This window comes from Bacillus fungorum (assembly GCF_002746455.1).
Lineage (GTDB): Bacteria > Bacillota > Bacilli > Bacillales > Bacillaceae_G > Bacillus_A > Bacillus_A fungorum.
Genome location: NZ_NWUW01000030.1, coordinates 1 through 47,193, shown reverse-complemented (window position 1 = coordinate 47,193; position 47,193 = coordinate 1). Strand labels below are relative to the sequence as shown.

53 protein-coding genes and 1 pseudogene are annotated in these 47,193 nt (G+C 34.1%); 14 read left to right on the top strand and 40 right to left on the bottom strand.

The annotated features are described in order from the left end of the window. Positions 1-140: 140 nt before the first annotated feature. The 3 genes from CO726_RS26075 to cls form a co-directional block, all read right to left on the bottom strand. On the bottom strand, positions 141-320 hold the full coding sequence (locus CO726_RS26075; protein ID WP_001045960.1) for a hypothetical protein: 180 nt from the start codon (positions 318-320) through the stop codon (positions 141-143). 183 nt (positions 321-503) lie between these two features. Next, positions 504-962 (bottom strand): spore coat protein, encoded by a 459-nt coding sequence (locus CO726_RS26070; protein WP_099686177.1) that lies wholly within the window; start codon positions 960-962, stop codon positions 504-506. Positions 963-993: 31 nt separating this feature from the next. Next, positions 994-2,178, bottom strand: coding sequence for a cardiolipin synthase (gene cls, locus CO726_RS26065; RefSeq protein WP_136699856.1), 1,185 nt, complete (start codon positions 2,176-2,178; stop codon positions 994-996). Between the two features lie 160 nt (positions 2,179-2,338). Here cls and CO726_RS26060 point away from each other — a divergent pair, with 160 nt between their 5' ends. Next, positions 2,339-2,425, top strand: a complete 87-nt coding sequence (locus CO726_RS26060) for a YjcZ family sporulation protein (RefSeq protein ID WP_000505094.1) — start codon at positions 2,339-2,341, stop codon at positions 2,423-2,425. A 126-nt stretch (positions 2,426-2,551) separates the two neighbouring features. Here the strand turns inward: CO726_RS26060 and CO726_RS26055 are convergent, their stop codons facing one another. The 8 genes from CO726_RS26055 to cotH form a co-directional block, all read right to left on the bottom strand. Continuing rightward, on the bottom strand, positions 2,552-3,058 hold the full coding sequence (locus tag CO726_RS26055; RefSeq protein ID WP_000141167.1) for an acyl-CoA thioesterase: 507 nt from the start codon (positions 3,056-3,058) through the stop codon (positions 2,552-2,554). 119 nt (positions 3,059-3,177) lie between these two features. Next, positions 3,178-4,047, bottom strand: coding sequence for a TIGR03943 family putative permease subunit (locus CO726_RS26050; protein WP_099686176.1), 870 nt, complete (start codon positions 4,045-4,047; stop codon positions 3,178-3,180). A 3-nt stretch (positions 4,048-4,050) separates the two neighbouring features. Next, entirely contained in the window at positions 4,051-4,947 is an 897-nt protein-coding gene (locus CO726_RS26045; protein ID WP_000418724.1) for a permease, read from the bottom strand. Between the two features lie 198 nt (positions 4,948-5,145). After that, positions 5,146-6,087, bottom strand: a complete 942-nt coding sequence (locus CO726_RS26040) for a magnesium transporter CorA family protein (RefSeq protein ID WP_000932395.1) — start codon at positions 6,085-6,087, stop codon at positions 5,146-5,148. Positions 6,088-6,422: 335 nt separating this feature from the next. Next, positions 6,423-7,802, bottom strand: a complete 1,380-nt coding sequence (locus tag CO726_RS26035; RefSeq protein WP_099686175.1) for a putative polysaccharide biosynthesis protein — start codon at positions 7,800-7,802, stop codon at positions 6,423-6,425. Positions 7,803-7,898: 96 nt separating this feature from the next. Then, positions 7,899-8,501 carry an undecaprenyl phosphate transporter UptA gene (gene uptA, locus CO726_RS26030; RefSeq protein ID WP_098760540.1) on the bottom strand — a complete coding sequence of 201 codons (603 nt, stop codon included), beginning with the start codon at positions 8,499-8,501 and terminating at the stop codon, positions 7,899-7,901. 104 nt (positions 8,502-8,605) lie between these two features. Next, entirely contained in the window at positions 8,606-9,223 is a 618-nt protein-coding gene (locus tag CO726_RS26025; RefSeq protein WP_099686174.1) for an NUDIX hydrolase N-terminal domain-containing protein, read from the bottom strand. A gap of 106 nt (positions 9,224-9,329) precedes the next feature. After that, a complete protein-coding gene (cotH, locus tag CO726_RS26020) occupies positions 9,330-10,406 on the bottom strand; it encodes a spore coat protein CotH (protein WP_099686180.1) in 1,077 nt (358 codons plus the stop codon). 181 nt (positions 10,407-10,587) lie between these two features. Between cotH and exsB the strand changes: the two genes are divergently transcribed. After that, positions 10,588-11,121, top strand: coding sequence for an exosporium protein ExsB (gene exsB, locus CO726_RS26015; protein WP_099686173.1), 534 nt, complete (start codon positions 10,588-10,590; stop codon positions 11,119-11,121). Positions 11,122-11,163: 42 nt separating this feature from the next. On the opposite strand, the gene CO726_RS26010 is transcribed toward exsB, so the two are convergent. From CO726_RS26010 to CO726_RS25985, 6 genes are all read right to left on the bottom strand, one after another. After that, the gene (locus CO726_RS26010; RefSeq protein WP_099686172.1) at positions 11,164-11,775 is read right to left on the bottom strand and encodes a phosphoserine phosphatase 1; all 612 of its coding nucleotides are present in this window, start codon (positions 11,773-11,775) and stop codon (positions 11,164-11,166) included. A 13-nt stretch (positions 11,776-11,788) separates the two neighbouring features. After that, positions 11,789-12,334 carry a short-chain dehydrogenase gene (locus CO726_RS26005; protein ID WP_099686171.1) on the bottom strand — a complete coding sequence of 182 codons (546 nt, stop codon included), beginning with the start codon at positions 12,332-12,334 and terminating at the stop codon, positions 11,789-11,791. A 12-nt stretch (positions 12,335-12,346) separates the two neighbouring features. Further along, positions 12,347-12,763, bottom strand: a complete 417-nt coding sequence (fosB, locus tag CO726_RS26000) for a FosBx1 family fosfomycin resistance bacillithiol transferase (protein ID WP_099686170.1) — start codon at positions 12,761-12,763, stop codon at positions 12,347-12,349. Between the two features lie 58 nt (positions 12,764-12,821). Then, positions 12,822-14,483, bottom strand: a complete 1,662-nt coding sequence (locus tag CO726_RS25995; RefSeq protein WP_099686169.1) for a peptide ABC transporter substrate-binding protein — start codon at positions 14,481-14,483, stop codon at positions 12,822-12,824. An 83-nt stretch (positions 14,484-14,566) separates the two neighbouring features. Further along, positions 14,567-15,556 (bottom strand): DUF2628 domain-containing protein, encoded by a 990-nt coding sequence (locus CO726_RS25990; protein ID WP_136699855.1) that lies wholly within the window; start codon positions 15,554-15,556, stop codon positions 14,567-14,569. A gap of 25 nt (positions 15,557-15,581) precedes the next feature. Beyond that, positions 15,582-16,034 (bottom strand): methylated-DNA--[protein]-cysteine S-methyltransferase, encoded by a 453-nt coding sequence (locus CO726_RS25985; protein WP_000283892.1) that lies wholly within the window; start codon positions 16,032-16,034, stop codon positions 15,582-15,584. Between the two features lie 133 nt (positions 16,035-16,167). Between CO726_RS25985 and namA the strand changes: the two genes are divergently transcribed. Further along, positions 16,168-17,205, top strand: a complete 1,038-nt coding sequence (gene namA, locus CO726_RS25980) for an NADPH dehydrogenase NamA (protein WP_099686167.1) — start codon at positions 16,168-16,170, stop codon at positions 17,203-17,205. A 29-nt stretch (positions 17,206-17,234) separates the two neighbouring features. Here the strand turns inward: namA and CO726_RS25975 are convergent, their stop codons facing one another. Together CO726_RS25975 and CO726_RS31960 are read right to left on the bottom strand one after the other, a co-directional pair. Next, entirely contained in the window at positions 17,235-17,894 is a 660-nt protein-coding gene (locus CO726_RS25975; RefSeq protein ID WP_099686166.1) for an oxidoreductase, read from the bottom strand. A 115-nt stretch (positions 17,895-18,009) separates the two neighbouring features. Next, complete coding sequence (locus tag CO726_RS31960; protein WP_169513085.1) at positions 18,010-18,159, bottom strand: hypothetical protein; 150 nt, start codon at positions 18,157-18,159, stop codon at positions 18,010-18,012. A gap of 267 nt (positions 18,160-18,426) precedes the next feature. Here CO726_RS31960 and CO726_RS25965 point away from each other — a divergent pair, with 267 nt between their 5' ends. Together CO726_RS25965 and CO726_RS25960 are read left to right on the top strand one after the other, a co-directional pair. Next, positions 18,427-19,377, top strand: coding sequence for a metal ABC transporter substrate-binding protein (locus tag CO726_RS25965; protein WP_098760551.1), 951 nt, complete (start codon positions 18,427-18,429; stop codon positions 19,375-19,377). A gap of 135 nt (positions 19,378-19,512) precedes the next feature. Beyond that, entirely contained in the window at positions 19,513-19,983 is a 471-nt protein-coding gene (locus tag CO726_RS25960; RefSeq protein WP_099686165.1) for a GNAT family N-acetyltransferase, read from the top strand. 94 nt (positions 19,984-20,077) lie between these two features. On the opposite strand, the gene CO726_RS25955 is transcribed toward CO726_RS25960, so the two are convergent. Next, entirely contained in the window at positions 20,078-21,028 is a 951-nt protein-coding gene (locus CO726_RS25955) for a CobW family GTP-binding protein (RefSeq protein ID WP_099686164.1), read from the bottom strand. A 165-nt stretch (positions 21,029-21,193) separates the two neighbouring features. Here CO726_RS25955 and CO726_RS25950 point away from each other — a divergent pair, with 165 nt between their 5' ends. Then, a complete protein-coding gene (locus CO726_RS25950) occupies positions 21,194-22,096 on the top strand; it encodes an aldo/keto reductase (protein ID WP_099686163.1) in 903 nt (300 codons plus the stop codon). A 24-nt stretch (positions 22,097-22,120) separates the two neighbouring features. On the opposite strand, the gene CO726_RS25945 is transcribed toward CO726_RS25950, so the two are convergent. Continuing rightward, complete coding sequence (locus tag CO726_RS25945; RefSeq protein ID WP_099686162.1) at positions 22,121-22,705, bottom strand: GNAT family N-acetyltransferase; 585 nt, start codon at positions 22,703-22,705, stop codon at positions 22,121-22,123. A gap of 75 nt (positions 22,706-22,780) precedes the next feature. Continuing rightward, positions 22,781-24,253, bottom strand: a complete 1,473-nt coding sequence (locus tag CO726_RS25940; RefSeq protein WP_136699854.1) for a flavin monoamine oxidase family protein — start codon at positions 24,251-24,253, stop codon at positions 22,781-22,783. Between the two features lie 177 nt (positions 24,254-24,430). Here CO726_RS25940 and CO726_RS25935 point away from each other — a divergent pair, with 177 nt between their 5' ends. Both CO726_RS25935 and CO726_RS25930 read left to right on the top strand, forming a co-directional pair. Further along, positions 24,431-24,622, top strand: coding sequence for a DUF3896 family protein (locus CO726_RS25935; RefSeq protein ID WP_098760555.1), 192 nt, complete (start codon positions 24,431-24,433; stop codon positions 24,620-24,622). Between the two features lie 105 nt (positions 24,623-24,727). Further along, the gene (locus CO726_RS25930; RefSeq protein WP_099686161.1) at positions 24,728-25,729 is read left to right on the top strand and encodes an LLM class flavin-dependent oxidoreductase; all 1,002 of its coding nucleotides are present in this window, start codon (positions 24,728-24,730) and stop codon (positions 25,727-25,729) included. 100 nt (positions 25,730-25,829) lie between these two features. Here the strand turns inward: CO726_RS25930 and CO726_RS25925 are convergent, their stop codons facing one another. From CO726_RS25925 to CO726_RS25915, 3 genes are all read right to left on the bottom strand, one after another. After that, entirely contained in the window at positions 25,830-26,774 is a 945-nt protein-coding gene (locus CO726_RS25925) for an alpha/beta hydrolase (protein ID WP_099686160.1), read from the bottom strand. A 207-nt stretch (positions 26,775-26,981) separates the two neighbouring features. After that, a complete protein-coding gene (locus CO726_RS25920; protein WP_099686159.1) occupies positions 26,982-27,437 on the bottom strand; it encodes a DUF3939 domain-containing protein in 456 nt (151 codons plus the stop codon). A gap of 106 nt (positions 27,438-27,543) precedes the next feature. Continuing rightward, positions 27,544-27,987: a Dps family protein gene (locus CO726_RS25915; protein WP_000105198.1), complete on the bottom strand. Its 444-nt coding sequence runs from the start codon at positions 27,985-27,987 to the stop codon at positions 27,544-27,546. 275 nt (positions 27,988-28,262) lie between these two features. On the opposite strand from CO726_RS25915, the gene CO726_RS25910 reads away from it, so the two are divergent. Beyond that, positions 28,263-29,303 (top strand): YkvI family membrane protein, encoded by a 1,041-nt coding sequence (locus CO726_RS25910; RefSeq protein ID WP_099686158.1) that lies wholly within the window; start codon positions 28,263-28,265, stop codon positions 29,301-29,303. A 36-nt stretch (positions 29,304-29,339) separates the two neighbouring features. Here CO726_RS25910 and CO726_RS25905 read toward each other — a convergent pair whose 3' ends face one another. The 5 genes from CO726_RS25905 to CO726_RS25880 form a co-directional block, all read right to left on the bottom strand. Beyond that, positions 29,340-29,708: a DUF3979 family protein gene (locus CO726_RS25905; RefSeq protein WP_099686157.1), complete on the bottom strand. Its 369-nt coding sequence runs from the start codon at positions 29,706-29,708 to the stop codon at positions 29,340-29,342. A gap of 242 nt (positions 29,709-29,950) precedes the next feature. Continuing rightward, complete coding sequence (locus CO726_RS25900) at positions 29,951-30,256, bottom strand: hypothetical protein (protein ID WP_060490078.1); 306 nt, start codon at positions 30,254-30,256, stop codon at positions 29,951-29,953. A gap of 196 nt (positions 30,257-30,452) precedes the next feature. Beyond that, positions 30,453-32,435 (bottom strand): HAMP domain-containing methyl-accepting chemotaxis protein, encoded by a 1,983-nt coding sequence (locus tag CO726_RS25890; RefSeq protein WP_098760563.1) that lies wholly within the window; start codon positions 32,433-32,435, stop codon positions 30,453-30,455. Between the two features lie 203 nt (positions 32,436-32,638). Further along, the gene (gene rsgA, locus CO726_RS25885) at positions 32,639-33,688 is read right to left on the bottom strand and encodes a ribosome small subunit-dependent GTPase A (protein ID WP_099686155.1); all 1,050 of its coding nucleotides are present in this window, start codon (positions 33,686-33,688) and stop codon (positions 32,639-32,641) included. A 182-nt stretch (positions 33,689-33,870) separates the two neighbouring features. After that, complete coding sequence (locus CO726_RS25880) at positions 33,871-34,398, bottom strand: DinB family protein (RefSeq protein WP_099686154.1); 528 nt, start codon at positions 34,396-34,398, stop codon at positions 33,871-33,873. Positions 34,399-34,599: 201 nt separating this feature from the next. On the opposite strand from CO726_RS25880, the gene CO726_RS25875 reads away from it, so the two are divergent. Both CO726_RS25875 and CO726_RS25870 read left to right on the top strand, forming a co-directional pair. Continuing rightward, positions 34,600-34,947, top strand: a complete 348-nt coding sequence (locus CO726_RS25875; RefSeq protein ID WP_097829756.1) for a DUF4257 domain-containing protein — start codon at positions 34,600-34,602, stop codon at positions 34,945-34,947. An 84-nt stretch (positions 34,948-35,031) separates the two neighbouring features. After that, positions 35,032-35,256: a hypothetical protein gene (locus CO726_RS25870; protein ID WP_098760566.1), complete on the top strand. Its 225-nt coding sequence runs from the start codon at positions 35,032-35,034 to the stop codon at positions 35,254-35,256. Positions 35,257-35,723: 467 nt separating this feature from the next. Here the strand turns inward: CO726_RS25870 and CO726_RS25855 are convergent, their stop codons facing one another. Continuing rightward, positions 35,724-36,899: an MFS transporter gene (locus tag CO726_RS25855; RefSeq protein ID WP_099686153.1), complete on the bottom strand. Its 1,176-nt coding sequence runs from the start codon at positions 36,897-36,899 to the stop codon at positions 35,724-35,726. Positions 36,900-36,948: 49 nt separating this feature from the next. After that, the gene (locus CO726_RS25850; RefSeq protein ID WP_099686152.1) at positions 36,949-37,884 is read right to left on the bottom strand and encodes an aldo/keto reductase; all 936 of its coding nucleotides are present in this window, start codon (positions 37,882-37,884) and stop codon (positions 36,949-36,951) included. A 107-nt stretch (positions 37,885-37,991) separates the two neighbouring features. On the opposite strand from CO726_RS25850, the gene CO726_RS25845 reads away from it, so the two are divergent. Continuing rightward, the gene (locus tag CO726_RS25845) at positions 37,992-38,300 is read left to right on the top strand and encodes an ArsR/SmtB family transcription factor (protein WP_098760569.1); all 309 of its coding nucleotides are present in this window, start codon (positions 37,992-37,994) and stop codon (positions 38,298-38,300) included. A 40-nt stretch (positions 38,301-38,340) separates the two neighbouring features. Here the strand turns inward: CO726_RS25845 and CO726_RS25840 are convergent, their stop codons facing one another. Both CO726_RS25840 and CO726_RS25835 read right to left on the bottom strand, forming a co-directional pair. Continuing rightward, positions 38,341-39,291, bottom strand: coding sequence for a serine protease (locus CO726_RS25840; protein ID WP_098760570.1), 951 nt, complete (start codon positions 39,289-39,291; stop codon positions 38,341-38,343). A 509-nt stretch (positions 39,292-39,800) separates the two neighbouring features. Beyond that, a complete protein-coding gene (locus CO726_RS25835) occupies positions 39,801-40,112 on the bottom strand; it encodes a hypothetical protein (RefSeq protein ID WP_136699853.1) in 312 nt (103 codons plus the stop codon). A gap of 51 nt (positions 40,113-40,163) precedes the next feature. Here CO726_RS25835 and CO726_RS25830 point away from each other — a divergent pair, with 51 nt between their 5' ends. Then, positions 40,164-40,376, top strand: coding sequence for a hypothetical protein (locus CO726_RS25830; protein WP_099686150.1), 213 nt, complete (start codon positions 40,164-40,166; stop codon positions 40,374-40,376). A gap of 82 nt (positions 40,377-40,458) precedes the next feature. On the opposite strand, the gene CO726_RS25825 is transcribed toward CO726_RS25830, so the two are convergent. The 5 genes and pseudogenes from CO726_RS25825 to CO726_RS25800 all read right to left on the bottom strand — a co-directional run bounded on the left by CO726_RS25825 (position 40,459) and on the right by CO726_RS25800 (position 44,590). After that, positions 40,459-40,686, bottom strand: coding sequence for a hypothetical protein (locus tag CO726_RS25825; protein ID WP_245916763.1), 228 nt, complete (start codon positions 40,684-40,686; stop codon positions 40,459-40,461). Positions 40,687-41,536: 850 nt separating this feature from the next. Next, positions 41,537-41,716: pseudogene (locus CO726_RS32625) on the bottom strand (dUTP diphosphatase); the annotation flags it as partial. Positions 41,717-41,837: 121 nt separating this feature from the next. Continuing rightward, on the bottom strand, positions 41,838-42,065 hold the full coding sequence (locus tag CO726_RS25815) for a hypothetical protein (RefSeq protein WP_245916762.1): 228 nt from the start codon (positions 42,063-42,065) through the stop codon (positions 41,838-41,840). A 240-nt stretch (positions 42,066-42,305) separates the two neighbouring features. Beyond that, a complete protein-coding gene (locus tag CO726_RS25805; RefSeq protein ID WP_000648331.1) occupies positions 42,306-42,593 on the bottom strand; it encodes an AbrB/MazE/SpoVT family DNA-binding domain-containing protein in 288 nt (95 codons plus the stop codon). A 116-nt stretch (positions 42,594-42,709) separates the two neighbouring features. Further along, a complete protein-coding gene (locus CO726_RS25800) occupies positions 42,710-44,590 on the bottom strand; it encodes an FtsX-like permease family protein (RefSeq protein WP_099686147.1) in 1,881 nt (626 codons plus the stop codon). 275 nt (positions 44,591-44,865) lie between these two features. Between CO726_RS25800 and nadE the strand changes: the two genes are divergently transcribed. Next, positions 44,866-45,684 carry an ammonia-dependent NAD(+) synthetase gene (gene nadE, locus CO726_RS25795; RefSeq protein WP_099686146.1) on the top strand — a complete coding sequence of 273 codons (819 nt, stop codon included), beginning with the start codon at positions 44,866-44,868 and terminating at the stop codon, positions 45,682-45,684. A 108-nt stretch (positions 45,685-45,792) separates the two neighbouring features. On the opposite strand, the gene CO726_RS25785 is transcribed toward nadE, so the two are convergent. Further along, complete coding sequence (locus tag CO726_RS25785; protein ID WP_099686145.1) at positions 45,793-46,953, bottom strand: transglutaminase domain-containing protein; 1,161 nt, start codon at positions 46,951-46,953, stop codon at positions 45,793-45,795. Positions 46,954-47,193: the final 240 nt, after the last annotated feature.

Sequence of the window (47,193 nt, the reverse complement as noted above, 5' to 3'; positions counted from 1 at the left end):
AAAAAAATCGCCTCTGCTTTCGTGTTTTTGTTGGTGTGGTTACTTACAATTATACAGGACAAGGCGATTTTTTTGTGCAAAAAAAGGGCTGCCCATAAGTCGGTTTCACCGACTTATGGGACAGCCCCTTTATTATTACATTATTTCTTTTCTTTAGAATCCGTAGACTTCTCAGTTCCACTTGTTTCTTTATCCTTTTTGTCCTCTTGTTGTGTTGTTGTATCGTCTTCTTTCTTCTTGTCCTCACCTTTACTACAACCTACCATTAATAAAGAACTTGCAAGTGCCATAGCAGTTAATGATTTAACCCATTTGTTCATTTGCGTTTCCTCCTTTTGATAGAATATGTACAATCCCATATTACTCTCTATTTTTAAAGGAAAGATTGAAAAACAGTAAATAAACGGTAAATATTTGTAAATTTTCTGATGATACAGATATACATCTAGTTTTTTCTCTATGAAAAGAAAAAACTAAGGTGCGCATCTTTCTGCCTTAGTTTCTTATGCAAACTTCTCATTTTCATATACATGTTTAATCTTATACTCTTTCTTCACAACATATTGCCATACACTATAGGCATAACGGTTCATTTTCAGGAAGCAATTTTCTAAAAAAGAGCGGAATTCTGGATTCGCAACTTCAACTGCCACTTGAGCAAACTTTAGTGCTAACTGTTTTAAATGCGAAATATAACAAGTTGCAATATGGACATCTCCTGTATATTTACTATCAATTTCCTTTTCCATTTCATGAAAATGAAATGAAATTGGTTCACAAGTTATATGCTGTACATTCTCTCCTTCTTGAAAATTCACTTGTTCATTATATGCTTGCAACATATATGGTAAATGTTGCTGTAATAGCTCCTTTAATTCTTCGTCTCTTACCTTGCCTGTATACTCTCCAACCTTATATATAAGCATATAACTATACCTCATTAGTTCTTTCATACAATCCACGAAAGTGCCTCCCTTCTCTTTTTTCTATATGCTATAAATATGATGCTATAACATTCCCTATTCTTGCTAAAAACCAATCCCATTTACTAATTTTCTCAAAATCTTCTTCCGAAAATCTTTTTGATTTATGAAAGTCTTCCTTTAATTGGTTCCATACGTCAGCAACAACTGTTTTATCATATATGACACAGTTAGATTCACAATTTAAATAAAAACTTCTATTATCAAAATTCGCTGTACCTATATCAACAATTTCTTCATCAATGATTGTTACTTTCCCGTGAAAAAAACCATTCCGATATTGATAGATCTCCGCTCCAGCATGGTTCATCTCTCTCAAATACGGGTAGGCAGCTTGCTTTAACAACACGGCATCACTTTTAAATGGTACGAGAATTTTTACATTGACACCCCGGTTTAATGCATCTTTTAACTCTCTCATCATTTCTTTACTCGGTACAAAATATGGTGTAGCAATAATTAAAGACTTTTTAGCCTGCTTTAAAAGTGCTCCATATTTTTCCCATAACCCTTTTCCATCTGAAAATAAATATTGATATTTTACATTCCCTATTTCAGATGAACTTTTATGTACAGGCATATTTTCTCCAGTATCTTCTTTCCAGTCAGCAGCGAATTTTCTTTCCATATCAGTTGCACCATTCCCCTTGACTCGCACATGATAATCACGCCACGGGCCAAATTTCGGATCTTGTCCAAAGTACTCCTTTCCAATATTAAAGCCGCCGATATATGATACTTTTCCGTCAATCGTAACTATGCGTCTATGGTTTCGTTGATGCAATGAATAGAATAGATGTTTCAATTTAGGTTTTTTACTAAACGTAAACTGCACACCATTGCTTTTTAGTTGACGAATTATCTTTTTCTTCAGCTTATATCCACCCATTCGATCAACTGACAATTTTACTTCTACTCCACTCGATGCCTTTTTCTCGAGCAACTGCAAAAACTCTTTGCTTATTTCATCTTTACCTACAATATAAAAATGGATATATATGTACTTTTCTGCATTACGTATATCCTCAAATAATTTTGTATATAACTCTTCACCGTTCGTATACAGTTGAAATTCACCTAATCGAACTTGTCCTACTTCATATTCACTAGCCATTTTTTTCCCCATTTCCACATCGATGTTCATCCAAATGAATACACCTATTAAACAAAGGATTACAACGAAAAAGTGTTTCATGGATATTTTCCTTTCTCCACTTACTGTTATTTCTATATCTTCCCTTTTTTAATACAATATCATTCAAGAAAATATGTCATTACATGATATATGTCCATATCAAACGATAGCTCATTTGCATATTGTATGTTGTATCTTAAAATAAAAGGAGGAAATAACAATGGGCTTCGCACATGGTAATGGATTCGCGCTATTAGTCGTATTATTTATCCTCTTAATCATCGTCGGTGCTGCTTGCTTCTGCTAAGTAGTTATCGTCATATGATATGTGGATGAAAAAACTATAAAAGCGGACACCTATTTTTAGGTGTCCGCTTTTCATATGAAAAACATTTCAGGCTGTTATGATACCTTTAACGACTAAATATTCAACTCAAAAAGTTAGTAATGTGGCTACTTTCTTACTCTCTGCCTTACGTATATGACGTTGTTCTGCACGTAGCACTGCAATACGATGTAATTCTTTCTCCTCTTCTGTTTCAGGGATTACTCGAGGAACTGGAACTGGATTATTTTCCTTACTAAGTGCAACAAAAGTAACAAATGACGTTGCCGCTATACGCTTCTCACCTGAAATTAAATCTTCTGCTACTACCTTCACAAATACTTCCATAGAAGTTCTACCCGTCCAAATTACAAAGGATTCATAACTCACACAATCTGAAGAACGAACAGGATGTAAGAAATCTACCCAATCCATAGATGCTGTAACACATTCTTTTCTCGCATGCCTCGTTGCTGAAATAGAAGCAACCATATCCATCTCGGCTAATATCTTTCCACCAAATAGCGTATTGTGATCATTTAAATCCGTTGGAAATACTCTGCTCGTTTTAAACACTCTGGATTCATTAGCCGTTTTTCCCTTTACTTCAGTCATTGTTATCACCCCTTTAATTATTTATCCTTGATATTTCCATACTCACTATAATAAATGAACTACACATTTAATATTAACAACATTCAGAACTCTTAGTCCATAAAAAAGAACCGATGTGATCAATCGGCTCCTCTAAATACATATTGTTCTTTCGGCTGTTCAACTTTATTCCATTTTGTTACTTCTAAAACAGGAATATTTGCATGGAACGGCTGATAAAATTCAGTAGAAATTTCTCCCTCTATTTGAATCCAATCATCATTTTTCCATTCTACTCCTTCTGGCTTTTTCACTAACATACCGTATACACCGGAATCCGCTACACAATGTATAATACCGAAGCGGAATAAGAAATATTGTTCTTTTTTAGAAGAATCATCCTTGAACACAAACCCTTTAAAAGATAATTTTTTCCCAGTAAACTCGCCAGGGTAATTGTAAATCGTTTCCATTCCTTTTAAGAAATCCTCATCGTTTAAAGCAATATTGTCTTTCGTAACAAACTCTTTCTTCCCTTTTTCCATTACACCACGGTATCCTTCTTTTCCGTAATAAATACTCGTGTCCGGTCTAAGGAATTGCCTTGTCATAAACGGATCTTTACTTTCTGCTTGTGCTACCGGAAAATGAAATCCCTTCGCTTTAACAATATCCGAATCTAGTGTCGCAATCGGGAAAAATAATCCTGAAACAATTGGAAAACAGAACAAAGTATAAGAAAATGTTCGTTTCCACCATGTATTTTCATCTTTTGAATGATCGTGCCCACAATGACTATGATCACATCCGCAATTGTGCTGTTCTTTTTCTTTTTGATGCTCTTTTTGGAAAACGATAATAATTTGTACAATCGTTAAGAAACCTAGAATAATTGCTGCTGTTGTTGATAAATAGGCATACTTCATATTGATATACTTCGTAATATTACCGGAAATATGAAGCTGCGCGATTAAGATTGTAAAACCCAATAATATATATGCTCGAAACATAACCTACCACCCCATCGCATAAATGAGTAGTGAGCTTGCATAAACAACAAGTGTAACTGTAACTGTAACGACAATTACAAATTTTGTTTTAAACGTCGCAAGCATCATAAACATATTTTTAATATCCACCATCGGTCCATATACGAGGAACGCGACAAGTGATGCCGTTGAAAATGTACTTTGGAATGACGAAGCAATAAACGCATCCGCTTCTGAACAAAGTGATAAAATGTAAGCAAGTCCCATCATAACAGCTGGTGAAGAGAACGGCCCTTGTCCTATAGCAAGAAGTGTTGAAGTTTGTACGAACGTTTGAACTGCAGCTGCAATTAACGCACCTAATACTAAATATTTTCCCATCGAGAAAAACTCTTCAACAGCATGCGTACATACATCCCACATTTTTTTACGTAATGGACGCTTATGATTCACTTCTGGGAAGTGATCATCTCTTAATTGGTGTTCTTTAAACATAAATGATAATATAATTCCAACGATAATTGCTACGATAATCGCTACAATAGAACGATACCATACCATGTGCATACTACTTCCAAAGGCAACGTATGTTGCAAATAATACGACCGGATTAATAATTGGCCCAGTTAACATAAATGCAATCCCGGCATATGGCGGAACCCCTTTTCCGATTAATCGCCTTACAATCGGAACAATTCCACATTCACAACCTGGAAACATCATACCTAAAAAAGTAGCCATTAAAACAGACAGAAATCGGTTTTTCGGCATCCATTTTGCTACCATATCCTCTGTCACAAACATTTGAATGAATCCTGAAATAAATACACCAATGAGCACAAAAGGAAGTGCTTCGATCAATATGGAGATAAAGATTGTATTCATTTGCAGGAATGCTTTCGGTAATTGAAACAATTCCATGATGTATTTCCTCCAACTTTTCATTAACAATATGTAATTTTAACTCCATTTTATGAATTGGACAAGACTTATACGGAATTCACTCCCTTCATATACATTACATTTTATAAGTTATATTCTATTCAAAACTTTCGATTTCATAGCAAAAAAGCTGCTCTAGCGCAGTTATACAACTATGCTAGAGCAGCTTTCTTATCGTTAAAAGTAACGTTTCTTCCAAAAAACAAATGCTAATGTGAAAGATAGTGTTACACATATTATAAGTACAATTACAAAGCCATGTGCTTCTCCTTCAAACGGAACCTTTACGTTCATTCCAAAGAAACTAGAAACCATCGTTGGTAACGATAAAATGATTGTAATAGACGTTAACAGTTTCATAACACTATTTAAATTATTTGATATAACAGAGCTAAAAGTATTCATCATTCCACTTAAAATGTGACTATATATTTCTGCCATTTCAATAGCCTGTTTATTTTCAATTAATACATCTTCTAATAAATCTTGATCATCCTCATACATTTTTAAGAATGTACTGTTACGCATTAATTTTTGAATTACAATTTTATTTGCCTTTAATGATGTTGTAAAGTAAACTAAACTTTTTTCAAGACCTAGCAATGTGAAAATCTCTTTATTTTTCATCGACTGATTTAATTGATGCTCTAAATCGATTGTTTTTCTGTTAATTTGCTTTAAGTATCTTAAATAATAAGTAGAAATTGTATATAAGAGCTGCAGTGCAAAGCGTGTCTTCTTAAACGTATAAAATTCTTTAATACGCTGATTAATAAAACGTTCAAAAATTGGGTTTTCTTCTAAACAAATTGTCACAAAACAATCTGGCATAACAATCATACCAATTGGAATCGTGTCATAAATCGAATTTCCTTCTTCATCATGTCTAACTGTTGGAATATCCACGATTATTAAAGTATTATTGTCTTCCTTTTCAATACGAGAGCGTTCTTCATCATCTAAAGGGTCTTTAATGAAATCTAAGTCTACATTTAAAGTTTGTACTAGATATTGAATTTCTTCTTCCGTTGGATGAAGTACATTAATCCAGCAACCCTTTTGCATTTCCTCAACCTCTTGTAGTTTTCCGTTTCGGTCTGTTAAATAAATATTTAACATACTATCACCCCGATTCTTTTTACATGTAGGAATCTACCTCTCTTACATAACAGTTTTTGAACCGCCATTCTCAGCATATGAAACATACGTTTAAATTTCAATAGAAAAATTATTTTGAAAACGTTTTTATAAGAAAAATATTATAAAGTGAAACTTTAATCAGTGGGAGGCTCCATCCCCCCACTGATTTTCAGCCCTCACCAATCGGGCTTTTACGGACAGCCCGCCCCCAACCAACCTTCTTTTCTTTCGCTGAATTTTGAGATGAGGATCTTACTGCCCGTTAAAGCGGGATAAACAAAGAAAAAGACAGAGTGCTCTCTGCCTTAAAAAGCTTATGTTGCCTTTATAACATATTTAGAAAGCATCCACAAGTTAAAGCCAACTGAAATCGTATAACCAGCGTATGTTGAAATAATAAAACTTACATAATCGAAATACGGAAGCAATACAATATTTAAAACTATCTTCACAATAATGCCAATCACTAACCCTAGCACTGTTTTCTGTTGTTGATTAATTCCTTGCAGCATCGCAGCCGTTACTGTAAAAAGCGAAAATAGTATACAAGCAGGAGCATAATACTGTAAAATAACTCTTCCCATATCCGGATCATTTCCGGCACCAAATAAAAGAGTATACACTGGTTTTGCTAACACCATCATTCCAATTGCCGCGGGTACCGTAATACCTACTACTAATAGATTCGTCCTCGTAAAATGTTTGTACAGTAACTTCACATTTCCTGCTGTATAAGCTTTTGTCATCTCAGGTACGAGAGACATACTAAAAGCAGTCGCAACGGAAACTGGGATAAGTACAACCATCTGAACAAGTCCAATTATTGCATTCATCTTCTCAGCCTCTCCTTGCATATATCCTATTTGTATAAGTAGTTTATTAATTGTAAATGTATCAATTGTCTGATACAACGGAATTGCTAAACCAACCACAACAAACGGTATTGAATATGTAAAGAGTTCCTTATACAGCGAGAAAAAAGATTTCGTTGTTTGCGGTATACTTGCCATTTCTTTTTTCTTTAAGTGCTTTCTCCTTCTTATGTAATATGCACTTAAAACCGTTAATCCACCTATCGCTCCCATAAAGGCACCGAACGTTGAAATACCAACAGCTAGCGAGACAGAAGCTTTTAAAACATATAAAACGACAAAACTTCCTATCAAAATGGTTAAGACCCGAAAAAATTGCTCTACAACTACACTTAAAGCAGAAGGTCCCATCGATTGGAACCCCTGAAAGAAACCCCTTAATAAACTCATTACTGGTACAAGTACTAACGCAAAACTTACAATTTGAATATTATTAGTAACCGCCGTTATACTATTTCCCGTTTGATCATTTCCATCGATTACAAGTTTAGCCAAATGCGGAGCTAGCATATATAACGCAAAACACGAAATAACTCCCATTATAAACATAAACACAATTCCACTTTTCAACACTCTCTTAACCGTATGATAATCATTTAGTTGATCATATTTTGATACCATCTTTGAAACTGCAAGTGGTAGTCCCATCGTCGCAATGCTGAGCATAATTGTATATGGACGATATGCATACGTGTATAAAACGTACCCACTCGTACCGACCATAGCTGTAAATGGTATAACATATATAAACCCTAACATTTTAGATATCATCGTTGCCATTGTTAAAAATATCGTTCCACGTATAAACGGTGACCCTTTCATCACATTCCCCCGCTACACTTTATTATTACACATTATGGACAACTCCTTTTTTTTAGAACCGAAACAAATAAAAAAGCCAATGAAAAATCATTGACTTTAACGCGCTGTTTTTTTCTTTTTGAAATACTTTAATCCAAAGTATAGAGCAACAAAGAGAACAGCTCCTATAATTATGTAATGTGTGTAATCAGATGCATACTCTTTGATGTGTCGCCAATTCCCACCAAGCTTTTCACCTAAGTATATAAATAGAATTGACCATGGAATAATCGCAACTACTGTATACAGTGTAAATAGTTTTAACGGCATTTTAGCTAATCCTGCTGGAATAGAGATTGCATGACGTACGACTGGGATAAAACGTGCAGAAAAGATTACTCCTGCTCCGTAACGCTTAAACCAATTTTCTGCTATGTCTAAATGGTGTTTATTAATAAGTAGATATTTTCCATATTTCTCTACAACTGGACGGCCTCCATAGTATCCAAGCCAATATAAAAAGATTTGAGCTAAAGTACCACCTATTGTTCCAGCAATAACTGCACCAACAAAGCTAATTTTACCATCTGCGACTAAAAATCCAGCATACGAAAGTACAATTTCACTCGGGATAATTTCAATCATTAAAGCTAGTGCTACTCCAAAGTAACCTAAGCTTGCAAAAAATTGCAATAACTGATCTATTATGTTTGCTAACATTTTCTTTTCTATCTCCTTTTTTCTTCACATACCATCCCATTATTACATAAAGGTTACATTCTGCCAATATCTTCATTCCAATAAAATTATCAACATAAGCATTACTAATCTATTATTTTTTCTTTCTGCGGATCTTTCATGTAAGCAAACATTTCTTTAATTTGCGCTTCAGTATTTCTAGCAATCGATAGATTAGGTAATTCATTCTCACTAAAAAACTCCACATCTTCTGTTTCAATGCTAGTTTTCTTTTCTCCGCCTACAATCTCACATCCAATAAAAATCTTATATACATGCGTTGCTGAAGGTGATGGATGATGTTTTTCTTTATCAAATATAGCCAGTAGCTTAAAATGATCTACCTCATAACCTGCCTCTTCTAAAACCTCTTTTGCTGCTACTTCTGTCGGCGTATAACCGATATCAGCCCATCCACCTGGCAACGCCCATTTCCCATCACTTTTTTCTTTCACAAATAATAGTTTTTCATTTTGAAAAACGACTGCTCTTATATCAACTTTAGGTGTTTGATAGCCTGTCTCACTGGCAAATAACTTCTCTACAACTTCCCAATCTGTCTTTGTGTAATGTGACATCATCGAAATGGAAATATCCCGCAATTGTTGGAAACGCTCTATATCATACACATCCTTAGAATACGTTAAACCTGCTTGGGCTATAGATTGTATTTGTTTTACCCAATCAATCCATTTTACCGTCATGTTTCCACATCCCCCATCCTCTTTCGAATGAATATTAAGTCAATTTGATTGATACATCTTTATTATACAAAAAAAGAGATTGATAATGTTCCAATCTCTTTCAAAATTAATCCAATTCATGTAAATGGTCTTGTATATACTTTCTTCTTTTATTTATATATTCATCAATCATATCAGCCTCTTGATCAAATGTTTCTAATTTCTCTTTCATATATGGATCTTGTAGTAAATATGGACGAATTAATTCACACAAACCCTCTACTTTAGGCATCATAAACGAAACGGTAAATTGTTCTTCTAATATTTCTTCTAAAATACTTCGATATTGTTTTCTAAATACAGGTATATCTAACAATCTTGCACTTAACGTGTTATATCCTTGAATACGAATATATTCATGATTAAGTGGCCTCCCTTGCACATCTCGCCCCCAAGTCGCATCATAATCCCACGGTATCACTTCAAATAAATTCGTTTCATCGTTATGATATAGTGCATAGTTATGAACAAAACCATCAAAGTTTTGCGTAAAAATGACGCCAGCTAACCACCGTAAATATTTGTCTACATGTAGAAACTTCCCAATTTCTTTTTCATAAGATTCCCTAGACAAAGTATTCGCTTGAAATACAAATTCACTCAATTGTTCTTCACTATTTTCATTCGAACATTTAAATTCATAACCAGCAAAAAGCTCGGTCTTAACATCTTTCTCTCTCTCACTCATTAAAGAAAAATTCGCATCATCATCTATCGCATAATAAATAGAACCACTCGGCAACCCTCGATTTTTCAAAAAGTTTTCATCAACTGATTCTAATTGTAAATATACGCCTTGAATTTGACCATTAATTTTTATAAATACATGTTGTGACTTCGGTGAAAGTACACCAATATCATGAAAAAAATCTAGTGATAATTTATTTCGAATGAGGGACGGATCCATAAACTCTGAATTTAAATGAAACTCTTTCGCGCCTTGAAATTTTTTCGGTTTATAAAACATAACATGATAAGACTTTTTCTCAAATTCTCGAATATGAGCCCCTCGGTATACGATATCAATATCATACTTCTTTTTTCCATAAGTTAATTTTGCTGGCACTGGACTGTCTGACCAAATATCTTTTTTCAATTCCACTAAGTACATTGGATGAATAAAAAAATCATATGAAGGTAGCATATTTCCACATCCCTTCTCAGTTCTCTTCATTCAATGTATGCACTTCGCCTTGTCCATACCTCCACTATCAACCATTTATATAAAATTACACTCTTGTCCTGTTCAGAAAGATACCCACATACATATCCTGTTAAGGAAAAAGAATACCTTTTCAATTAAATACATGATAAGGAGGATTTCTATGAAACGAGATATTAGAAAAGCTGTCGAAGAAATCAAAAGTGCTGGGATGGAGGATTTCTTACATCAAGATCCAAGTACGTTTGAATGCGATGATGATCGCTCTTCAAAAATTGAGTGTAGCGATGATTGTAAATGTCCAAGAACAAGATGTACTCGCGTGAAACATTGTACATTCGTTACAAAATGTACTCACGTTAAAAAGTGGACATTTGTTACGAAATGTACTCGCGTTCGTGTTCAAAAATGGACGTTCGTTACGAAAATAACACGTAGAAAAGAATGCGTTCTAGTTACAAAACGTACTCGCAGAAAGCATTGTACGTTCGTTACAAAATGTGTGCGCTTTGAAAAGAAATTTTACTGGACAAAACGATGTTACTGTAAAAAGTGTGAATTCTTCCCTCACAGCCACGGCGGCTCTCGCGATGATTCATGGGGTCATGGTAAAGATTGTCACGATGGCGGACATAAATTCCCATCTTGCAAAAACAAGAAATTCGATCACTTCTGGTACAAAAAGCGTAATTGCTAATTTTCATACAAAAAGGCCGTTTTCACGGCCTTTTTTGTATGCTTACTGAAAATGACTTATATCCGCAAATTGCTTCACTACACCTTTACCGTCTTCAAATTCTATTACACTAAGACTAGCACTATGCATAAATGGATCATCCCATACATTCTCTATTTCAATACCCGCAAAATGTCCTACAAGTAATTTTGCCGCTGCCGCATGGGAGACAATTAATATACTTTCTCCTTTATGCTTTTCTAAAAGAAGCTGTATCCCCTCCATTACCCTATTTTGAACAGCCTCAAAATTTTCTCCTGATGTGGATTGAAAAAGATGTGGCTCATACCAAAATAACTGTATTTCGTCTGGGTATTGCCTTTCTATATCATCAATTGTCTGTCCTTCCCAAATCCCCATGTTAATTTCATAGAAATGCTCATCCGCGATTATCGGTATATCACGATCGCCCTTTATTAACTCTGCAGTATGAAGAGTTCTTTCACTCGGACTACTATAGATTGCATTGATAGATAAATCTTTCATTCGATCTCCTAATCGCTTAGCTTGTAGCATACCATTTTCAGTTAAAGCAGAATTTTTCCGCCCTTGCATTCGCTTCGCTACATTCCATTCCGTTTCACCATGCCTTGTTACATATACAGTTGTTTTCATTTCGCATTCCCCCTTACCATGTTGGCCGCAATTCCCACGCTTCTACTCGCCCTACAATCCATTCATCGCATTTACTATCAATCCCCTTTATTACCCCATCTGATATCTCTTCATGAGTAAGCCATCTTCCGTATGTATCTTCTAATATAAACCCTAATATAATTCTATGATAACTACATCGCGTACCACCTATTTTTTGTGTAGTCATACGCGACGCTTTACTGCCTAAAATATGAAAAACGCTGTATGTTTCAGACAACAAGTCTAATTCTTTACAAATGAGTGATAACGCATCCTTTGCGCTTGCGTGTATCCATGCGACAACTAATGTTATTGGGCCATTCCTCTCAATTGTACGTTTAATAGCTAACTTTACATCGTCATCATTATGATAATCTAACGGAAGGCATGTAATACTTTCTGGTGTAGCACTCTCTTGCTTAACATTTTCTAATCTCCCTTCATCTCTTCCAATAATAGAAACATGAAACCCTTGCTCACAAAGCCACATAGAAACTCTCTTTAACATCCCTGTTCCACCAATTACTAGTGCATGCAACTTCCTCCCCCCTTAGTAAAATGTCATATGAGGTTTATCTTCCTTATAATAAGTAAGTCGGTCTTGCAATGTCCCTGAATGAAATTCAAACTTATGGCCATCTGGATCAACAAAATATATAGACTCACAATCCCTTACATCTCGTTCTCTTCCTTGTAATATATGAACATCGTTTTCTTCTAATCGCTGCAGTAGACGTTCAAAGTCTTTCTGTTCAACAGAAAACGCAATATGTGTATAAGATTGATGAATCTCATTTCTCGGAATATGTATTTCTTCATTAAGTGCTATCCATACTCCACATATATTAAAATATGCAAGTTTTCTTCCTCTAACTAATAATTCTCCTTCCAATACTTTTTCGTAAAATGTAATAGAATCTTCTAAATTAGATACTGAAAAACAAAGATGATTGATTCCTTTTAACAACCCTAATTCCTCCTATATAAATAAAAGATGAGCGAAAATTCACTCATCCTTTATTATACTATTTCTTTGTAATATATGCCCATTTATAACTGAAATCTCCACCAAACGTATGATTTGCAATACCTTTTACGTATGGTTTCTCTAAATATGCGGTACTTTGTTGGTACGTAGGAGAAATGGCAGCATCTTGACTAATTAAGATTTTTTCAGCTTCTGCAAGTGCATTCCAGCGTGCTTTATCATCTTTTAATAGCTCTCCTTTTGATTTCGCTACTAAATCATCATACTTCGGATTAGAATAATCCATTTCATTAAATGAGCTTCCAGTAACAAACATATCAATATAAGTCATTGGATCTGGATAATCTGGACTCCATGCAGATAAAGAGAATTCATATTCAAATTTCTTTTCTAAATCTAACTTCTGCTTATATGGCTGTTGTTTCAAATTCACTTTAATACCAGGTAAGTTTTTCTCTAACTCTTCTTTAATAAAGTCGCCCACTTTTTTACGGCTACCGTTATCATCATTTAGTAATTCTACTGTAATTGTATCTTGGCCAAGTTCCTTCTTCGCTTCTTCCCATAATTTTTTTGCTTTTGCTGCATTATCTTTACTGTCACGGAAATTTTTATTTACAGAACGGAAATCTTTCCCATCTGGTCCTGTCGTAAATTTTTCAGGTACTAAGAAATATGCTGGTAATGATCCGTCATTTAAAATAACATTTGCAATTCCTTTTTTATCATATGCCAGATCAATCGCTTCACGAACTTTTTGGTTTTTAAACGTTGCATTTTTTTGGTTAAAACGTAAGAAATACATACGTGGATCTAACTTCGTTTTAAATTCATCTGGCTTATTCTTTTTATATTTATCAACAAATTCAGAAGTTAAAATAACTCGATCCGCTTGATCACTATCATATAAATTTACTCCTGTGCTCGTTTCCTTCACAATATTCACATTAATTTCTTCTAACTTCACAGTATCTTTATCCCAATAATTAGGGTTTTTCTTTAACTGATAACTTCGTTCATGTTTCCATTCACTCATCGTAAATGGTCCATTATATAATAATTTATCTGCTTCTAATCCGTATTTATCTCCTTGTTCTTTCACATATTTTTCATTTATAGGGAAAAATGTTGGAAATGAAGTAAGCTCAAGGAAATATGGTGCTGGTTGTTCTAATTCTACTACTAACGTTTTATCATCCTTCGCTTTCACTCCTAATTGATCTAACGGTAATTCTCCTTTATTGACTTTCTGTGCATTTTTCACATCAAATAAAATAAATGCATACTCAGCTGCCGTTGCTTTATCTAATGTACGTTGCCATGCATATACAAAATCTTGCGCTCGAACTGGATCACCATTAGACCACTTTGCGTCTCGTAATTCAAATGTATATGTCTTTTTATCTTCACTCATTTTCACGTTTTTTGCCATACCTGGAGTTGGTTTATTATCCTTATCCAAACGATATAATCCTTCCATTGCATTTACAAAGGCACGGAATGATACAGAGTCTGTTGATTTTGACGTATCCATTGAAGGTATTTCTGCTGTTTCTAGTAAGTTTAATACTTGCTTATCTGCTGCTCCCTTACCCGTTTCTTTCTTCGTTGTAGATGCCTTCTCCCCATTTCCGCAACCTGCAACTAATACACTAGTCGATAATGCAACTGCAGCAATCGTTGTTACCTTTCTCTTCATTCTTCCTTCCCCCAATCTATATGTATAAATGAAAGCCAGTATAATACATATTATTATACAAAAGATTCAGATTATTTCAAATATTATTTTCGTATATACAAAAAAAGAAGCGGATAGAGAGCTCTTCTATCCACTTCTTTTTCTACTGCTTTTACTTGTAATCCATCCTCTATGTCAAATGGGTTTTGAACTTTAAATATTTCGTCCATTATCTTCAAAAATTCTTCCTCATTTTTAGATTCTCCATTAATCGTAAGTGAGTACGGCTCAATCTCACCCAATTTATAATCAACAATAAATTGGATCGTAACCTTTTTCTTCGACATATCCGGACTATCCCCTTGGAACTCTACCAATTCTAATCCTTCGGTGCCACGATAATATGCCCAACCCGGATTTCTAAAATAATTTTCAAACGATTCGCCGATAGAAAAGAATGGATATTCATATAGCGAGCTTGTACGAACTTTTTGAATAATATCTCGATCAGTCGGGAAAAAGAAATGGCTGAAAAAAATACTAGCAACCGCTAAAATCGTAACGATTGTTGCTCCCATTTTACTCGTTCCACCACTATCACGAATGAGGTACTTTTCAACCGTTTCATCTTGAATTTCTCGTGCTTTTATTCGATATATACGCCTTTCTGCGAATTGATAATATAATCCATTCGCAAAAATCGCCATTCCAAATAAAATAAAAACAAGTAATAGAAACGTAAGAGGCACCATATTAATGATCGGCAGTGCTACGTTGAAGCCCATATAATAGGAAAACGCATCACACGCTACTAATAACAATACAAATAATGCTGCCGGTAAATAGTACTTACGATATCCAAGCCAACCTACATTGAAAATAGTTGCCCAACCATTCCAGCTCCACCTAGCAATCCGCTTTTCCTCAATCTCCCATTTCCTTTTGTAATACGGATATTGTCTCCCTACATATACTTCTAATTCCTTGTCTATGAGCGAGCTTCCTTCACTCTGTTCAGTATGCAAAGTCCGCTGGCAACTTTCACAATTTAACTGATTTCCCTCGCAAAGTTGCCCACAATTTATACATTTCAAAACAATCCCTCTTCCCATCCATACGTCATTTCAAAATACCTTCGTGTTTTAATAACCACTCTTTCCTCCATAAACCACCCGCATACCCAACAAGTTTCCCGCTCTTCCCTATTACACGATGACACGGAACAATTATTGAAATCGGATTGCGGCTATTCGCTCCTCCTATTGCCCGTACAGCTTTCGTATTTCCGACTTTCTCTGCAATATCTAAATATGAAGCACTTACGCCATAAGGAATAGTATAGAGCGCATCCCATACGTTCTTTTGAAATGATGTTCCCTCGGCAGACAGCGGAACTGTGAACTCTTTTCTTTTCCCCTTAAAATATTCATCTAGCTCATTTATACATTGATCTATCATTTCATTTGTATGTTCTTCTTGTCTCTCATCAACAAATATAACAGACGTAATTCCTTTATCGTTTGCTGTAATTTCTAGCAAGCCTAATTCACTTTCATAATAAGCCTGGTACATGTGTCATCCTCCAATTCAATTCATATTAGTCATTGTAACACGAATAGACAAAATTTTTCGTATAAGCGTTTTATTAGGGAAACAAAAAAGAGAATGATACAATGTAAGAAAATTCAATCTAGGAGGCTATTGGATGAATTCCCAACTTTTTTCACCTTATGCAATTAAGGACGTTACATTAAAAAACCGGATTGTTATGTCACCTATGTGCATGTATTCATCAGAAAACGAGGATGGCCAAGTAACGAATTTCCATCTCGTTCATTATGGAACAAGGGCTGCCGGTCAAGTTGGTTTAGTTATGATTGAAGCAACAGCCGTGTTACCTGAAGGGAGAATTTCTAATAAAGACCTAGGTATATGGGATGATAGCCTAATTGAAGGCTTACATAAAACGACAACTTTTATACATGATAACGGCGCAAAAGCTGCCATTCAACTCGCTCACGCCGGAAGAAAAGCGGAATTAGAAACGGATGCTTTCGCTCCATCCGCAATTCCGTTTAATGAAACAATGAAAATACCAGTAGAAATGAGTTTACAGCAAATAAAAAATACTATATTAGCTTTTCAGCAGGCTGCGATACGTTCAAAACAAGCTGGGTTTGACGTTATTGAAATACATGGTGCTCACGGTTATCTTATTAATGAATTTCTTTCTCCACTTTCTAATAAGCGGACTGATGAATATGGGGGCTCACCTGAAAATCGCTATCGTTTCTTACGTGAAATCATTGGCTCAATAAATGAAGTTTGGAACGGACCGTTATTTGTTCGTATTTCAGCAAACGATTATCATCCTGACGGTTTAACGGTTCAAGATTACGTTCCATATACAAAATGGATGAAAGAACAAGGAGTAGATGTAATTGATTGTAGTTCTGGAGCTGTTGTTCCGGCACACATCGATATATATCCCGGGTATCAAGTACAATATGCTAAACATATTAAAGAACATGCTAACATTGCAACTGGGGCTGTTGGTTTGATTACGACCGGGGCACAGGCAGAGCAAATTTTAAATAATAACGAAGCAGATTTAATTTTTATCGGCCGTGAGTTACTTCGCAATCCTTACTTCCCAAGAATAGCCGCCAATGAACTTGGCTTTGAGTTAGAAGAACCGTATCAATACAAGCGAGCACCGGGGAAAATCAGTACAAATAAATAAAACCGAGAAGCTATTCTTCTCGGTTTTATTTATTCTATCGTTGTAATTTCATTCGAATTATAAATGCGGATCCCTGATTCTTCTTGCAATGCAGTTATATACATCCCTTTTGCCACATCTTTCGCTGAAATTGGTTTATACTTTTTGAAAGCCCCTTTAAATATAAAAGGAATCATACGAGATAACTTTTCAGCCATTCGTTCACCAAAGCGAAATTCTTGTCGATTTCCTACTAATAAAGATGGCCTAAAAATGTGAATACCACCAATGACTAACTTTTGTAATTCCTCTTCCATTCTCCCTTTCACTTGTGAATAAAAGAAAAACGATTTAGGATTGGCTCCCATTGAGGACACAACAAGGAAATTTTGTACCCCTTGTTTTTCAGCTAAACAAGCAGCTCGTAACGTATATTCATAATCTACTTTTTTAAAATTTGCCTTTGTTTTTGCTTTTTTGATTGTTGTTCCTAGACAACTAAATACGTCATCTACAGCAAAGAACTCTTTATATTCCTCTAATGCCAAATAATCTACTTGCTTTTGCTGTAACTTTTCATGTTGCCATTGTATTGGTTCTCTTACAAAAATAGTAACCGAATCGTAGTAATCAGATTCAAGTAATAGACGCGTTATCTCTTGTCCAACTAAACCACTTGCACCAAGTACTAACGCTGTTCGCTTATTCATATATGCATTTACCTCTTATTTTACTTTTCTCTCCTTCAGTAACATACAACTTTTAGGAGTTTCCTTCTCTCATTTTACCACAAGTAAAGCACTATGCGTACGCATAGTGCTTTACTTACTCTTTTTTCTCATCTTTCTCTCGTAATTTTGTTACGGTTGATGCATCTCCTAAATTACTTATTAATCTTCTTAAAAAAATTAAGACTAAGGCTAATGGTATTACTACCGCTAATATCAATAAAATAGCTTCCATTAAGTAACCCAAACACTCATCCCCCTCTACACCCTCCTTTCATATATATGAACACTGCGTTGTCACATATGCATGCATTCCTAAAAATAATACATCCAAATTTGACAACTTTATTACAAAAACAAATCGTAATGATTATTATTTATTGCAACTTTATAAAAGATGTATTATACTAAGTTCGCAAACTAAAACGTAATTATTCCGTTTTGTATTAAAATGATATTTTTCTTCTATAATTGGGGAAGATATATCCGTAAAAAAAGAAAAGAGGAGAACTTCATGCCTAAAAGATTGACTATATTTTCATTCTTACTTATTTTCACTTTAATTTTTACTGGTTGCTCAAATAAAAAAGAAGGTAATGCCAAAAAAGACGGAAAGCTAACTGTTTATACAACTATTTTTCCTCTTGCAGATTTCGCAAAAAAAATTGGTGGCGACTATGTAACTGTTGAAGCGATTTACCCGCCTGGTGCAGATTCTCATACATTTGAGCCAAGTCAAAAACAAACTGTACAAGTTGCAAAAGCTGATTTATTCGTTTATAACGGTGCTGAATTAGAACCATTTGCTGAAAAAATGGAAAAAACATTGCAAAAAGAAAATGTTAAAATTGTAAATGCATCAAAAGGTATTGAACTGCGTACTTCTACTGAAGAAGAGCATCATGATCACGGAGATGGCCATAAAGAGGATGAACATCATCACGATAAAGACCCACACATTTGGTTAGACCCTACTCTAGCAATGAAACAGGCAGAAAAAATTAAAAATGCACTTGTAGAATTACAACCTGACCATAAACAAGAGTTCGAAAAAAACTTCGCAGCACTTCAAACAAAATTTACTGATTTAGATGATCAATTTAAAGCAACTGTTGCGAATGCAAAAACGAAAGATATTTTAGTTTCTCATGCGGCTTATGGATACTGGGAACAACGCTATGGCCTAAAACAAATTGCTATCGCTGGTATTTCAGCTTCTGATGAACCATCACAAAAACAGCTTGCTGACATTACAAAAACAGTAAAAGAACATAATCTACAATATATTTTATTTGAAACATTCTCTACTCCAAAAGTAGCATCCGTTATTCAAAAAGAAACGGGTACAAAAATTTTACGCTTAAACCATCTTGCTACTATTTCTGAAGATGATGCGAAGAGCAATAAAGATTACTTCACTTTAATGGAAGAAAACGTAAACACATTGAAAGAAGCTACTAACTAATCAACTTTTGATAAGAAGCTGAATATGACATTCAGCTTCTTATTTATGTGTTTCTGCTTGACTTGACCACAATAACAAGTAAAATTATCCATATTAGCTTTTAAGCTATATTAATTTAGAAGGTGAGTTGGAATTATGAATCTTCACATTTGTGAAGTAACAGAAAAAAATTGGCGTTCAGTAGCTGCTATAAACGTCGCAAAAGACCAGCAGCAATTTATTGAAAGCAATGCGTTTTCTCTAGCAGAATCATTATATGAGAGAAACGGAACGTCAGTAGGGTTATATGATGAAGAAACACTTGTAGGATATGCAATGTACGGATGGTATTGTGAAAAACGTAAAAGCGTATGGTTAGACCGCTTTATGATTGACCAACAATATCAAGGAAAAGGATACGCAAAACGTTTCCTTCGCTTTCTTATTCAATTCTTACAAAATAAATTTGAATGTAAAACAATCTATTTAAGTTTACATCCAGACAACAAACTTGCAATGGGATTATATGAGTCATTTGGCTTCCGTTTAAATGGCGATATTGATGATGAAGGCCCTGTTATAGGTGTTGTAATGGAGTTACTTTTAGATGAACATACAAGCCTGTGAAAACAGGTTTTTTAATCCTCCGTTTTTGGCAATCTAGTATTTTTCTACAAAACACTTAGTTAAGTCCAAAAATAAGCCTGCAATAAACGCAGACTTATTTCACACACTCCTCGAAATGTTCTTGGAACCATTCTTTATTAATATCTTTTCCAATAAACACGACTTCACTTACTCGTTCTTCGCCCTCTTGCCACTCTCTATCATATGATGCAGCAAACAGTGTATGCACACCTTGGAAAACGATACGTTTATCTACTCCATCAATCGATAAAATTCCTTTGTAGCGGTATAAATATTCACCTAGTTCTTGAACGACAGCTGACATCCACTCATTCAGTTTTTGTAGATCTAACGGACGCTCTTCGCGTAGTACAAACGATTTTACACCTTCTAGATGATTATGCTCTGTATGAGGATAAATTTGTAACGTATCTTTCGTTTTAAACGTTTGAATTTTTAGTAACGATGGAATATCCACATCACAGTTCGTCGACTGAATTAACTTTGCAGTCGGGTTTATTCCTTGAAGTTCATGCAAGAGATTTTCTTTTTCGCTCTCTTCAATTAAATCTAACTTATTCACTAATACAACATCAGCAAATGCAATTTGTTCTTTTGCTTCTAGTCCTTTTTCAAAATGTTTATGTATATGATAACTATCTACTACTGTTACAACACCGTTAATTTGGTATGCAGATTGAATAACAGGATCTAAAAAGAATGTTTGAATAATAGGACCTGGATTTGCAAGACCAGTCGTTTCAATTACTAATCCATCAAAGTCCATTTTACCTTCTGCTTTTACGTCCAGTAATTGTTTTAACGCAACGAGTAAATCTTCCCGTACAGTACAGCATAAACAACCGTTTGTCATTTCCATAATTTCTTCTTCAACATTCATAATCAACTGATTATCGATACCAATTTGCCCTATTTCATTTACAATCACCGCTAATTTCTGACCGTGATTCTCTGACAAAATGCGATTTAATAGTGTCGTTTTCCCTGAACCAAGAAAACCAGTTAATATTGTTACTGGAATCATCCCTTACATCTCCTTATAGCTATATATTTCTACATTATAGCATATAGAGAAAAACGTTTTTGTAGCTAAACATATTTATTGTCTGTACACCTAATTAACTATATAATAACATGTAGTAAGAAAGCCTTTTCAAAATAATAATTATTCATCAAGGGGGTACATATAATGGAACGAGTTCAAATGGCCGAAACACTACAATTTTCTCGTATTATTCAAGGTTTTTGGCGTTTAGCAGAATGGAATATGACGAAACAAGAATTACTTTCTTTCATTGAAGATTGTATGGATATGGGAATTACTACTTTTGATCACGCTGATATTTATGGCGGTTATACGTGTGAAGGACTGTTCGGAGAGGCATTACAACTAAAGCCTTCCTTACGTGAAAACATGCAAATCATCACAAAATGTGGAATCGCTCCCCTATCACCGAAATTTCCAGAGCGTTATGTTGCTCACTACAACACTAGTGCAGAACATATTATTCAAAGTGCAGAAGCTTCACTTAAAAATTTACATACAGATTATATTGACGTATTACTTATCCATCGTCCTGATCCTTTCATGGATCCAAATGAAGTGGCAGAAGCCTTCTCACGCTTAAGACAAGAAGGAAAAGTTCGTCATTTTGGTGTATCTAACTTTTTACCTTCCCAATTCAATATGTTAAGTTCATACTTAGATTTCCCGCTTATTACGAACCAAATTGAAGTATCAGCTCTGCAGCTTGAGCATTTTGAAAAAGGAACAATTGATTTATGTCAGGAAAAACAAATCAATCCAATGATTTGGTCACCTCTTGCTGGCGGAGAAATCTTTACTAGTCAATCAGAACGTGCTGTACGTGTACGTGAAACTGTGCAAAAAGTTGCTACTGAATTAGGTGTTGATAGTATAGATATCGTTATGTATGCTTGGTTACTTACACATCCAGCTAAAATGTTGCCAATCATCGGCTCTGGTAAATTAGATCGTGTTAAAACGGCCGCTCTTGCTACAAAAGTTAACTTAGACCGTCAACAATGGTTTACAATTTTCGAAAGCTCTAACGGACATCCTGTACCATAATGTACAAAAAGAAGAGCCGTTTCTTTACAGCTCTTCTCTTTCATATGTATCTCTAGTCATGGCAAATACACACATATCCCTTAATCCATTTCCATCTACTGCTACACTCGCACTTTCTAACGTACCTTCTAGCTTAAAGCCTAATTTCTCAGGTATCGCTCTACTTTTCTTATTTAAAGAATCACATCGAATTTCTACGCGGTTTGCTTTCAGTTCAGAAAAAGCATAATCTGTTATACCTTTTGTAGCCTCGACCATATAACCCTTTCCACTAAACCTCGAATCAATCCAATACCCGATTTCAAATTGAGGTATATCCCAATTAATGCGATGTAATCCAGCTGATGCAATAAATTCACATGTTTCTTTCGAAAAAACTAGTAATCTTAAATCCTCACGCTGCAAAAATTGAATATGCGATTTTCTAATGCTCACTTCTACTTCTTCCTCTGTTTGCTCTTTTTGTGCAAAAACCATCCATGGTTTTAATTCTTTCATAGAAGCTTGAATTGCATCATATACAGCTTTACCGTCACCTGGTTTCGGCATTCGAATAAATAGCCTTTCAGTATAAAATTTAGAAGGAAAATCGAATAATAATGGATTCACTTTCAACACTCCCTATAATTCTTTTATATATAATAATATCCATCTCAAACTATATAGTAAAGAAATTTCCGAATTTTACACATTTAATTCATTTACTTCTAATGCTACACGAACGCCAGATTCAATTGCCCCTTGTATCCATCCATGATATAACGTTGTATGATCTCCGGCAAAGTATAATCTACCTTCTGTTTTTATAATCGCTGGTTGTAATTCAGATTCTTGCCCTGCCTGAAATAACGCAAAACCTCCAAGTGCATATGGATCCAATGTCCAACTTTTTGATATGCCAGACATGAACTCATCATATACTTGACCGCCTAATATTGTCGCTAAGTTCTGTAGTGTATAATAGATACGATCACCTTTTGATAACCCATCCCATAACAATGCATCATAAGACCATGTATAGCTGCCTAACATCATAGCAGGTCCTTTTTCTCCAATCCCGTGACTTGGATAATATGCGTAACGAATTGGCAAATCTGTTATAATCCTGCCACCTAACTGTCCTTGTTCTTCCCAAAATCGACTTTTAAATTGAATTCCTATTTTTGTCGCTGGCATATAATGCAATTCACGAATTGCTTTCCATTTTTCATGCGATATAGAATCAAAGGGATCTACTTCCACAAAACGCATTGTCGAGAATGGGATTGTAATAATAACTAAATCACCAGTTATACTACTATATTCAAAAGTTTCCTCGTTTCGATAGAAAGCTGTTACACCGTTATCGTGTTGTTGTAGCTTCATTAGTTTTTGATTATATATAATATTTTCTTCCAATTGTGGTAAAAATGACTTTGGTAATCTATCATTCCCACCTACTATTTCACAAAATCCACTCTCCTCTTGCATAATATATATAAAGCGTAACGTCTCAACAAACGACCTTTCCAAGAAACCTTCTAAATCTAATAGAACGCCGATCATCTCAATTGTTACTGGTGAAAAGTAAGTATGATATTGATAAGGATGATACTTTAAAAATTGTCCTGTAGAATATCTCCCAAAATCCTTTACTACAACATCCCAATTTTTCTCTGGGTTCTTTTTAATAAAATTTATAATAGGCTGCACCGCTAATAATAATAACTCCTCTGATGTTTTCCCAACTTCATTCATTTCCACAGGATACTTCAATATACTTGGATCTTTTTCATATTGTTTTAATATCGTTTTTTGGCCATTTACGTAAACGATATCTGTCTCATTCCTATTAATAAAAGGACTTACCTGTAGCCCAAATTTTCTTATATATGCCATCGTTAATGTGTGCGAATACGGAATTCTCATTGCCCCAACATCCAAATATAATTCAGTTTCTTCCATTCTAACAGTCTCTATGCGACCACCTACCCGGTTGTTTGCTTCAAAAATTTTCACCTCATGTCCCGCAGCTTTTAATAAAGATGCCGAAACTAATCCAGCCATGCCGGCCCCTACTACAATAATTTGCTTCGGGCTCGTCGTCTTCTTTAATCCTTTATCTATAATTTTTAACGTTTCCTCCATCTCAGTGTTATACATTATATCTTTCTGCACAATTCCACCCCTTACTTCATCAAATGGGCATTAGTCGTTTAGTGCATTTTATTCATAACTCCCCATAAACATAACAGCATAGCAAGTGGAATATTCACTAAAAATACATAAGAGATAGCTTTCACATTACTTCACACTTCGTATAATATAGCAACAGCAAAGAAGGAGTGGTTGAAAATGAAACAAACTTACGACTACCACGCTACAAAAAAGTATTTAGAAGAAAAGAAACAACAACTATGCAAAAAACTTAGTAGTAAGAATCTATCTAAAAAAGAGAGGGAACAACTAAAACTTGAGATTGATAACTACGAATATATTCTAAATGTAGTCGAAATGAATCATTATGAACGAGGATTTTCACGTTAAAAGTGGATATGTGATTTATCCACTTTTTATTTTGAGCATTTTATTACGAATTTTTCGTAAGTAAATATATAATAGGATGTACATTAAGATTGAGAGGTATATTCTATGATCAAATTAAGTGTATTAGACCAATCACCTATTTCAGAGGGTAGTACAGCAGCCCAAGCTTTTTCTCATACAGTTACACTTGCACAAGAAGTTGAAAAACTAGGATTCACACGTTTTTGGGTATCTGAGCATCATAATTCCGTCAGCCTTGCTGGTTCAAGCCCTGAAATACTTATTTCTCATATTGCAGCAAAAACGGATCGTATAAGAGTTGGTTCAGGTGGTGTTATGTTACCGCACTATAGCCCGTATAAAGTTGCCGAGAATTTCCGCGTTTTAGAAGCTCTTTATCCAAATCGTATTGACCTTGGTGTCGGCAGAGCACCTGGTGGTATGCCAATTACAACTCGCGCACTACAAGAAGGAAAAATGGTCTCACTTGAACAATATCCAGAACAAATTGCAAATGTTGCAATGTACTTACATGATCAAGTACCAGAAAACCATCATTATGCAAATTTAAAGGCTACTCCTTTAATTTCCACATCTCCCGAGATGTGGATGCTTGGTTCTAGTGGAGAGAGTGCAATGATTGCCGCAAAACAAGGTGCTTCTTTTGCATTCGCACAGTTCATAAACGGATACGGCGGCCCTGAAGTAATGAAGGCTTATCAGGAACAATTCCAACCTTCTTATTTAGGAGATAAACCAAAATCAATCGTCTCTATTTTTGTTATTTGCGGAGAAACGAATGAAGAGGCGGAAAAAATTGCTTCTAGTTTAGATTTATCAATCTTATTACTAGAACAAGGAAAGCGTACAACTGGTACTCCTTCTATCGAAACTGCACAAAATTATTCATACAGCGCTTATGATTTATTCCGTATAAAAGAAAATCGTCAACGTATGATCGTCGGTGATCCATCTTCTGTGAAAGAACAAATCGCAAACTTAAGTAAAGCGTACAATACTGACGAATTTATGATTGTCACAATTACTCATCAATTTGAAGATAAATTGAATTCTTATCGCTTACTAGCAAATGCCTTTAATTTATAATGACAAAGTAAAACTTTAATCTGTGGGGGTTTTACGGGCAGCCCGGTAAATAGCAAGATAAAAGGGAGACACATCAATTATGATGCATCTCCCTTTCTTACTACTTATTACTTTTACCGTCTATATATTCAATAGCTTCTTTTAATAATTCATCAAAATCTTCAGGATAATCATGGTTTAAATTAGGTACAACTTTATACTTATGTTCTATATTCTTATCTCTTAATAATTGTACAAATTGCTGCGTACATTCGAAACAATCTTCATCTTGCTCCCCGCACACTATATATCCTTTTATATTTTGATCCTGTAGTACGCCCAACAACTCATTCCATTCTTCAATCTCTGGAAGCCATGGTGCCATAAAAATAAAACCGTCTACAACTATATCTTTTTGTAAAATCGTATACAAAGCTACTCTGGCACCAGCAGAAAAACCGCCAATTATTAACTTTTCTACTGTACGGTTCTCTATAAGCTTATCGTAATGCTCTTTTAATTCTTCTTTCCCTCTATGTATATCATCCCAAACAAAACCATCTGAAAACTGAATTTGCGAAGACTGTGGTAAAGCTAACGTATAATCTTGTGTCAAAACAATTTTCCAATATGGTTCTATTATTCCTATATTTTCTTGATCACCGTGCATTGCAATAAATAGTTTTTCTTTTGTCTCGCTTTCTATATATTTCACGTCTGCTCGTTCTGCTTTCTTTGCTAATTCTTCTCTTTCTTTACATAATTGAACCATTTTCTGAAACTCTTCAAATTTATGTAAGGATTTTAAATCGTCATCAGAAATTAAATACTCATATCCATACCAAAATCCCTTCTCTATAATGGCCTCTCTCATTAAATATAATGCTTCTTTTTCAAGTCCTGCCGCACACGCTAGTGCATATTTAAAATTATATATTTGTGCCTCATTCCCCACTATACCTTTAGCATGCTCCATTATATAAGTGTATGCTTCCAAACTTCCTTTCTTTGCATAACAATGTAATGTTTCATTCAATAATTGAATGTAAGTCATACTATTTTTCATACACCGATTCCCCCGTAATCTTTTATAATATTTATTTCTCAAACCTTTATACCATTCTGTAATCACTGTATATAACTCACGCTAACAATACTTAATCATTACTCCTCTTCTTCCAATAAGTTTAGTATAAATTTGAATAAAATGAAAAATCAATATTTTTATAAACAAAAAAAGACAACAATATATTTATTGTTGTTTTCAATACATCTATCCACTCTTTTGTTTTTTTCTGTCTGGTTTACTTGAAACTAAATAATGTTTTTCTGAAATATATAAGTCTCTTTTTAATATACGATCTAAGTAAGGTCCTAGTTTCATTCCGCATATAAGGCGATCTTCACTACCTTCTACAATTGGAAACATTTCTTTTTCTGTTACATATTGGTCTACTGCCTTTTGTACAAGATCAATTTCTTTAACTAGGTTTAAGTTTTCTTCTGTATGTTCAAATACCTCAAGCGTTTCCTTCGTAATCAGAAAAAGATTTGTTGGAAATGCAGGTAAATATGGCTTTAACAAATCATAATTTACTGTATAATCATCATTTACTAATACTGTATAAACGATATTAGCATTCTTTTCTAGAAACTTAGCCATCGCTTGTTCTAATTCATCTTTCGTAATTTCACGCTCTTCTTTTCCAGTTTTGAAAAAGCGAAACATTGCATCGCCTCCTTTTTACTATATTATAGCATAAAAGAAAACTGAAAAATCACAAAAAAGCCATTGAAAGAATTTTTCAATGGCTTTTTTCTTTATAAACTTATATTTATTTTAAGAACGCACTTAACATCCATACGTGTTGTTCTAATGTTGTATGAATTGCTAACAACATGTCCGCTGATGTTTCATCGCCAGCTTCACCAGCAACTTCCATACCTTCTTTTAATTCTTGAATAAGTGCAGAGTAATCATTCACTAATGTTTGCACCATTTCTTCTGCAGATTCCTTGCTTGTCCCTTCATTCACACTAGATGTTGCCAGATATTCCTTCATTGTCGCTAACGGCTTACCTTCCAATGCTAAAATACGTTCTGCTAATTCATCAATATACGTTCCAGCTTCATTGTAAAACTCTTCAAATTTCTCATGTAATGTAAAGAAGTGTGGTCCTGTCACATACCAATGATAATTATGTAGTTTCACATATAACACATTCCAGTTTGCTACCTGCTTGTTTAATACTTCAACAACATTTGTTTTCGTACTCATACAATCCACTCCTCTTATCATTTCATAATGTTTATCTTTTCATAATGTTTATCTTTTCATAATGTTTATCTTTTCATAACCTAATTACATGTTACCATACATTTCCTATCCTTTCGAACGATTGGCTCATATGTAACAAAGTTTTAACACCTTTAATACTTCCCTAATATCTTTTAATTCATGTATGATTTCTAACAGTTCATACGTCTAATTGTCCAAGCTCATACATATGCATAATAGTAAATCAAGCTCATCGTAGTAGAAAGAGGGATAACATGGACAATCAACAATGGCAAGTAGCAAAGAAAGTCGCTGCTACTTATATTGGAACAGTCGTTGGAGCTGGATTTGCTACTGGACGAGAAATTGTTGAATTTTTTACAGTGAACGGATTTTATGGAACACTTGGCATATGTGTAAGTGGATTTTTTTTTATTTGGCTTGGCACAAAGATGATGTTGCTCTCCTCACAAATCGGTGCATTTTCAGCACAAGAATTTAACAAATACTTATTTGGGGATGTTTTTGGAAATGTTGTAAATACACTATTATTACTCGTATTATTTGGTGTAACGAGCGTTATGTTATCAGGAGCTGGAGCGGTATTTGAAGAGCAACTTCATTCACCAAGACAACTCGGTATTTTCATTACAGTGATCGCCTGTCTCCTTATAGGTAGTCGCGGATTACAAGGTGTTTTTGAAGTTAATACACTTGTCGTACCTATTATGATGATTTTTATTATCGGACTTGCTATTACAACGTTTTTTCACGGTACAACTCCTATTAGTAACACTATTCCTGCAGAAAGCTGGAATATGAAGTGGGTAACTAGTCCTATTACATATGTCGCCTTAAATCTTTCTCTCGCCCAAAGCGTCCTCGTCCCGTTAGCCAGTGAAGTAAAAGATCGAAAGGCCATTTTATGGGGCGGTATTTTAGGTGGGGCAGGACTTTCTTTAATATTATTATGTAGTCATTTAGCTATCTTATCAGTCGACCAATTTTATCAATATAACATTCCAATGGCTGAAGTCATAAGGAAATTCAATGCCACTTTTCACTTTTTCTTTGTTCTTATCATTTTCGGTGAAGTGTTCACAACTTTAGTTGGCAATGTGTTCGGAATGACAAAACAAATGCAATCCATCACCGGTTGGAAAAGTAACAATATTATTTTCTTCATTTTACTAATAAGCTATTGCTTTAGTTACGTTGGTTACAGTGAATTACTCCACATTCTATATCCTATAATCGGATGGGTCAGCATCATTTTACTTCCAATTATTGCTTTTAAACAACTTCAAAAAACATAAAAGAAGCATCCATGTAATTGGATGCTTCTTTTATGTTCATTCACAATCATCACATACTTCCCAGTACGGACCCATTTCGAGTGCTAAATATGGCTTTAATTGTAACCGAATCATCCGACTAGGCATACGTTCTAAAACGAATTGAATCCCTTCTTCCTCTTCGTCTAATTCAACTTTTGAAATGGCAATTCTTTGCATAGTAGAAATAGGCATTCCATCTTTATATAAAGTGATTTTCACCTCATCATATTCATTAAAATACAATTCAACACTCATTTGATTTTTCAACATTTTATCAACAATTTTATATTTATCATTTCGTTCCTGGATTATATATTTCCAGCCGCCTCTACCTTCTTCTTTCGGAGCTGCTTGAAATAATGTCATCAAATCCTCGTATAGCATAAGATAACCCCTCTCTTACTAAAAAACGATGAGTATTTTATATACCCTTTATCTCTATCACTATCCATATGTATTGTACCATATATCAACGTTCTTACCGTATTCATTTGCTTCATAACTGCATATAAAACAACTGATTTTCTTCATTACTATATGAATTGTCTCTTATTTAATTTTGGTCCATCCTCCTCTTATTATTTGCTTGCAACAACAAAAAAGGAGAGTGACTTATATCACTCTCCTTAAAAGAATTTCCCAGTAGCTGCTAACGCTAATACTAATATTAAAATTGTAAATAATAATGATACAATGAAACTAAAAATAGGTAATGCTTTCTTTTCATTTTTCTTAAAGAGTAACTTTAAACTAAGAAAAATGTTTACTGGTACAAGTATAAAATAAAAATATTTAACAATTTGCACTGAACTATTCGAAAGTGTTTTTAAAATAAACACTTCAATTAAAAAAACTATAAAAAACGAAATACTTAACCAAAATGAGACATAACTAAGCCAAGAATGTCTTTTGGTACCCCAGTACACTCCCATATGAATCTCCTTTTATTTGTATTCTATATGATTATAATTAAACACAAAGTTAACAAATACCTCTATTTTTCGACAAGAATTGTACAAAATATACCTTTACATATCATAAAGATACTCTTCATCCCATTTCATTTTACATAATAAAAACAGACTACTCCAATAGCATACTGCTATTTTGGAGATAGTCTGTCCTCTGTTAAACTTTAAATCTTTCAATTAACCCTTGTAACTCTTCAGCCATTTGAGATAATGTACCAGCCGCAGAACTAATCTCCTCAATGGACGCTAGTTGTTCTTCTGCTGATGCTGCAACGTTTTGAGTACTCGTCGCATTATTCTGTGCTGTCATTGCAATTTGACCTACTGAAATAGATACTTCATTGGCACCTTTTGACATCCCATTAGCCGTTTCAACCATCGTTTTAATTTGATCTGCAATTTCATTTGTAGATTGTAAAATCTCAGTAAAGTTTTGCTTCGTTTCATTCGCAATAACAAGTCCAGATTGAACTTCTTCATTTACATGACTCATAGATTTTACCGTCTTACTCATGTCATCTTGTATTTCACCTATTAATTTGCTAATTTCACTAGAAGATACGCTAGACTTCTCCGCCAATTTACGTACTTCATCTGCAACGATTGCAAATCCTCTTCCGTGCTCTCCTGCTCTTGCAGCTTCAATTGCTGCATTCAAAGCTAGAAGATTTGTTTGATCTGCAATATTTTGAATTACTTCAAGTATGTCACCAATTTGTTTTGATTTATTATTTAGTAACTGTATAACTTCATCTGATTGTGAAACAGATTCTGCAATAGACTGCATTTGATTTACCGTTTTCCCTACTAGTCTTCCGCCATCTTCTGCTTTTTCACGAGTATGAGCAGAAGCCGTATTAATTGATGATGAACTATTTGCTACATGTTGAATTCCTTCTGTTACGTCAAATAGTAACATTGCACCATTTTCTACACTTGTTGTTTGCGTTGTTGCCCCGCTCGATATTTCATCCATCGCCATTGTAATTTGCTCAGTCGCTTCACCCGCTTGTCTTACACTTGCCGTTAGCTCTTCTGATGCTGCTGCAACATGTCCAGCCGATGTATTAATTCTTCCGATTAAAGTCCGCAATGCATCAGTCATCTCATTAAATCCTTTTGCAAGTTGACCAATTTCATCATTAGAATGAATTTCAATTATTTGAGTTAAATCCCCTTCACTTATTTCTTTAGAGGTAACAACTAATCTCTTTAAAGGCTTCGTAATTGAAAGTGTTACAAAATAAATAAGTGTTCCACCTACTACTAATGAGATAAGCATAACAATTAACATATTATAAAATACAGGTTGAGCAGCTTCAATTACTTCACTTGAGTACATCGTCCCGCCAATTTTCCAACCTGTTTTTACATTCGTAGCAAATACCATTTTCTTTTCACTATCACCATAAGAGTAAGAAAAAGCACCATGATTATCTTCGTAAATTTTCTTCGCCCAAGAATCAGCTGCCTTATCTCCTGATTTTTCTTGTGGATGAGCAATTATTTTTTGTTTCCCATCTAAAATGAAAGCATATCCTTTTTTACCAATATTGATTAACTTTGTTGTTTTTAATAAATCATCTAAACTTAAATCTACCGCTACAACACCGTTTTTATCTTCTGTTTGTTTTGCAATCGTTACGACAATATGTCCATTTCCTTTTGCCTTATACGGCTCAGTAATTACAATACCACCTTGTTTTGCTACCGCATCTTTATACCAAGAACGTTCTGTTGGATCGTAGTCCGCTGCCATTTGTATATTTGGTTCTTGCACAAATTTCTTATCATTCCCAGCAACATATACTTGTTCAATATCTTTATTTAAATTGATATATTGGGATAACATTTTTCGTAATTCATCTTGATTGTCCCCTTGATACATATTCCCTTGAATCACACGTGCAAAATTATTCACATCATTAAATTTCGCCTCAATCATTTGATTGATCAAATTATCTAATATTTTTATATTGTCGTGAGCACTGCTCGTAATTTGTGATTCAAAATTCTTTTTAGCTGTTTGATAAGACATGCCTCCGATAATAGAGACAGCTGCAATTAAAATGACAAAAAATGAAATTAGTAGTTTTTTTGCTACTTTCATATCACGAAACCAATTTAATAGTCTACCCATTACAAACCTCCTGCTTTTCAATTTCATAAGTTAAATCTAGTGAATTGCAAATATTTACTATTCCCTAATTGTTATTTTCATAACCTTTTATGATGAATACTTTGTAAAGTTTAAACAATTAAATTCTTTTTGTCCATATATACGAATAATATTATTATAAAATTTACAAATACAAAAACCAAAGGGTGGTTCCCTTTGGCTTTTCACATTTTTTTATGCTGTTTAGAAATCTTTTTCCACTTATCACGCTCGGCTCTTGCAAGAATAGCATCTTGTTTTCTCATAAAATACGCTAGTTCTCTTTGTAGTTTTTTATAACTTTGCAAACGATTTATCGTAATAATTCCGTTATCAATTGCATTATGCACTGCGCACCCTGGCTCATTTTCATGCTTACAATCTCGGAAACGGCACGTTTTTGCTAGTTCTTCAATATCAGAAAATGTTGTTTGAATTGCATCGCTTCCTTCCCAAAGCTGCAGCTCCCTCATACCCGGCGTATCAATAACTAAACTTCCACTCGGTAATCGGAACAATTCACGATGAGTTGTCGTATGCCTTCCTTTACTATCTTCCTCACGAATATCTCCTGTTTTTGCTACTTCAATTCCTATGAGTGCATTCAACAAAGTGGATTTCCCAACCCCCGATGACCCGACTAAAGCAATTGTTTTTCCTGAAGAAACAAATTTCTGCAACGATTCAATACCAGTATGCTCTAAACTATCAACAACGAAGATCGGAACACCAATTGCCACAGCCTCCGTTTCAACAATTTTCTGTTCCACGTCTTCACATAAGCTACTCTTTGTTAAAACAATAACAGGCATTGCACCGCTTTCATACGCTAATAGTAAATAACGTTCCATTCTTCTTACATTAAAATCATGGTTAAGTGCATTCACTAAAAATAGATAATCTACATTTGCTGCTATTACTTGTTCTTCCGTTCTAGTACCAGCCTCTTGTCTAGAAAAAGAGCTTCTTCTCGGAAAAATACGATGAATAACTGCTTTCTTTTCATTCTGTATTTTCTTTATATACACCCAATCACCAACCGCTGGATAGTCTCCCTTCGTTACTGCTTCATGTCGAAATTTCCCAGAAAGCTCTGCCATATATTCACCATCATTACAAATAATTCGATATAGATGCTTATGCTCAAGTAAAATGCGCCCTACTTCAAAGTTCTCTACAGCTTGTTCCTCAAAAAAAGAATCCCAGCCGAACGATTCTAAAATATTTTGATTCAAATTGATATCCTCCCTAGTTTAAGCTAAGCGGAAGGATCGTGCGCTCACTTATATAGTCTCGCCCTTTCCATCCACCTTTGTATTTGGTTTATTATTCATATAAGTTATTTTCGCCATAATACATCACCCCGTTCTCATTTTAATTACTCTCATTATATGGAATATTCATTTAAAAAGCCACCTTATTTAACGTAATTTTCAAATAATTTATTTTTCATCATTCTAATTTGTCCACGGTGACTAATTTCATCTTCTAGCACATGAAACCAAAGATAGTGCTGGTTATATGCTACACCGTTAGGCCACTTCTTTTCTGACATTAGCCACTCATCATCTTGTTCACTCAAATACTTCAGAGATTCTTCTCTAACACTTTGTAGAAGTTGTACATAATACTGTATTTCATGTCCACGAATCGTTCTCCCCGATTCCCCTAAATACAGTGCGTCTTCCCATATTTCTAATTCTTCTTTTGTAAAGTCACGCTCTTGAAATGAAATAAGCTGATGTGCTTTTTCAATAGCTGCTATATGCTTTAATAAAGCTCCGATGGAATTCCCTCCACTTGGCATAATTGAATCTAATTGCCCAACTGATAGATCGTTTATTTCCTGTAATGTTACAGCCCTCGTATGCTCCAGCATGCTTACTAATTGCCCTATATTTTTTGTATAACCATCTACACTTCTTATTCGATAATCTATATTCATATCGCACACCCCTTTTTATATTCATATTAATAAATACTCTCTTCATATCATAGACTGCTATATATCAGATTTTTCTGTTATAATTAAATTGAATTGAATAAGGAGTACATCCAAACAAACTTTCTCAATATGCTTATATGAAATATTAAAAGGAATCAATATAAAATAATCGAATCTTATTCACTAAAAGGAGTGGATTCGATGGAAATGTATCAATGGCTAACTGCTGTACTCGTTGGTGGCATTACTGGTTTCGTTTCCCATCTGATCAATAACCAAGGTAAGTTATTGCTTCCACGCCGTTTGAAAACCTTTTTTCACTTTGGGTTTTTGACTGATATTTTCACGGGTAGCCTAGCTGCACTTCTTGGACTCGTTTTATTCGATGTCACCTTAATAAAAGAAATTATTAAAGTATCCATTGTCACTGCTATTTCCGGTCAGACTTTCTTACTACATCAAGCACTTGGTGGTGAGCAGGCTAAAAATACACAAATTGGGAAAGTAGATGAGAAGATTCAAGAAATTGACAAATTATTACGACGTTAGTCTATACTTTCTTTAAAAAATATTGTTATAATAAACAATAAATATTTTCTATTGCGTCGTTTGTCAGAAGAAAGGGTGTTTCGTATGACAAAAAAGAAAATAGAAGATTTCTTAACAAACACTGAAAAAGAGGAACTGCTAGAAAACTATAAATGTTTACGAGAAGCCCGCACAAAAAGCGAAGCTAACTATTTTGGTGAAGCAGTAAACCATCTATTAAATAAAGCAAGACAACGAATTATTAAAGATGCAGGCATACATGATGAAAATGCAGCAACTGTTCAATCAAAAAGAAAAGCATTGTTTTAGTTCAATTAGCTAAAACAGTGCTTTTTATTACGGTATTTTTCACATTATTTTCACATTTATTTCACAAATATAAGTAGTCCTATATGTTAAACTAAGTATATCCTTTTTCAAGGGACTATATGCCGATATATAAATCCCTATCTCTATAGGGATTTTTTATTTTTGAGATTTCCCTTAATTTTGTTACAATACCGTTCTATTATTTATCTACTTTTTTTACCCTCTGCACTCAAAAATTCCTTCATGTATTATTACTTTTATTCTTTCTGAATTGCAAAATATTTATCTATTATTAAAAAGAGATTCCAACATTAGCACCTCCTTCCTCCCCCTTCTAATATTAATTTAATATGTTTCATATTAGGTTTTTAACTAATATTTTCATCGGTAGACTAACTGCACTTCTTGGACTCGTTTTATTTGATGTCACCTCAGAAAAAGATAAAGCTTTTTTATTTGTACAGGCTTTATGACGCAATTGTTGCTTCACGATTCTCAGTTAGTTTTTCACTTTTTCTAAACAGAAATAAAGCTACAATATATAATAACGCAGTAAAACTACCTACAAATATAAAATTATGAGATGCTGCAAATAGCAATCCTGCTATTGCTGCTCCTATCATTTGACCAATATACATAGAAGCATTAGCAAGAGCGGCTCCTGTTCCTCTTGCTACGCTAGACATGTTTTGTAAGTGCCTCATCATCAATACAAACAAAATTCCTGTCACAAAAAATAAAACAAAGAATAATAACTCCACAAATATAATGTTCTTTACATGAGGAAGTAATACATATAGTACTGCTGTAAATACAATTCCACCATAGAAAGAAAGGTTATAACCAATTTTATTTACGATTCTAGGGCCAAAAATATTCCCTGCTAAATTTCCTAATCCTAATACGAGCATAGCTGTTCCTACTTCATGAACTTGTAAGTGAAATTGAATAGAAAGCCACACACCGAAGAATGAAAATGCAGCAAAATTACCAGTTTGAAAAACAAAATATGCAAAATAGGAAAGTGAAACCTTTGAATCTGAAAGTAATTGTTTATAGCGCTTTAAGATGTTTGTTTTATTTCCACTAATATGAACCGGTTGTATTTCTGGTAATACTACATAAATAAGAAGGACAAGTAGCGCTGATAATATACCAATGATGAAGAATGGTGTTGTATAATGTATCATCGCTAAATATGATCCAACTGGCAGTCCTAAAACTTGAGAGATTGATAACCCTGCTGTTGCAATCCCAATTGCCTTTACAATTTGTTCCTTCTCTATAAGAAGCGGAATAGATGCCCACACTTGTGGAGATACAAAGGCTGCACTTACACCTGCTAAAAATCTAAATGTTAACATCCATAAAAAACTCGGCGTCATTCCACATAAAAACGTACTTAACGCAAAAAAACTCATTCCTATTACCATCACTTTTTTTCTGTTTAAGCCATCTGATATAGGGCCGGCGATAAGTGCAAATACAGCGTATCCTAAAGCATATGAACTCACCATCCACCCTGACAACTCAGTTGAAATATGATACACCTGTTGTAATGTGGGTAAAAGTGGTGCAATTAAGAAAGTATCTGTACCGATCATAAACATTATTGTAAAGAATACAACTAGTACTCTTTTCATTTAAACCTTCTCCTTTTATATAAAAAGAGGGGACTATCCCTCTTTTTAACTAATCTTCTAAAATAGATTCAATCTCTTTTATAACCTTTTCATTTAATGAAACTTCCACCGCTCTTACACTTTCTCTTATTTGCTCCGCTCGTTTCCCACCAGGAATAACAGTATCAATTCCTTTTTTGTTTAATAACCACGCTAAAGCTAAATGCGATACTTCAAAATTTATTTCTTCAGCTAAGCCTTTTAACTTCTCAACTTTTTTAAAGTTACTCTTATACGTATTTTCTTCAAATAGATTTACACTTTGACGCCAATCACCTTTACTTAATTTAAAATCTTCTGTATATTTCCCACCTAGTATCCCAAAGGCAAGAGGCCCGTACGGAATAAATGAAATACTTGATTCTATACAATACGGCAAAAGTTCTTCCTCAGCAGTACGATTTAACATATTATACGGTGATTGTACAACATCTATATGTCCGTGCTGATTCGCTTCTTGTAATTGCTTTACGTTTACGTTAGATATTCCAATTGAACGAATTTTCCCTTCTTCTTTTAGGCGAGTAAGCTCTCCAATTGAGTCTATGTAACTTATTTCTGGATTTGTAAAATGTAAATAATATAAATCAATATAATCCGTTTGTAATCTTCTTAAACTATTTTCTACAGCATTTCTTAAATAGCTTGGTTCATTATTAATATAAGCCTCTCCATTTAATAACGGCTGTATTCCACCTTTTGTAGCAAGTACAACTTCGTGGCGTTTTCCTTTCAATACTTCCCCTACCAATTCCTCTGATCTACCGAAACCGTATGAATCTGCTGTATCAAAAAATGTAATCCCTTGCCCCATAGCTTCTTCTATTAATCGTTTTCCTTCTCCCTCATTCACATCAGCATATAAATTATGTCCCCCTACAGCGTTTGTTCCTAACCCCAACTTCGAAATATTTAGTCCTGCCTTTTGCAATTTTGTATACTTCATTTTTTCTCCCCCTATATTTCTATTGTTCGAATATGTTCGAACAATAGAAATATACCACTTTATATGTTATAGTGCAAATATATTAACTTATACAAGCAGGTGAAAAAATGCGTACTCTCTATCATCCAAATCGAGAAGAAATTCAATTCTCTTCTGTCTTATATGCACTTAGCGATCAAATTCGTTTACAAATTGTAACTATGCTACTAGAGAAACATGAACAATCTTGTGGTGCGTTAAACATTCCAATTGCGAAATCAACTTTATCTCACCATTTCAAAGTTTTACGTGAATCTGGTGTTATGTATACACGCCTTGAAGGCACACAACGTTTCATTTCAATTCGTGAAGATGACTTAAATGCTAGATTCCCCGGTTTATTAGATGTCGTATTACATGCGACAGAACCATATTAAAAAACATCTCATATAAATATGAGATGTTTTTTAGTATTTACTATTCTTTTAATAAATCTATTAATCCATTTCCTTCAGAAGTACGTTCATATCCTAAAGGTACAGTTCTTTTAATCAGTTGTGCATATATTTCTGGCTCTGATAACTTTCTACCATACTCTCTCTCACACTGCTTAATGAGCAATGCGATCGCTCCAGCAACATGCGGTGTCGCCATAGAAGTACCACTTAAAACCGCATATTTCCCCTCAGGATACGTAGATAATATTCCATCGCCTGGCGCCACTAAATCAATTTCTTGATTTGAATTACTAAAACATGAGATTTTCCGTTCTAAATTGACAGCGCCGACTTCAATTACTTCCGAGTAAGCACCTGGGAAATCTAGTTCCTCCGTATTATCATTACAATCTCCATTATTCCCAGCAGCACATACAACGAGAATATCTTGCTTTACCGCGTTTTGAATTGCTTCATGTAGTTCTGGAACGTCTTGCGGGCCACCAAGTGACATTGAAATGACTCTAACTCTTTCTTTATTAGGCCCTCTCCAATTTACAGCATAATGAACCGCCTCAATAATTTGCTCATAACTTCCAGAACCATCTCCCGCTAAAACCTTTAACACTAACATTTTAGCAAGTGGTGCGACTCCTAAAATACCGACACCATTTTCAGTCGCTGCAATTGTCCCCGCTACATGAGTACCGTGGCCGTTATTATCAAGATAAATATTTGGATTCCCTTCGTAATCTTTCGTAAAATTTCTTCCGCCGATAATGCGATCCTTTAAATCTATATGATTCATATCACACCCTGTATCTAATACGGCAACGACAATATCTTTTCCTTTCGCACTCTTCTCCCATACTTGTGGAGCATGAATGAGTTGTACACCTGGTGGAATTTCATTTACTTGTTCAACCACCTTATCTACTGTAAAAGGAATCAATTGTATACCTTTTTGTTTATTTGCTGTACTACTATTCATCGTAATCCCTCCTGAAAATATATTATTTTCATTTCAGACCACTTTTGAAAACGTTTAAATGTAACATTCGTTTTATTCGTTTCATTTTCCTTCCTAAAAAATATTTCTCAATATAGCTTACTAATTTTATACTACTCTTTTATTTATCTCGTAATTTTTAGGCACCACAAATCCTATTGGTACAACCAATACTCAAAATAAAAGGACCAATTTATGGTCTGGTATTATCCCCTATAGGTAGACAGTAAAAAAAGAATCCATCTGGCGTTTAAGTCCCCCTAGATTAGACCCAAATAGGACGTTTAAATACCTCTATTTTTATCGAAATTTCCGTAACAAAATATATGATGTGTTACATTAGAGGGTTTTTGAATCATTTTTATAATATTTGGTTTTTGTTGAGTTTGTTTTGCAAAACGCAACACGTTTGCGCTGACCTTTCCTTAACGACAAAGAAGACGCCACCCAGTTCACGGCAGCGCCTACGATAATTACTATTGGTTTAATCATTAACAAGTATACCCGGCACTTTCTAAAGTAGTTTGAACAGTACTTTTAGTAATTCTTAATATTTTGGGATTTTTTTCACACAGAAGCAATTCCCCTTCGACATCATATGTCATTCCAAGCTCCTGCATTATTAACGTTTTCTCACATAATACATCCCATTCTACTTTCGTTCTCTTTTTCGGTTTATCACCTACATAGGTTCCCCCTAAAGCAGTTCCTAATTTATTTATCTGTTTACCTATATCACAAAAAGGATTATTTTGTTCAGTTCCAATATGCAATATTGCATATTCTTTACTTTCGATCTTCATACATGCAATAATTTATTTATAAAAATACAAAGTATTAGTTAGGATGATCATATGAACAACTCTCGAAAGGAAAAGATGCAGTTTTTACAATCATTTTGGAGAAGTCTCGTATTCGGTATATTGACATTTTCTTTCTTCATGATTATGAATTTATCAGGTTCATCTTTAAATACATTAGGTTGGAGAGACTGGCTAGGTTCTGTAGTAGGTGCAGCTATCATGTCAGCTGGAATGTTCACCTTTGAAAAAATGAATTTAAAATAAATATTCCGTCAATACTACAGACAACCCATTAACCACATTCCATGAGTGGAGCAGTTAGCTTTTGCTAGCTGCTCTTTTAAATTTAGAAAAGAGCAAGCTGTCCGTTTCTAATTTGCTTTTCAAGTTCTTCTATTCGTTTCTCAGCTTTTAATAATTCTTGTTGTAACTGATAAATTATTTTCTTATCATTATTCCTGGAATGAAAGCATGATTTGTGAAGTGTATTATCATGTTGATCAAGTATAACTTCATCTTCATAAACCCATTCCTCACAAATTGGACATTGCCCCATGATGCAACCCGATGCCATATCCATTCCCCTTTTCTACAAAATGAAATTTTTATTTAAATGTGTTTACACAATTTTTTCACATATCTTTTTGGGTTTTAAACTCATTTTAATTAATATCTAAGAATTATTAAGATACGCACCACCTCCTACTCAAAATAAGGATTTTGTATACCTTTATTCATTTTGCTCATTAATATTATATATACTTAATATATGGATATATGTTATGATTCATTTATGAAACATCACGTGTTTCAAATACAACATCTTTTTGATGACCTCTTATCTTTCCGTAAGAGGTCTTTTTTCAAATAACTATTTTTTTAACTTCCTAAGATTGCCTTATGTACATCTTTAAATTATTATATAATGAATTTATAGTTAAAACATTTTATTATTAGGAGGTATAATTATGTCATTTGCAGCATGGAGTATACTCTTACCAACTTTAATCGGTGCAATATCTGGTGCAATTTTCGGTATAATTACTTCTCGAAATAAGAGCAAGAATCCAAATTAAAAGCTTAATAATAAGATTTAATAACTACTCTATTGGCAGCTGATTCACCCTTGAATTTTAAGCTGCCATTTTCTATTCAAATAACGTTTTTGTTTAGTTTTTTAATCTTTATACTCTGTTGCAACAACCTCAGCAACATCTATATCTTTTTTCACTAAATCCTCTAAAAATCAAACGCTTCAAATTCTCCTTCATCCGCTCTTATATCTTCAAATTTCTCTTTTTGTTTTTCATCTAGTTCGTATTCAAATATTACTGTTACTTTCATTTCGTTCCCCTCATTTCTGATAAAATTCAAATTAGGTCTTACTATCCGCTCGCTTGACGTACAAAGTTTTCCTCATTCTTCTATTTGTAGGCATGTACAACATCTTCAAATTTATAACCATACAAATAGCAAAGACGAAAAAAAATACCGAACGCCTTATGTAAATGGGTTAATGTCACACTTAAATCGCTAAATTGGCACCATGCACGTTTCGCACATAAAATATCTTGCATGTACCATTCAAAGAGCATGTTTATAGAATCCACTTATCGTAACTTGAACGATGTACACCCATAAATTTCATAAGCCATATAAATGAATATTTTGTCTTTAATGATTCAATGATATGATATCTCTCTTTATATTTTAGTACGCCTCCATTTATAGATTTGGATACTGCTTTTTTAAACATTCAACCTGTGCCTTATAGTAGTCACGTTCCTCTTCAATCGTCTTAAAATAAACACGTTTTCCTTTTAGAGGGTTTGGTATACCTTTCATTCCCCCATTTTTCCCGCGAGTATCTGTAATCTCACCACATTCTTTATATTTTTCGACCCAATTTTTAAGCTGGGTAGAACTTCTAATCTGATATTTTTCCTTTATCATATTGTAACTTCCTTCTCCGTTTAAATAACTTTGAACAGCTGATAGCTTTAATTCTTCGGAATATGTATTAAATATTGATCCTTTTTAGTCATGGAAAATCCCCTCCAAGTAATAGTGTAATATCCATGTGTGTACATGGTCTTTTTTACACTGTCTACCTAAAGGGGATAATATCATTTAATGGTCTTTTTATAGTTTTTAAAGAATGATATGAAATTTTAAAAATAATATAAATTAAGACTAAACCTCACTCTTGTTTAAAAACTTCTCTATTTCTTTTATTAAATATTTCGCTCCATCTATACTAACAGTAATGTTTCCATTTGCTAATGATATGTTTTGATTTGAAACATCACCTGTTATTTGACAAGCATTGTAAGGTTGATATTTTTGTAAAATGACTTTGTCTTCTTCTACGAAAATTTCAAGCGGTGATTTAATTTGTATTCCCAATACATCACGTAATTCTTTAGGAATAACAATTCGTCCTAATTCGTCTACTTTTCGAATAACTCCTGTTGCTTTCATATTACTTCCCCCCTTATTTTTTATTAATTTTTCCACCTCGCTTTTTCCATTTTATCACTTTTTGGTAATACCTGCCTCTTTTTAGAAAATTTTGTACTCAAGTTAAAAAAACACATTTAACGAATACATAATCTCTCTTTCAATTGTTTTAAATAACGAGATCGTATCAGTAAGAAATATACAACTTGAATTCCTACGAAAATACTTAATACTATCGCATTTTCTTTAAATAGTGAGTACTCAAACATCTGTCCGAGTGCAGTTAACGCTACTGCCCCGTGTAATGTTGCAACCCCTATTGGAACGAAGAATAAAAGTGCCAATCGAATGGTAACTACTTTCGATAATTCTCCGCTCGTTAAGCCTACTTTTCGAATCATTTCAAACAAACGAGCATCATCCTCCAAATCAGAAAACAAACGGAAGTAAAGGAAGCTTCCTGCACATACGAAAAATACAATACCAATAAAGAAACCTACAAATAGAATTGGCCCTGCAATTTGTAAACTTTGGTTTTGTTCGTACTCTTCTGCACTAAACGTTGCATATTCTTCATAAGGCTTCATCTGATGCGTTAGTTCTTTACCAACCTCAATTTCATCTTTCGTTCCTTCTGTTTTGTACACATAATCTTTTCCCTCTTTAAATCCATCTTGTAATGCATCATACTGATTGTTCGAGATTACATAAACGTTACCTCTTATTATTTTACTTAATGAAGAAGTATTAACTTTTTTCACTTTTAAAGGTTCATTCAAATGTGGCAAAGTAATTTCTTTTTTTTCTTTCATCGGAGGTCCTGGTATATCGACTGACAAAAATAAAGCTTCTTTATTTGATACTACATTAAAGGGTTCTCCCGTTAACTTTGCATATTCCTTATAGTCTGATTCTTTTATAAAGGCGGCGCTTCTTAACCACTGCTCCTCCGTTTTCTTCGTGGAAATATTAGTTTTTGAAGCTGCTATATTATATTTCTTTAATCCTTCGTCAATCATTTGTATATGCTGTGATTCAGTACTATTTCCTTGCTTAGAATGATAGTGAAACGCAATTGGTCTCTCCATAATCGTCTTTGTCATTGATGTAAAGCCAACTAATGTACCTATTGCTGAAAATGCTACAGTTGAAATAATGGTTACAATAAAAAACATTCTTGCGTTATCTCTCATACGGTAAGCTAAATCTGATAACGTAATAATATTTGTCTGTGTCCAATAGAAACGTTTACTTTTTTTGCATAGTCTAATAATAAAGACACTCAACTGCTTGTACAGCAAATACGTACCAATAATGACTACCGTTGTAACTGGAATCATCATGACAAATACCATTGCGCCGTGTGACATAAGCGCTCCTGCATATCCCGTACTAAGTAATATGACTGCTAATATAGAAGAAATAATGGATGCTTTCGGTTCCGGCTTCGCTTCTGCTGATCCTCTAAACAATTTCATAATTTTATTTTTCCGGATCATTCCTGCACTAAACAATGAAATGATCATAAATAATATAAAAAACATAATACTCGTTACAGCAATGGCTTTCATTGGTATGTAATAAACTAAGGAAACATCTAATTTTAATATCATCGGGGCTACAAATATTAATATTCCAGCAAACAACATTCCTACAAGAATTCCAAAAATAATTGCCCCTATCCCAATCATAATATTTTCAAAGAAGATAAGACGCTTTAATTGATATTTCGTCATACCTAACATCATTAAAATTCCTAATTCACGCTTTCTCGTTTTTAAAAACATTCCCATCGAATATAAAATAAAGAAAAATGTAAATAAGTAAATAATGGACTGTGCAAAAGACATACTTACGAATACGTACTGACCCAATTCTCCTGCACTTAATGCCGGATGAAACGCAAAAAATGAATACACAAAAAAGGCCATAATAGCAAATGCACTACTCAAAAAATAGGCTGAGTATGTCCGTCTATTTCGCGTTACATTCCGATATGCGAGTTCTCTAATGTTCATATTACTTCTCCGCCCTTCTTTCTACTAACTATGTTTTTATATTAGTAAAGTACGGAAATACCTTCCATCGATTCAAATGACAAAAACCTTACATTATTGAAAGGTTTCAAAAAAATTGCTTAAACGAAGCAGTTTCATTATAATGACTACATTCATATTCATACACGTATCCTATTGTATATTCGTTAGTTTTGCGAAATAATAAAGGATAGAAGTATGTACCAATATACATATAAATTTATTTACCGCTTTAATATGAATAGGAGGAAAACATAATGACATTACAAGAACAGATTATGAAAGCATTACATGTTCAACCTGTAATTGATCCAAAAGAAGAAATCCGTAAACGAATTGATTTCTTAAAAGATTATGTAAAAAAAACGAGTGCGAAAGGATTTGTACTTGGAATTAGTGGCGGACAAGACTCTACACTAGCTGGACGTTTAGCTCAACTTGCAGTTGAGGAAATTCGTAATGAAGGTGGTAACGCAACGTTTATCGCTGTGCGCCTACCTTATAAAGTGCAAAAAGATGAAGATGATGCGCAATTAGCATTACAATTTATTCAAGCGGATCAATCTGTTGCATTTGATATCGCTTCAACAGTTGATTCTTTCTCAAGTCAATATGAAAACTTATTGGGTGAATCATTAACAGATTTCAATAAAGGTAACGTGAAAGCACGTATCCGTATGGTTACTCAATATGCAATTGGTGGACAAAAAGGGCTACTTGTTATCGGAACAGATCACGCTGCAGAAGCTGTAACAGGGTTCTTTACAAAATTCGGAGATGGTGGTGCAGATTTATTACCATTAACGGGATTAACGAAGCGCCAAGGACGTGCATTATTACAAGAGTTAGGCGCAGACGAGCGACTGTACTTAAAAATGCCAACAGCTGATTTATTAGATGAAAAACCAGGTCAAGCTGATGAAACAGAGTTAGGTATTACTTATGATCAATTAGATGATTATTTAGAAGGTAAAGCAGTTCCAGCTGACGTTGCTGAGAAGATTGAGAAGCGTTACAAAGTAAGTGAACATAAGAGACAAGTACCAGCGTCAATGTTTGATGATTGGTGGAAATAGAGCATAAAAAAGAAGCTAATCTCATTAGCTTCTTTTTTATACGTTAACGATACATCCCTACTCTTTTCTCTAGTAAGTCCTGCAAACAATCCTCATGTTGTTGATTAATTAATACGTAAATGTAATTGTTGCTAATGAATAATCTGCCATTGCACTATATGGTGCTACTTGATAAGATACACGTTTTGCACCTTTTGGCCAATCTATTTCATTTAACACTTTTTTTATATCTTGCATTGTTCCATCCATAGACTGCTTATATCGTACTTCTACTTTTTCTGGCTTAGAAGCGAATTGTTGCTGCAACTTTTGCTTAAATTCATTATAATTTTCAGCCCCATATTGTGCTGATAAATATTTTAAATTCGTATCTTTTAACATTTGCTCGTATACGGGAGTTTTCGAACTACCAGCTTTTATTTTGTTTGTTAATTCACCAAAATAACTTGTAGTTGCTGCTGGATATTTACTACGATCCCATTCATGATCTTTACTTAATTGCTCATCAGACATATTAAAATATGAATATGTTACGCGCCCAGCTTTATCTGGCACTGGATCGTCAAATGTCGTATCAAGATGATACCACTTGTTTTCAATGTTTACTAAATTCCATGCGTGAGCTTGTCCATTTCCTGTACCTGTTACAATATGGTTTTGGATACCCGCTTCTTTTAGCAATTCATATGTTAATAACGTATATCCTTGGCAAACGGCAGAACGATTCGCTAACGCTTCATATGCTGTATACGCTTGATAAGACGTATCATAAGATACGTGTTTTACAACGTAATCATGAATAGCTTTTACTTTCTCATTCTCATCCATCCCTGGCTTTACAATCGAGCTGATAATCGCTTTCGCCTGAGATTGTACATATTGTGTTTGCTCTTTTGATTCACGGTACTTCACTTGCAGTGTAAACGTATAGTTTCCTGGTAACCCTTTAATAGAATATCGAGTAGACGCTACATTATACTTTACATACTCATCTGCATCTACAATTTTATTAAACTCGTCATACAATTGGTCCATAACATTTCTAGCATTTCTATCTTTCGTTTTATATGTGATTGTAATATTCTCTTCTCGATTATCAATCTGTTTTTTTAATTCTATCCTGAAATCATTTAACAACTTTGCATCTGATTGTGATGTCACTACAGTTGGATTCGTAGCTGCATAAGATACAGATGAAGCCTGTAAGCCTCCCATTACTATAGTTGAACAAAGTGCGGCAGCTGTCACATATTTACTTGTCTTTCCCATCTCGTCACTCCTTACATTCTATAACTATACGAAAAAGTATCGTATAGTTTTAAAGTATACAATACTTTTTCGTATAGGTCATATGAGATTATGCATATTTAACATTGTAAAAAGAGGTTGTCCCAAAAGTAGCTGAATAGTTACTTTTGGGCAACCTCTTTTTTTGCATAAAACATAAAAAAGAATCGTCCAACTTTGATATAATTAAGTCACCACAACCAAATCACCAAAAGAAAGGAA

Bases quoted from the DNA above. Each gene is read 5' to 3' on its own strand.
- CO726_RS25995 (WP_099686169.1), bottom strand. From the start codon at position 14,483: ATGAAGAGAAAGGTAACAACGATTGCTGCAGTTGCATTATCGACTAGT.
- CO726_RS25875 (WP_097829756.1), top strand. From the start codon at position 34,600: ATGGAAATGTATCAATGGCTAACTGCTGTACTCGTTGGTGGCATTACT.
- CO726_RS25920 (WP_099686159.1), bottom strand. From the start codon at position 27,437: ATGTTTCGCTTTTTCAAAACTGGAAAAGAAGAGCGTGAAATTACGAAA.
- CO726_RS25915 (WP_000105198.1), bottom strand. From the start codon at position 27,987: ATGAGTACGAAAACAAATGTTGTTGAAGTATTAAACAAGCAGGTAGCA.
- CO726_RS25985 (WP_000283892.1), bottom strand. From the start codon at position 16,034: ATGTACCAGGCTTATTATGAAAGTGAATTAGGCTTGCTAGAAATTACA.
- CO726_RS25805 (WP_000648331.1), bottom strand. From the start codon at position 42,593: ATGAAAGCAACAGGAGTTATTCGAAAAGTAGACGAATTAGGACGAATT.
- CO726_RS25825 (WP_245916763.1), bottom strand. From the start codon at position 40,686: ATGGCATCGGGTTGCATCATGGGGCAATGTCCAATTTGTGAGGAATGG.
- CO726_RS26040 (WP_000932395.1), bottom strand. From the start codon at position 6,087: ATGTTAAATATTTATTTAACAGACCGAAACGGAAAACTACAAGAGGTT.
- CO726_RS25975 (WP_099686166.1), bottom strand. From the start codon at position 17,894: ATGAATAAGCGAACAGCGTTAGTACTTGGTGCAAGTGGTTTAGTTGGA.
- CO726_RS25845 (WP_098760569.1), top strand. From the start codon at position 37,992: ATGCGTACTCTCTATCATCCAAATCGAGAAGAAATTCAATTCTCTTCT.
- CO726_RS25830 (WP_099686150.1), top strand. From the start codon at position 40,164: ATGAACAACTCTCGAAAGGAAAAGATGCAGTTTTTACAATCATTTTGG.
- CO726_RS26025 (WP_099686174.1), bottom strand. From the start codon at position 9,223: ATGACGGTAAAATGGATTGATTGGGTAAAACAAATACAATCTATAGCC.
- CO726_RS25880 (WP_099686154.1), bottom strand. From the start codon at position 34,398: ATGAATATAGATTATCGAATAAGAAGTGTAGATGGTTATACAAAAAAT.
- CO726_RS26055 (WP_000141167.1), bottom strand. From the start codon at position 3,058: ATGACTGAAGTAAAGGGAAAAACGGCTAATGAATCCAGAGTGTTTAAA.
- CO726_RS25870 (WP_098760566.1), top strand. From the start codon at position 35,032: ATGACAAAAAAGAAAATAGAAGATTTCTTAACAAACACTGAAAAAGAG.
- CO726_RS25815 (WP_245916762.1), bottom strand. From the start codon at position 42,065: ATGATAAAGGAAAAATATCAGATTAGAAGTTCTACCCAGCTTAAAAAT.
- CO726_RS25960 (WP_099686165.1), top strand. From the start codon at position 19,513: ATGAATCTTCACATTTGTGAAGTAACAGAAAAAAATTGGCGTTCAGTA.
- exsB (WP_099686173.1), top strand. From the start codon at position 10,588: ATGAAACGAGATATTAGAAAAGCTGTCGAAGAAATCAAAAGTGCTGGG.
- uptA (WP_098760540.1), bottom strand. From the start codon at position 8,501: ATGTTAGCAAACATAATAGATCAGTTATTGCAATTTTTTGCAAGCTTA.
- namA (WP_099686167.1), top strand. From the start codon at position 16,168: ATGAATTCCCAACTTTTTTCACCTTATGCAATTAAGGACGTTACATTA.
- CO726_RS25955 (WP_099686164.1), bottom strand. From the start codon at position 21,028: ATGATTCCAGTAACAATATTAACTGGTTTTCTTGGTTCAGGGAAAACG.
- CO726_RS25930 (WP_099686161.1), top strand. From the start codon at position 24,728: ATGATCAAATTAAGTGTATTAGACCAATCACCTATTTCAGAGGGTAGT.
- cotH (WP_099686180.1), bottom strand. From the start codon at position 10,406: ATGCTACCTTCATATGATTTTTTTATTCATCCAATGTACTTAGTGGAA.
- cls (WP_136699856.1), bottom strand. From the start codon at position 2,178: ATGAAACACTTTTTCGTTGTAATCCTTTGTTTAATAGGTGTATTCATT.
- CO726_RS26035 (WP_099686175.1), bottom strand. From the start codon at position 7,802: ATGAAAGGGTCACCGTTTATACGTGGAACGATATTTTTAACAATGGCA.
- CO726_RS25855 (WP_099686153.1), bottom strand. From the start codon at position 36,899: ATGAAAAGAGTACTAGTTGTATTCTTTACAATAATGTTTATGATCGGT.
- nadE (WP_099686146.1), top strand. From the start codon at position 44,866: ATGACATTACAAGAACAGATTATGAAAGCATTACATGTTCAACCTGTA.
- CO726_RS25925 (WP_099686160.1), bottom strand. From the start codon at position 26,774: ATGAAAAATAGTATGACTTACATTCAATTATTGAATGAAACATTACAT.
- CO726_RS25850 (WP_099686152.1), bottom strand. From the start codon at position 37,884: ATGAAGTATACAAAATTGCAAAAGGCAGGACTAAATATTTCGAAGTTG.
- CO726_RS26060 (WP_000505094.1), top strand. From the start codon at position 2,339: ATGGGCTTCGCACATGGTAATGGATTCGCGCTATTAGTCGTATTATTT.
- CO726_RS25935 (WP_098760555.1), top strand. From the start codon at position 24,431: ATGAAACAAACTTACGACTACCACGCTACAAAAAAGTATTTAGAAGAA.
- CO726_RS25890 (WP_098760563.1), bottom strand. From the start codon at position 32,435: ATGGGTAGACTATTAAATTGGTTTCGTGATATGAAAGTAGCAAAAAAA.
- CO726_RS26050 (WP_099686176.1), bottom strand. From the start codon at position 4,047: ATGTTTCGAGCATATATATTATTGGGTTTTACAATCTTAATCGCGCAG.
- CO726_RS25965 (WP_098760551.1), top strand. From the start codon at position 18,427: ATGCCTAAAAGATTGACTATATTTTCATTCTTACTTATTTTCACTTTA.
- CO726_RS26010 (WP_099686172.1), bottom strand. From the start codon at position 11,775: ATGAAAACAACTGTATATGTAACAAGGCATGGTGAAACGGAATGGAAT.
- CO726_RS25785 (WP_099686145.1), bottom strand. From the start codon at position 46,953: ATGGGAAAGACAAGTAAATATGTGACAGCTGCCGCACTTTGTTCAACT.
- CO726_RS25900 (WP_060490078.1), bottom strand. From the start codon at position 30,256: ATGGGAGTGTACTGGGGTACCAAAAGACATTCTTGGCTTAGTTATGTC.
- CO726_RS26045 (WP_000418724.1), bottom strand. From the start codon at position 4,947: ATGGAATTGTTTCAATTACCGAAAGCATTCCTGCAAATGAATACAATC.
- CO726_RS25950 (WP_099686163.1), top strand. From the start codon at position 21,194: ATGGAACGAGTTCAAATGGCCGAAACACTACAATTTTCTCGTATTATT.
- CO726_RS25905 (WP_099686157.1), bottom strand. From the start codon at position 29,708: ATGCTATACGAGGATTTGATGACATTATTTCAAGCAGCTCCGAAAGAA.
- CO726_RS25910 (WP_099686158.1), top strand. From the start codon at position 28,263: ATGGACAATCAACAATGGCAAGTAGCAAAGAAAGTCGCTGCTACTTAT.
- CO726_RS25835 (WP_136699853.1), bottom strand. From the start codon at position 40,112: ATGAAGATCGAAAGTAAAGAATATGCAATATTGCATATTGGAACTGAA.
- CO726_RS25840 (WP_098760570.1), bottom strand. From the start codon at position 39,291: ATGAATAGTAGTACAGCAAATAAACAAAAAGGTATACAATTGATTCCT.
- CO726_RS25800 (WP_099686147.1), bottom strand. From the start codon at position 44,590: ATGAACATTAGAGAACTCGCATATCGGAATGTAACGCGAAATAGACGG.
- CO726_RS26075 (WP_001045960.1), bottom strand. From the start codon at position 320: ATGAACAAATGGGTTAAATCATTAACTGCTATGGCACTTGCAAGTTCT.